Origin of the sequence: Pseudomonas sp. AB6, assembly GCF_034314105.1 — a bacterium.
In the GTDB taxonomy this organism is placed as follows: Bacteria; Pseudomonadota; Gammaproteobacteria; order Pseudomonadales; family Pseudomonadaceae; genus Aquipseudomonas.
Map to the genome: position 1 here is coordinate 4292572 of NZ_JAVIWJ010000001.1, position 57198 is coordinate 4349769.

Consider the following 57198-nt stretch of genomic DNA (forward strand, 5'->3'; position numbering starts at 1 on the left):
TGGCGTGGTCTGGAGGCTTGTACAGCCCACCCGCCCAATTCAGGAGCTGGTGATGCGCGCACTCAAACTGAAACTCTGCCCCAGCTCGCTGGCAGACTGCCTGGCCGACCTCGCCGTGGAGGCGCTGATTGACGAAGCCGACCTGTCGCCCAAGCCAGCGCTGGTGGACCGTCGCGGTAATGGCGCGCACAGCGATTTGCACCTGGGCTTGATGCACGCGTCGGCCTTATCGTTGTGGCCGGCGTTTAAAGAGATGGCCGAAGCGGCACTGAAATTTGGCGTGGTCGGTCAGCCGTTGCGTGAAGCCATCGGCCGCATCGGTCGCGACGGCGAAGCCGCCATGCTGCGCACCACCGGCGGGGTGAATACCCATCGCGGGGCAATTTGGGCGCTAGGCTTGCTGGTGGTCGCGGTCGCGCTGGAACCGGCGAATCAAACACCCGCCGCCATCAGTCTGCGAGCGGCGCGCCTGGCCTTGATCAACGACCGTCATTCACCGGTTCAAAACAGCCACGGCGCTGAAGTCGCTCAGCGCTACGGCGCACACGGCGCTCGGGAGCAGGCGCAGTTGGGCTTTCCGGCAGCGCTGCACTTCGGCCTGCCGCAGTTGCAACGCAGCCGTGCGGCCGGGCGAGGCGAGCAGAACGCTCGACTTGATGCGCTGCTGGCGATCATGACCACGTTGGGTGACACCTGTGTGCTGTACCGCGCAGGGGAAACCGGTCTTCGAGCTATGCAGCTCGGCGCACAGAAAGTGCTGGATGCTGGCGGCAGTGCCAGCCTCGCGGGTCGGCGTTGTCTGCATGAATTGGATCTGCAGTTGTTGAGCCTGAATGCATCGCCCGGTGGCGCTGCGGACCTGCTCGCAGCGTGCCTGTTTATCGATAGCCTTGAGCCTGGGCTCGGCGAACACTCGAGGAATGTTTGATCATGGAAACCCTTTCTTTTGAATTCCCTGCCGGGCAACCGCCGTCGGGCCGTGCACTGGTGGGCTGTGTCGGTTCGGGCGATCTGGAAGTGATGCTCGAACCCGGCGAACCGGGCAAGTTGTCGATTCAGGTGACGACGTCGGTCAATGGTGCTTCGTCGCGTTGGCAGCACCTGTTCGAGCGTATGTTCGATGGGCAAACGCCGCCGGCCATGAGCATCGATATTCATGACTTTGGCGCGACGCCCGGTGTGGTGCGCTTGCGTATGGAACAGGGTTTCGAGGAAATCGGCCATGACTGACAGCGCACGCTTGCTCAAGCAGCACAGCTTCGTCGAACTCAATGCTCGCCAGCGAGCCCGTGCCGTATTGGATGCCGGGAGTTTTCGTGAATTAATCGGCCCGTTCGACCGCATGATGTCGCCGTGGTTGGCCAAACAAGGCGTCGTGCCCCAAGCCGACGACGGGGTAGTGATTGCCAAAGGCACCATCGGTGGTTTGCCGGTGGTGGTCGCCGCGATTGAAGGTGCGTTTCAGGGCGGCAGCATGGGTGAAGTCGGCGGTGCGAAAATGGCCGGCGTCCTGGAACTGGCCGCTGAAGACAACCGCAACGGTATTCCTACCGCCGCTGTATTGCTGCTGGAAACCGGTGGCGTGCGTTTGCAGGAAGCCAATCTGGGTCTGGCGGCTATTGCGGACATTCACGCGGCGATTGTCGACCTTCGCCAATATCAACCGGTGATCGGCGTAGTGGCGGGCAGCGTTGGTTGCTTCGGCGGTATGTCCATCGCCGCAGGCTTGTGCAGCTATTTGTTGGTGACCCAAGAAGCTCGTTTGGGCTTGAACGGTCCGCAAGTTATCGAACAAGAAGCGGGCATTCAAGAATACGACTCGCGCAATCGGCCGTTCATCTGGAGCCTGACCGGTGGCGAGCAACGCTTTGCCAGCGGGTTGGTGGATGCGTTTGCCATCGACGACGTGGCGGCGATTCAACAGCAAGTGACGGCGTTGTTGAACAAGGGCTTGCCTGCGCAAAATCGCAGCAATCAGTACGAACACTATTTGCAGCGCCTTTGCGCGTTGGACACTACCTCGCAGATCGATCCGCAAACTGTGCGCACGCTTTATCGGGGAGAACAGTCATGAGTGATTTCTCAGTGCGGGGTTTGCACTGGTTTTTAGCCCTAAGCAATGGCGCCGCTGAAGTGCAGGGTTTGCCTGCGTCGCTGAAGGTTGCCGACGGCGAGTTAGGCCAACAGCCTGCGCGCTTTTTGGCCGTGGTGGCGGACCCTGAAAATCCCTTCCCTCGGGCGCGTAACGGTGAAGTCGGCTTGCTGGAAGGTTGGGGGTTGGCGAAAGCGGTGAATGAAACCATCGAGTTGGATAAGCGCAGCGAACACAAGCGCACCTTAATCGCCATTGTTGATGTGCCGAGTCAAGCGTACGGGCGCCGCGAAGAAGCATTGGGCATTCATCAAGCGCTGGCGGGCGCCGCAGACAGCTACGCCCGTGCGCGTTTGGCCGGCCATGCGGTTATTGCGCTGCTGGTGGGCAAGGCCATGTCCGGCGCGTTTCTGGCCCATGGTTATCAGGCCAATCGCCTGATAGCCCTGCGCGATCCCGGCGTCATGGTACATGCCATGGGCAAAGCGTCTGCGGCCCGAGTGACCCTGCGTACCGTCGAAGAATTGGAAAAACTCGCTGCTAGCGTGCCGCCAATGGCGTATGACATCGACAGCTACGCGACCCTCGGTTTGCTTTGGAAAACTCTCTCAGTCAGTCAGATCGAAGAGCCCACTGCGCAAGATATTGAGCAGGTTCAAGCCGGCCTGATCGCGGCGGTGAACGACGTTCGGGCAACGGGCACCGACTTGAGCAGTCGCCTTGGCGCAGAAAACCGCGCGGCATCTTCCAAAGTGCGTGAACTGCTGCGGGCGCAGTGGTAATGAGTCGCTTCGGTGCAGTGCAGGCCCATGATTTGCTCTGGGGTTTGCCCGCGCACATGCTGTCGGCCGATGCGCCACAGTGGGTTCATGACGCCATAAGCCTCGGTCAGCCGGTAGTGGTGCGTCGCGCGTTGGTTGCGGCGGATCAAGTCGCTGTGGGTGTACGCGGGCAACAGCGCCAACAACGCTACGCCACGCTGATGAACCGTGCTGACATTCAGCGTCAGGTTGCGCCGGAACAACTGATTGCTGCCAAATTTACCAACGGCGATCAGTGGCCTGCGATGAAAGGGTTAAAGCAGATCCAGCCAGTGATGGCCGACCTAGGAATGGTCTGGGGCGTCAGCGGCAGCGCTGGTTTTGAACTGGCTAGCGGTTTTACCGCGCTGCATGCTGATAGCGATCTGGATTTGATCGTGCGCACGCCCGAGCTGTTCAGTCGCGCTCATGCGGCGCAACTGCTCGCTCAACTGGAATACGCTGTTTGCCGGATTGATGTGCAACTGCAAACGCCCAACGGCGGCGTGGCGTTGCGCGAGTGGGCCGGAACTGCGCGCCAGGTGCTGCTGAAAACCGATCACGGCGCGTGCTTGATCGAGAATCCCTGGCTGTCGATCGAGCAAGTGGCATGAGCAGCTTTATGGTGTTTCCCGGCCAAGGTGCTCAATACCCACAAATGCTCCATCAATTGCCCAATGAAACACTCATTCGCGAGTGCTTACTCCAAGCGAGCGATGAGTTAGGCGAAGACGTAGTCGCCTTGGATTCTGCTGACGCATTGACCAGTACCCGATCCGTGCAGCTGTGTTTATTGATTGCGGGTGTGGCTTGTGCTCGGTTGCTGATCGAACGTAGCGAAGCGCCCACCTATGTGGCAGGGCTGTCCATTGGTGCGTACCCCGCAGCAGTGATTGCCGGGTCGCTGGGGTTTGGCGATGCCTTACGCTTGGTCGCCTTGCGCGGTGAGCTGATGCAAAACGCATACCCCAGCGGTTTTGGCATGACCGCAATCCTGGGCCTTGATCAAACCACGGTTGAGGCCCTGATCGCCGAAGTCCACAGCGCCGAAACACCGTTGTACTTGGCCAACATCAACGCTGAAACGCAACTGGTGGTGGCGGGGAGCGATGCGGCGATGGCCCTAATCGCCGATTTGGCAAAAGCCAAGGGCGCAGCCGCTGCAAAACGTTTGGCGGTCAGCGTGCCGTCCCACTGTGCGTTGCTCGATCAACCGGCGTTGGCCTTGGCAAGCGCGTTTGCCAAGGTCTCGATGCAAGCACCTGCCGTGCGCTACCTCAGTGGCAGCACCGCGCGACTGGTCGGGACGGCCGATAAATTACGCGATGACCTGACCTACAACATGTGCCGGGTGATCGACTGGCGCAGCACGGTACACACCGCCTATGAGCGTGGCGTGCGTCTGCAAATCGAATTGCCGCCCGGCACTGTGCTGACGGGGCTGGGCCGAAAAGTGTTTGAACCAGGAGCGGCGGTCGCCTTTCAAGGGGCCCGCATGGATACGTTAAGCGCGTTACTGCAAGAGGAGGGATGCCGTAACCCATAGATCGAACAGCTGCTGCGAAGGATAAAAACAACAACTTCAGCAACGCAATATGAGGATAAAAATAATGATTATTTACGGTGTGGCCTTGCTGGCCATCTGCACCCTGGCAGGGGTCATTCTCGGCGATATGCTGGGTGTGTTGCTGGGCGTCAAATCCAATGTCGGCGGTGTCGGCATCGCCATGATCCTGTTGATCTGCGCCCGGCTGTGGATGCAGAAACGCGGCGGCGGCGGCATGACCAAAGAATGCGAGATGGGCGTGGGTTTTTGGGGCGCCATGTACATCCCCGTCGTGGTCGCTATGGCCGCTCAACAAAACGTAGTCGCTGCCTTGCACGGCGGTCCGGTTGCCATTTTGGCCGCCGTCGCCTCGGTGCTGGTATGTGGTTGCGTCATTGCCTTCATCAGCCGAATCAACAAAGGCGAACCGCTGCCGGCTGAAGAACCGTTGGAAACCTTACCGGCTTCGCCTGTTGTAACCACCGCAGGGGGACGTTGATATGTGGCCACTACTGGAAAAAGACCTCGGGCACTACGGGCTGATTACGGCTTTTGCGTTTGTCGGCATCGTCATGTGGATGTCCGTCGTTATCTCGAAACGTCTGACGTTTGGCCGCATACATGGCTCGGCGATTGCGATTGTGATCGGGCTAATCCTGGCGTGGATCGGCGGGACCATGACCGGAGGCGAAAAAGGCTTGGCGGATATCAGCCTGTTTTCCGGCATTGGCTTGATGGGCGGCGCCATGTTGCGTGATTTCGCCATTGTTGCCACTGCGTTCGAAGTGCAAGCCAGCGAAGCGCGCAAAGCTGGAATGATCGGCGTCATCGCCCTGCTGCTCGGCACCACACTGCCCTTTATCGTCGGTGCGAGCATCGCCTGGATGTTCGGTTACCGTGATGCGATCAGCATGACCACCATCGGTGCGGGTGCTGTGACCTACATCGTCGGCCCCGTCACTGGCGCTGCCATCGGCGCAAGCTCCGCTGTAATGGCGTTGTCCATTGCCACCGGGTTGATCAAAGCAATTCTGGTGATGGTTGCGACCCCGATGGCGGCACGCTGGATGGGTCTCGACAACCCTCGCTCGGCGATGGTCTTCGGTGGCCTGGCCGGTACCGTCAGCGGCGTCACCGCCGGGCTCGCCGCCACCGACCGCCGTCTGGTGCCCTACGGCGCACTCACCGCGACCTTCCACACCGGCTTGGGCTGCCTGCTAGGGCCTTCGGTGTTGTACTTCATCGTGCGCGGGATTATGGGCTAAGCAAAAGGGCTTCTCGCGCCAACACGTTGGCTCCTACAGAGCCAATGTGTTGGCGAGGCGGTTTAAAGCTGCATCAACCCTGGGAATGCCGATTCGCATACATCCGGCACTCAGCCACCAAGGCCAATAAATTTGGGTCGCGCTCTTTGGCTTTCAGGAACACCACGCCAATGTGTTGTTGCATGCGATAGCGTTTCTGGAGCGGGATTAAGCGCACCCGATTTTCGTACACCGCCGCGACCCGTCCTGGCAGCAACGCATAGCCGACTCCGGAGCTGACCATGCTCAGCAAGGTGAATATGTCGTTGACCTGCATCGCTACTTTTGGCTCAAAGCCCGCTTGTTGAAACACCCGAACCCCGTCCTGGTGGGTGGCGAAGCCTTGGGTCAGGGTCAGGAAGGTGGCTTCGCGCAGGTCGCTAAGGTCGACTTCGCTTTGGTGCGAGAACGGTGAGTCTGCGGGAGCCGCGAGGAAGATGTCGTCGGAGAACAGCGGCAGTTGCTCGCAGTCCGGATCACTGACGCTTTCGTTGAGCGACACCAGAATCGCGTCCACTTCCATGTTTTTCAGCTTGTAGAACAGGTCGATGTTCGAGCCGAGAATCAAGTCGATGTTCAGCTCGCTACGGCGTATTTTCAAGCCCATGATCAGTTGCGGAACGGTTTTGACGGTGAGGGAATACAGTGCCCCAAGCTTAAAACGTGCTGCTGAAAATCCAGCAGCCTGACGCGTCACTTCAACGGTTTTGACCACGTCCTGGATCAACTTTTGCGCACGCTCTTCCAGCACGTACGCGCTTTCCAACGGCGTCAGGTTACGACCTTCGTGCTTGAACAGCGGGCAGCGCAAGGCGCTTTCCAGCGAATGAATGGCCCGGTGTACGCTGACGTTGCTGGTCTGCAACTCAACAGCCGCCCGCGCCAAGTTGCCGGTACGCATGAAGGCCAGGAAGATCTCCAGCTTCTTCAAGGTCAGTTCTTCGTCGATCAACATAACGGGCACTCTTATTCGAATGGCGCAATTGTGCCCGAGTCGTTGGCCGATGGCTGTAGGTCAAAAGCAGTCGGTGGACAACAAGCCACCGATCACACCCAGGCCAGTGCCGATTCAGATCAGCGACATCTCTGTGGGCGTGGAAAAACGGTGATAGCGGCACTCGGAGCAATAAGCTGGTGCTGGTCCCAGCCATTTCCAAACGGTTGACCATCACAAACTATTTCGCTGGGTGGCCAGGGATTGCACTTTCGGCGCTTAACCCTGAGCCTTGCGCGCTGGGTTGTCGGTTTTTGAGGTTCGAGTATGTATCACGGAGAACGTTTCAACGCCTGGACTCACCTGGTGGGTGCGGTCCTGGCTTTCGTTGGTGTGGTCTGGATGTTGGTGTTGGCCAGTATCGACGGCGATATCTGGAAGATTGTCAGTATGGCCATTTACGGCGTGACGTTGCTGCTGCTGTACAGCGTATCGACCGTGTATCACAGCGTCCGCGGCCGGGCGAAGGTGATCATGCAAAAGGTTGATCACCTGTCGATCTACTTGTTGATTGCGGGCAGTTACACGCCGTTTTGCCTCGTCACGCTACGCGGCCCGTGGGGCTGGACGTTGTTTGGAATCGTATGGGGCTTGGCGGTGATTGGCATGCTGCAGGAAATCAAACCCCGCTCCGAAGCGCGAGTTATGTCTATCGTGATTTACGCCGTGATGGGGTGGATTGTGTTGGTGGCGGTCAAACCGTTGATGGCGGCATTGGGAGCGACGGGATTCGCCTGGCTGGCGGCGGGGGGGATTTTGTACACCATCGGCATTATCTTTTTCACCTTCGACACGCGCTTTCGGCATTGGCACGGCATCTGGCACTTGTTCGTGATGGCCGGCAGTTTGTTGCATTTTGTGGCGATACTTTTTTACGTGCTGTGATCTGAAACCGGATTAGTTTCTTCGCAGGCAAGGCTGTTCCACAGTTGATCGCGTATACCGTGAAAGCAGGCTTGCCCGCGAAGGCGGTTTAGAAATCACCCCACAGCTGTTGCGCAACACTCAGCGCCACGACCGGTGCGGTTTCGGTTCTCAGCACGCGGGGGCCGAGGCGGGCGGCAAAGAAACCTGCTTCTTTCGCTTGGTCGACTTCAGCGTCGTTCAGACCGCCTTCGGGGCCGATCAAAAAGGCCAGGGTGAAGGGTTTGTCGTGGCGGGTCAGCGGCTCGGCGACGGGGTGCAGCACCAGTTTCAAGTCCGCATCGGTCTGCTTCAGCCAGTCAGCCAATGCCAGTGGCGGATGAATCACCGGTATCACGGACCGGCCGCATTGCTCGCAGGCACTGATCGCTATTTGTTTCCAATGCAGTTGACGCTTCTCGGCGCGCTCGTCCTTAAGGCGGACTTCACAGCGCTCGCTGATGATCGGCGTAATTTCGCGGACGCCCAGTTCGGTGGCTTTCTGAATCGCCCAGTCCATACGCTCGCCCCGAGACAAGCCTTGGCCGAGATGGATTTTCAGCGCCGACTCGGTTTGTCCGGCGAATTGCTCATCCAGTTTGACCCGTACGTGTTTTTTGCCAACTTCGAATAACGAGCCGCGAAATTCGCTGCCCGATCCGTCGAACAATTGCAGGGCGTCACCTTCGGTCATGCGCAACACGCGACCAATGTAATGCGCCTGGGCTTCGGGCAGCTCGTGTTCGCCGAGGCTCAGGGGCGTCTCGATAAAAAAGCGGGACAGTCTCATGGTGGGTCTCTGACATTCAGTAGAAGTGGCGGCGTTCGACGTAACGGGTATTTAGCCCGGATCACGAAAATTCGGGTGGAAATTTTCATGCACGGCGACGCTCACGCTCGTTCGGGTGGCGATGTCGATGCCTTCGGTGGCGACTTGGGCAAGGAAGTCGATCTCCTCAGGGGTAATCACGTAGGGCGGCAGAAAATACACCACACTGCCTAGCGGACGGAGCAGGGCGCCACGCTCCAGCGCATGCTGAAACACCTTCAGACCGCGCCTTTCTTGCCACGGGTACGCAGTTTTGGTGACTTTGTCCTGGACCATCTCGATGGCCAGGGCCATACCGGTCTGACGCACCTCCGACACATTCGGATGATCAACCAGATGCGCGGTCGCCGTCGCCATGCGTGTTGCCAACGCTTTGTTGTTTTCGATGACGTTGTCTTCTTCGAAAATATCCAGCGTCGCTAAAGCCGCTGCACACGCGAGGGGGTTGCCGGTATAGCTGTGGGAATGCAGGAAGGCGCGTAGGGATGAGTAGTCATCGTAGAACGCGTTGTAAACATCATCGGTGGTGATACACGCGGCCAGCGGCAAATAACCACCGGTCAACGCTTTGGACAAACACAGAAAGTCAGGGGTAATCCCGGCTTGTTCACAGGCGAACATGGTGCCGGTCCGGCCGAAACCCACTGCGATTTCATCGTGAATCAAATGCACACCGTAACGATCGCAGGCTTGGCGCAGCAGCTTAAGGTAAATCGGGTCATACATACGCATGCCGCCAGCGCCTTGAATCAGCGGCTCGACGATGACTGCCGCGACGGTGTCATGGTGCTCGGCCAGCGTCTGCTCCATGGCAACAAACATGTTGCGCGAGTGTTCTTCCCAGCTCATGCCCGCTGGCCGGTGGTAGCAATCCGGACTAGGTACTTTAATGGTGTCCAACAATAGCGCTTTGTAGGTTTCGGTAAATAACGGCACGTCGCCCACCGACATCGCGGCCATGGTTTCGCCGTGGTAGCTGTTGGTCAGGGTGACGAAGCGCTTTTTATTTGGCTGACCACGATTGAGCCAGTAGTGGAAACTCATTTTCAGCGCGACTTCAATGCACGACGAACCGTTATCGGCGTAGAAACAGCGGGTCAGGCCCTCGGGGGTCATCTTGATCAGGCGTTCCGACAGTTCGATCACCGGCTGATGACTGAAACCGGCAAGAATGACGTGCTCCAACTGATCAACTTGATCCTTGATCCGTTGGTTGATGCGCGGGTTGGAGTGGCCGAATACGTTGACCCACCAAGAGCTAACCGCATCGAGGTAACGTTTGCCTTCGAAATCTTCGAGCCATACGCCCTTGCCGCTTTTGATCGGGACCAAAGGCAGGCTTTCGTGGTCTTTCATTTGAGTGCATGGATGCCAGAGCACTGCGAGGTCGCGTTGCATCCATTGATTATTCAAGCCCATGGGTAATCTCCTGGTAACGGCTCGCTTGACGCGAGGGCAAAACAATCGCGCAAGCCTATGCAATGCATGGCTGCGTAACAACCTCTTGTCACGAACAATGATCGAGCGATGCCGTTCATCGGAGCGTAAAGTCCTACTGTCACAGCGCAGTCTTGTCGGTTGGGCATTATCGGGATGCTGGCGGTAAGCTTATGCGAGCATTGATGATCGTGTTTCTCGATATTTCACAGCTAAATTTTGCGCTTTCATTCGATAGATAAAAAGTTAGTCTTGAACCCATTCTTACAAGGTAATCGGCAATGCAGCTACGCAACTCCCGCTCTCGTTACGGTCTGGTCAGCATGCTGCTGCATTGGAGCGTTGCAACCGTCGTGTTTGGTATGTTCGCGCTCGGGATTTGGATGGTCGATCTCGATTACTACGACACTTGGCGTAAAGCTGCACCAGACCTGCATAGAAGCATCGGCTTGACGTTGTTCGCCGTGATGGTAATCCGCGTGATATGGCGCTGGATCAGCCCGCCGCCGTCGGCGCCTTCAACTCATGGCAAGTGGACTCGCCTAGGTGCCAAGTTCGGTCATTTGCTTTTGTATGTTGGTCTGTTTGCCACGATGTTCGCCGGTTACCTCATCTCCACCGCCGACGGTGTGGGGATTTCGGTCTTCGGTCTTTTCGAAGTGCCGTCGTTGATTGACAGCATTCCTGATCAAGCGGATACCGCTGGCACCGTTCACTTGTATTTGGCCTGGACTCTGGTGATTTTCGCAGTCCTTCACGGTCTTGCAGCGTTGAAGCACCACTTTATAGATCGCGATGCGACCCTGACGCGCATGTTGGGTCGCGACTAATGTTCAAACCAAAAGGGAATTACAGCATGTTCAAGAAGACTCTCGCCGCTCTGGCCCTCGGTACCGCTCTGTTGTCGGCCGGTCAGGCGATGGCCGCTGATTACAAAGTTGACAAGGAAGGCCAACACGCCTTCATTAACTTCAAGATCAGCCACCTGGGTTTCAGCTTTATCTACGGTACGTTCAAGGACTGGGACGGTACGTTCAGCTTTGATGCAACCAAGCCCGAAGAAAGCAAGATCAGCATCAGCCTGAAAACCGCCAGCGTTTTCACTAACCAGGCTGAACGTGACAAGCACATCAGCAGTGCCGATTTCCTGGATGTCGCTAAATACCCAGAAGCCAAGTTCGTATCGACCTCGGTCAAAACCACCGGTAAAGATGCGGATGGCAAGGTCACTGCTGACGTAACGGGCGACCTTACTCTGCACGGCGTTACCAAGCCTGTTGTAGTCAAGGCGACCTTCCTGGGTGAAGGCAAGGATCCATGGGGCGGCTACCGTGCTGGCTTCGCAGGCACCACTACGATCAACCGTTCTGATTTCGGTAAGATGATGAACTTGGGCCCAGCGTCCGATTCGATGGAGCTGATCATCTCGTTCGAAGGCATCCAAGCCAAATAAGGTTGGTGCTGAATTAAACTCAAACGCTGACCTTAGGGTCGGCGTTTTGGTTTAGGCCACGGTATTAGATGATCTTTAGGGGCCAGCTTGTTGGTGAGGCTATTGGCCGGTTTAACCCTCAAGGCCTATCACCAGTTAGTCAGAATGGTTCTCGCCGAGCAAAAAAAACGCCCCAACCGGGGCGTTTTTTTATTTAGCTAACTCAGCCTTCGCGATTACGCGTCAGCAGCGCTGGCTTCTCGCCGCGTGGGCGGGCTGGCAATTGGTCCAGTTGTTCGGCCGACGGGAAACGGTCGGTCTTGGACTCTTTATGCACGATAGTCGGCGCGGGCTGGCCGTCGCGAGGGCCACGAACTGCGGGTTCCTGGCGAGCAGCTGGTTGGTCATCGCGAGCTGGACGGCGATTGCGTGGCTGCTCTTCACGACGGGCCTGACCGTCACGGGGAGTGCCATTGCGGGGACCACCACCGGTGCGTTTGGCCGCAGGTGTACCGGTCGTTGTGCCAGCGCCGGTGCGTGGGCCAGTTGGACGAGCCTGACTTGGCGCACGAGCAGCGGGTGCTGCACCGCCCGCAGTGGCTGCCGGAGCAGGTGCGCCTGGACGACGGCCACGGCCTTGGCCTTTATTCGGGTACGGGCTGACGTAATCAGCGCGGTTACCGAAGTTATCCACTTCGTCATCCAGAAACTCGTCTGGAGCACGGTCGGAGCGTGGAGTCGCCGGACGCTGTTCGCGTGCCGGGGTGCCTTCGCGAGGCTTTTGTGCCGGGCGCTCAGGACGTGCTGCTGCAGCGGCCGGTTTTTCCTGACCCCGGTCTTTGCCTTTGTCCTTGCGTCCGCTGCCACCGCCGCCACCGGCAGGGCCGTCACCGCGTGGGCCGCGAGGCGCACGCGGGTTGGTGCGCACGTCTGGACGCTCGCGCACTTCTGGTTTCTCGGCTTCAACGGCCGTGATATCAAAGCCCATCAGATCGCCGTCGGCAATCTTCTGTTTGGTCATGCGCTCAATGCTTTTGAGCAGTTTTTCTTCGTCCGGGGCAACCAGTGAAATCGCTTCACCGCTGCGGCCTGCTCGGCCAGTGCGGCCAATACGGTGGACGTAATCTTCGTCGACGTTAGGCAATTCGAAGTTGACGACATGGGGCAACTGGTCGATATCCAGACCGCGAGCCGCGATGTCGGTGGCGACCATGATCCGCACTGCACCGGCTTTAAAGTCAGCCAAGGCTTTGGTGCGGGCGTTCTGGCTCTTGTTACCGTGGATGGCCACAGCCGAGAGGCCATGCTTGTCCAGGTATTCGGCCAAACGGTTGGCACCGTGCTTGGTCCGGGTGAACACCAGAACCTGTTCCCAGGCGCCAGCGGTAATCAAGTGCGACAACAGCGAACGCTTGTGGCTCGATGACAAACGGAAAACGCGCTGTTCGATACGCTCGACCGTGGTGTTCGGTGGCGTGACTTCGATGCGTTCCGGGTTGTGCAGCAGCTTACCGGCCAAGGCGGTGATGTCGTTGGAAAAAGTCGCCGAGAACAGCAGGTTCTGACGTTTGGACGGCAGACGGGCCAGAACCTTCTTCACGTCATGGACGAAGCCCATGTCGAGCATCCGGTCTGCTTCGTCGAGCACTAGAATTTCAACGTGGGACAGATCGACACTGCCTTGACCTGCTAGATCGAGCAGGCGGCCGGGGCAAGCCACCAACACGTCGACGCCGCGGGCCATGGCCTGGACCTGTGGATTGGTGCCCACGCCGCCGAAGATGACGGCACTGACAAATTTCAGATTCTTGGCATAGACCTTGAAGCTGTCATGCACCTGCGCCGCGAGTTCGCGGGTTGGGGTCAGGACCAACACGCGAGGTTGACGCGGGCCGTGACGCTGGGATTTGTCCGGATGACCGTTGGGGAACAGCCGTTCCAAGATCGGAAGAGCGAAACCGCCGGTTTTACCAGTACCTGTCTGGGCTGCAACCATAAGGTCGCGACCTTGCAACACGGCGGGAATTGCCCGCTGTTGCACTGGAGTAGGCTGGGTATAGCCAGCAGCCTCGATGGCGCTGACTAAAGCCTCGGAGAGACCGAGGGAAGCAAAGGACATGAGTAATCCTGTTTTAGTTAGGGCGGTGCCCATAAGAATGGTCTTGCCTGGCGCGATGGGCGTTTAGATGACGCAATCTCGTCCGGTCCTGCTGGGCCTTTCAGGCATTTCGGCACGTTATCGCGGAAAAGAAAGGCGCGACGCACGTGTCCGATAGGTCTATTGCAAGGCGAAGCGTCCGGGCGTAAGCCTGGCGGGAAGGCCCGAGTATAACAGAGCATTCACCGTGCGCCGCTTTCCTGCTGCTCAACGGTTTTATCAGGAGGTAGCGCAGAGGGCTTGGATAGTTCCGGCACTGGAGAAACGGCCGGTATGGCTTCGCCAGCGTAGCGCGAAGTCAGTGCGGCATAGGCGGGCTCGCGCTTGAAACGTTTGAGTTCGGCGCCGAACCGTTGCACCAGCAAGTCCATGCCTGCATTTTTTCGCAGGGCAAGGTACTGAGCCTCACGGCTGATGACGGTCGGGGACTGCGTGATTTGGTCGCGAGCCTTCATTTGATCAAGCACATGCTGACCGACGCGTCGGTCAGTGATCACCATGTCGACTCTACCTAACAGCAGCTTGCCAAAGTTGGCTTCATGGCTCGCGGCTGGCTCGCGGATGAACAGCGTCGAGGCATCGAATTCGTTGCTGTAAAGATACCCAGGCGATACCCCAATGGCCAAGCCCGTTAGATCATCAAGGGTCAGGAAAAGGTGAGGGTGGGCGTTGGCGTAAAACAACACCCACTCGACGTAAGACAGCGGTTCGCTGGGATATAGCAGCAAATCGTCGCGCTCAACCCGCTGAAAAATATCCAGCGCGCCATCGGCCTGACCTTGTTTGAGCATCGACAGGCAGCGCTTCCAGGGCAAAAACTCCCATTTCACATCGATGCCCAGCCGCTCAAAAACGATCATGGTGGTGTCGTAATCCAAGCCCCGTGGCTCACCGTCTTCGACGTAGACATACGGCGCCCAGGGTTCGGTGACGATATGCAGGGTTTCGCCCAATGCATTGAAGCTTAGGCAGATAAGAAAAAGGGCGGCAAATAAGCGGGCGTTAGCAAGCATGAGCGCAGATTACGACGCGCGCTGCTTAAAAAGAAGTACGGCTTCGGGAGATGATAACGGGAAGATCATTTGTCTACGGGGCCGTGTTTAAGCAGATGCAGGTAAATTACATCGCGTTGTTTACCGAGAATCTGCCGAACACCCCAATGATTCAACCAGTTGTTAAGCTGCTCCGGCTCCAAGGTATGTTTTAACCGCTCCTCGGCATTCTGTCGGGCTTTTTCCCACCATACCGGCGAGCACGCGCGGTCGAACTCATTACTGTGCCAAGAACAGCCGTATAGAATTTCACGCAGAAACTGCCGTTGTGTGGCGGGTACGCCCACGGTTATGGCTTTGTACATCAGGCGTTTCCACGTGGCCGGACGAGGCAGCAAAGTGTTTACGCGACGTGTGTCATCCAGCGCCGCCTGGCTAAGCGGTGCATCGCCATGCTTGGCGAGCCAGGCACGAATCTTGGCGCGAAACAGCTGTTTGCGGCTCCAATAGTGATGGATCAGGTCGGTACATTCCTTGACCTCCATGGTGCGATACGCCGCTACGCTCAGGCAGAACTCTTCGAGGGTGTAGGAGGTGGTCACTTCCGGGTAAAACTCATCCATTAAGCCAATCGATTGATCCAGCACACCAGCGTCTTCACGCATCAGGCCAATGACCCCCGAATTAAGCAGCGGCATCTGGTCGTCGGTCAGCCCGCGTGCGCCTAAACGTTCAGCGAGCACTGCATACAGCGGGACTTCTTTATAAACCCCATAACGCGGTCCGAACGCATTGCACAGTAGCGTGCCGGGCTTTACCCGATCAAACAGCTTTAACGGCGAGCAATGGAAAAAGGTGTCGGTGTCGATCAGCAGCGCGCGTTCCGATTCTGTCAGCACAGTGCGTAGCGCTACGTGTTTGGTCCGGAAGTGGTAGCCATGGGGAGCGCTCCAAGCGGCGCGAGTCTCTTTGTCCAGCGGGCGAACGCGCACGGGTAAATCGGCGTAAGGCGCAGGATTGTCGCTGAAAACCTGGATGTCCAAAGGCTGATCAGGCGTTTCGCGCATGCCGGCAAGGGCACTGGCGATACTGAATACCGCTTCCTGATGGTACGTGTCCGCACCAAAAACCAGGTAGACCAGCTGCGGCGCTTGCGGGGAAATATTGGAAGATGTCACAGATAAGTCCGTAATCCAAAGTGCCAGCAAGGTCCCGCCGACGCGAAAGCTTGCTGATTCAAGAGGCTCGAATGGTACACAAGCGCGCTTGTCACGTTGGATTTGTTTTCAGCGCGGCAGTTTCAAGTTATTCCAGATGGCCAAGCTCGGCTCAGCCTGATTCAACGTGTAGAAATGCAGGCCCGGTGCGCCGCCTTCCAACAGACGATCACACATCTGTGTAATAACCTGTTCGCCGAACGCCTGGATGCTCTGGACGTCGTCGCCATAGGCTTCCAGTTGTTTGCGAATCCAGCGTGGAATCTCTGCACCACAGGCGTCGGAAAAGCGCGCCAGCTTGCTGTAGTTGGTGATAGGCATAATGCCCGGCACCACAGGGATATTCACGCCTAACTTGCGCACGCGTTCGACGAAATAAAAATAGCTGTCGGCGTTGAAGAAGTATTGAGTGATGGCACTGTCGGCACCGGCTTGAGCCTTGCGCACGAAGTTAGCCACGTCGTCTTCGAAGTTGCGCGCTTGCGGATGCATTTCCGGGTAGGCCGCTACTTCTATGTGGAAATGGCTGCCGGTTTCTTCCCGGATGAACGCCACCAGATCATTGGCATGACGCAGTTCACCGCTGGCCATGCCCATGCCAGAAGGCAGGTCACCGCGCAGGGCGACAATGCGTTTGATGCCCGCTTGTTGGTATTGGGTCAGCAGGGCGCGCAAGTCGGCCTTGCTGTCGCCGACGCATGACAAATGTGGCGCGGCCGGAATTTTTACTTCGCTTTCCAGCTGTAACACGGTGTTGATCGTGCGGTCGCGGGTCGAGCCGCCTGCGCCGTAGGTGCAGGAAAAAAAATCGGGGTTGTACGTGGCCAATTGGCGAGCGGTGGTGAGCAGTTTTTCATGCCCGGCATCGGTCTTGGTCGGAAAAAATTCGAAGCTGAAGCGACGGTCTTGGGACATGGACGCCGATCTCATTGTAGGAGCGGGCTTGCCCGCGATAAGGTCGGAACGACCTTCAAAAAATGTGAATGACCGCTATTGCGACCGCTTCACGCTCGTTCGCGGACAAGTCCGCTCCCACAGGAGAGCGGACAGTCCGAGATCAATTGCGAGCGCGCAAGCGCCCATCAATCAATAACGATAAGCGTGCGGCTTGAACGGGCCTTCGACAGCCACGCCGATGTAGTCGGCCTGGGTCTTGGTCAGTTGAGTGACCACGCCACCGAAACCACGAACCATTTCCAGCGCGACTTCTTCGTCAAGCTTCTTCGGCAGCACTTCGACGGTCAGGCGCTCGGCTTTTTGGGCCGGTGCCAGGTCGGCGTATTTCTGATCGAACAAGAAGATCTGAGCCAGCACCTGGTTGGCGAACGAACCGTCCATGATGCGGCTCGGGTGACCTGTGGCATTGCCCAGGTTTACCAAACGACCTTCGGCCAGCAGGATCAGGTAGTCATCGTTGTGCGGATCGAAAGTGCCCGGCCCGGTACGGTGAATCTTGTGAACCTGCGGCTTCACTTCTTCCCACGCCCAGCTTTTGCGCATGAAAGCGGTGTCGATTTCGTTGTCGAAGTGACCGATGTTGCACACGACCGCGCGTTTCTTGAGGGCCTTGAGCATGTTCGAGTCGCAAACGTTGACGTTACCGGTGGTGGTCACGATCAGGTCGATCTTGCCCAGCAAGGCGGTGTCGATGCTGGCGGCGGTGCCGTCGTTGATCCCGTCGATGAACGGCGAAACCAGTTCAAAACCGTCCATGCACGCTTGCATGGCGCAGATTGGATCAACTTCCGTAACCTTGACGATCATCCCTTCCTGACGCAGCGACTGCGCAGAGCCCTTGCCCACGTCACCGTAACCGATGACCAGCGCTTGCTTGCCGGACAGCAGGTGGTCGGTACCACGCTTGATTGCATCGTTCAGGCTATGGCGGCAGCCGTACTTGTTGTCGTTTTTGCTTTTGGTCACAGAGTCGTTGACGTTGATGGCCGGGATTTTCAGCTCGCCCTTGGCCAACATGTCCAACAGGCGGTGAACGCCAGTGGTGGTTTCTTCTGTGACGCCGTGGATGCGTGCGAGCATCTGCGGGTATTTCTTGTGGATGATCTCGGTCAGGTCGCCGCCGTCGTCGAGAATCATGTTGGCGTCCCAAGGCTGGCCATCTTTGAGGATGGTTTGCTCGATGCACCACTCGTATTCAGCTTCGGTTTCGCCTTTCCAGGCATAAACCGCAACACCGGCAGCGGCAACAGCGGCAGCAGCCTGATCCTGAGTAGAGAAAATGTTGCATGACGACCAACGCACTTCGGCACCCAGGGCAACCAGGGTTTCGATCAGCACGGCGGTCTGGATGGTCATGTGGATGCAGCCGAGAATCTTCGCGCCCTTGAGCGGTTGCTCGCCGGCGTATTTACGGCGCAGACCCATCAGGGCAGGCATTTCGGATTCGGCGATGATGGTTTCGCGACGACCCCAGGCAGCCAGGGACATGTCGGCAACTTTGTAGTCGGTAAAATCAGCGGGCGAAATTACAGCACTCATTGAGAGTCTCCATTCGTAAGTATGCGAATGGGCGCCGTTGTGCGTTTAGGTTTGACCGGCATGATTCGCAGAATCAGCTGATTAAACAACGCCCCATCCGAGCCTGACAGGAAGAACCTGCTGCAGCGCCCCTCGGACAGGTGGCGGGAACGGTATCAAGCGAAGATGACCGTTTTGAAGCGGTGGCGATTATCTTTTTTTGAGCGGTAAGTTGCAAGCCTCAAGCTACAAGCGGCAAGCTGAGCGCTATTTCTTGCAGCTCGCAGCTTGCCGCTCAAACTGTCTTTCTAGGAGTGATTATGAATTTCCACACCCGCAAGTGGGTCAAACCCGAAGACCTCAACCCCAATGGCACGCTGTTCGGCGGCAGCCTGCTGCGCTGGATCGACGAAGAGGCGGCTATCTACGCCATTGTTCAGTTGGGTAACCAGCGCGTTGTCACTAAGTACATTTCCGAAATTAACTTCGTCAGCGCCTCGCGTCAGGGCGACATCATCGAGCTGGGCATCACTGCCACCGCTTTTGGCCGCACCTCGATTACCTTGACCTGTGAAGTGCGCAATAAAATCACGCGCAAAAGCATTCTCACCGTCGACAAGATGGTCTTCGTTAACCTGGGCGAGGACGGCCTACCGTCACCCCATGGCCGGACTGAGATCTTGTACGTGAAGGATCAATTCAAGGAAGACGCGATCAGTGGCTGATCGCTCCCGCTTTAAAACCAACGTTTTGGCGAAGGCTTCCGCGTGCCGTTACGCCCGTTGCCTCCGGGTGTTTTCGTTGGCGTAGACCTCAGCAAATATCCCGGTAATCGAACGTCGCGGGTTGCGCTTGTGCAAGGTTTTTACTTGAGCGCTCAGCTTTAGCAGCTCGGGGCTGGGTTTGGCCCATTGGTTTTTCGGCAACGGTTCTGACCATTCGCGCATGGCCTCGGGCAATGCTTTTCGGGCCATGCGTTTAACGCGGCCGTTTTCCCATTCGCATAGCCAAAACGGCAACGTCCAGAAGGTCATGACGTGATACAGGTACCAGAAAAAGCCATACACCCAGCCCCGCTGCTTGTCGCGGATTTGCTGATGTAACCGGGCGCGGGCATTGCGAAAGGTGTGCGTGCCTTCGTGGGGCGGATCGTCGGGGCCTTGCAGGTCCAGTGGGTCGGCGATTTCTTTTAGGGTATGAACTTCGTATTCCATGTAAGCGCGAATCGCCTCCCAGTTGCTGATAGCGATGGGCAGCACAGGGCAGCCGAATTCCATACTGACCAGACGGTCGTCATAGAAAAACCCGAAGCCCATGCCGTATTGCCGTTGAACCCCGTGCGGGGTCGCGCCTTGGGCCTCGATGACCCAGGCGGACAAGGATTCCCACGGGACGAAGACCGGCTTTTCGTAGTCTTCGGGCATGAAGCAGACTTCACGGCGTTGGCGGTTAAAGCGGGTGGGGATGATTTCTTCGTATTTGTTGTGGACGTAGAACCAGATGAGGAGCGCCATTGTTAAGCAAAATAGCGTAACTCCCGTCGTTATTGGCAATCCTACGCGGTGAGTGCCTGCGATAAGTATCCATGCTTCCGATAAATCGTAGCCAATGAATAAGCCAATTAATCCCGAAAATAGTGGGAAGAGAAAACTAAACATAACAAAGCCATTGAATGGAATTCCAAGCGTGACCTGCCAAGCAAAAACCTGCGGGGAGCCTAGTCCAAAGTCTAGATAGATATCATTTAGCTCCCCCACATAAGGGCAATGAGCTGGCAATTGAGTAGGAAGTGGAAGTGGTGCTAGGTACGTGACGCGACCGCTTGGGAACGGTTCAACATCTCCGGCTTTTTTGGGGTATTGCAAATTCAGTTCTGGGATTGCCGCTTTTTGATTCTTATCCATGAAAATTTCCAAACGGTAGCGCCTGAAAAGCCTCGCGAACAAGTTCGCTCCTACAAAAATTTGAGCTTTCCTTAACCCTGTTCGTCACGCCCGTTGCCGTCCGGTGTTTTCGTTGGCGTAGACCTCGGCAAATATCCCGGTAATCGGGCGTCGCGGGTTGCGCTTGTGCAAGGTTTTTACTTGAGCGCTCAGCTTTAGCAGCTCGGGGCTGGGTTTGGCCCATTGGTTTTTCGGCAACGGTTCTGACCATTCGCGCATTGCCTCGGGCAACGCGTTACGGGCCATGCGTTTAACGCGGCCGTTTTCCCATTCGCATAGCCAAAACGGCAGCGTCCAGAAGGTCATGACGTGGTACAGGTACCAGAAAGTGCCGTACACCCAACCCCGCTGCTTGTCGCGGATTTGCTGATGCAACCGGGCGCGGGCATTGCGGAACGTGTGCAGGCCTTCGTGGGGTGGATCGTCCGGGCCTTGCAGGTCTAGCGGATCGGCAATTTCTTTTAGGCTATGAACTTCGTACTCCATGTAAGCGCGAATCGCCTCCCAGTTACTGATAGCAATAGGCAGCGCAGGACAGCCGAACTCCATACTGACCACACGGTCGTCATAGAAAAACCCGAAACCCATGCCGTATTGCCGTTGAACGCCATGCGGGGTAGCGCCTTGAGCTTCGATAACCCACGCGGACAAAGATTCCCACGGGACGAAGACGGGTTTTTCGTAGTCTTCGGGCATAAAGCAAACTTCGCGGCGTTGGCGGTTGAAGCGGGTGGGGATGATTTCTTCGTATTTGTTGTGGACGTAGAACCAGATGAGGAACGATATTGTTGAGCAAAATAGCGTAATTCCAATACTACTATCTAAGCTCACTCCATGAGTGCCTACGATAAGTGCCCATGCTTCCGATAGGTCATATCCAACCAGTATCCCTATTAATCCCGAAAACAGCGGAAGGCCGAAGCTTAGCATCATAAAACCATTGAACGGCGCTCCCAACGTGACCTGCCATGCAAAAACTTGAGGGCAGCCTAGTCCAAAGTCTAGATAAACATCGTTTAGTTCACCGACATAAGGGCAGTGAGTGGGCGCTTGAGTAGGCAGAGGGAGTGGCGCTAAGTAAGTAACGCGACCGCTTGGGAATGGTTCAACGTCACCAGCCTTTTTGGGGTGTTGCAAGTTCGGTTCTGGTGTTGCCGCTTTTTGATTCTTATCCATGAAGCATCTCCAGCATCAGGGGATCGATCGCCAGCCTCTCTGCTTCACGGTATGGCGGATCAAACGGTGCCACAGGAAACACCCCTTCGCCGTTCGGATCCACCGAGAGATGGTAAAGCCGGGTATGTGCGTTGCCTTCTGCATCGTAAGTCTCCACGGACACGGCCAAAATCAGGCGTGCCCTGGTAACGGTGGAGGGTCTTACGCGCTCATCCGGATAAAACAGTTTGAGAATCAGTGGCGCGGACTGCACGACTTGCAGGCTAGCAATGACCTCTTCGCTGACGATTGCCCAACGGTCTTGATCACGACCGCGTTCCCATTCAGCCGTAATCACTCGGTACGCGCCAAGACTCAACACATGAGAGGGCTTACCATGGAGCGGTGCTTGTAAGTTAGCCAGACTTAGCCCGGGCATCACTAGATGGATGCTGCCCGGCCGTGCCTGCATCAGCATGTCCTGCCAACGATCAGCGTAGTTCTTGGGGCCTACCTGAACTTGGGGTGCCTGTAACAAACCGGTCAATTTACGTTTGTAGTCGCCGAGACTTAGCGCTTCCCGCTTGTCGTCATCCAGCCCCCAAGGCGTGCTTTCTAGCCATTGATCATGGGGCGAGAGGTTGTAGCGGTTATAGAGCCAAGTTCCTCCCAGCTCAACCACGGTAAACAGCGCTCCGGCGATATTCATTCTGAAAAACACGCTAGACAGTCGAACTCCAGCAGCGGCCCAAGCTGCAGTGCGTGCGGCCGTATCGCGCGCGACTATGACCGTATAAGCGGAATATAGGATATTGCTGAAATCATATGAGTAACTCGCCAGTTGACCTCCTGCCCCCACGATCGCAAGTTCTGTACTGTTTTGAAGTCTAGCGTTACCGCTACGCACCGCTTGCTGCCAATTGTCATGGTGAGTTTTCAGGCTAGCCTTTGAAGTAAAGATACCTGTGATCGAACCTAAAACCCCCAATCCAATATGTAGTTTCCCCATTTGCACATACACACCCAAAACCGCATGTTGTTGAAACGTACTCACCAACGAAACAGCACGGGCCGTCAATGCCGTATCAGTTACTCCTCTGGCGGCTGTAAACCCCGCGGTAGCGGTAGCGGCTGCGGAAGACACGACCGATTTATAACTTTCATCATCCCAAGCATTTCTCCTAGCCTCCCCTGCCACCACCACAAAATTCACAAACTGCGCCAAAAACACCAACAATCCAGCCCCATCCCCCAATACATTCAACTTCGGCGCAGCGCTCATTCCTTTGCGCACGTTGGCCATTAATCTCCCCATTTCCTGCTGTTGCGCCGGTGGAAACAGTACGGTTACTCCGGCTCTCCCCGGTGCGGCGCCCCACAATCGCATGGACTCATCGGGCAGTTCGGCGATAGGACTGATGGCTAAGGCCAAACGCGCTTCCAGCACGTTGATTGACCCACGGACACCATGGATTTGCCGTTGAAGTTCCTGGGCCCTCGGCTCTTTGTGGCCTCTCCTGCCCACGATTTGTTTTCGCTCGTTATCCAACACCTTTAATTTGTAGCGCTGGTTGAAGACCTCCTTGATGTCCCTTTGCAACGAGGCCAGCTCTTCGGGCGTGGCAACGGTAAAGGTCACGCCTTCCCGACGTGCGGCTTCGATAATCTGCGGCGCCAAGGCTTTGGGCAGGTTGCGAAACAGTTGATCCAAGTCCGGTATTTTTTCGCTGTTGATCGCGCGGACGAATTCATCCTGCATACGCTCCATGCCGAGACGCAGTGCCGGGGTTATTGCATCGCGGGCACCCTCGGCAAGCACTCGGATGGACGCCGGAAGCGCATCAATGGCCGGGATTTTTCCGTGGCCGATTTGCTGGGAGACCTCCGTCCAATGCGGGATGTTGTTGATCAACCCATAACCGGCGTTGAATAACGCAGCGTATTGAGTCGACAACTGGGTTTGTTCGCTAAAGGGCAGGGTGTGCAGCAGCGGCAAACTGAATTGTGGTTTCGTTTCCAGCCAGTCGAGGATGGCTTGACTGGCAGCGTCGCTTCTACAGATGTCTTTCAAGCAGGCATATTCGGCACTGAACGCCAGTATCATTTGCTCCTGATGTTGGGCATCGAAATACCAGGCGGCGCGGTGGAAGCGGTCAGCGGTGACCAACGTTGTGCGGTCGGTGGTGATTTGGTCGAGCAACGCATTCCAGCGCATCAATCGTGCACGATGCTCGGCCAGGGTCTGGTCCATGGCGGCGCGATCAATCAGTTCGTTGACGCCCCTTTGGCCCATTTTGGCGCCGCTGAGTACATCCTTGATTCGCTGAGTCTGGTCCTTGCCCAGTTGCACCAACGCTTTGAGATGGCGCTCGACGAAATCACCAGGCGCTGGCGCCATGAACTGGCGGGTGTGATAACGCCAATCGACATCCTGAATGATCACCGTTTTTATCGACCCCAACGCAAGGCTTGCAAAAAAACCTTCCTCCTTGCGAAATTGGTCAGACGCCTCCTGGCGTAACGCCAACAATGCTTGCGGTGGATCGTCCTTGTACGTGGAAACCGCCCTTCCGCAATTGTTTAAATGATCCAACAATGCTCGGCCAGCGTGACCGCGCTGCGGCGAGGGCAACTGGTCCAGTTCTTCCAGCATCGCTTTTAAAGCAGGATCATCGCTGGCGGCGGCAATACCGGTCAGTTTGGTTTCGTCGAGCAGGCTCAGCGCTTCGATGTAGCAGGCCAGCAGGTAGTCTCGTTCATTGGCCCCCGGTTGTGACCCGCCGTTGGCCCAGGCTTCGATCCAGCCCACCACTTTGTCTTGATAGTTGGCCAAATCCCGCAATACGCCGAGGTCGTCCTCGACCACCAGGCAGAGCGTGTCGTTTTGATAGAGCGGCAGAACCGGTTTAAGTAACTCACCGAGGTGCAGTTCACGAAAATACGCTGGCTGTTCCCAGAGATAGGGCGCTCGTTCATCGGCGGGCACATCGTCTGGAACAGGACAAAGCTGATCGTCTTGCGCCAACTCGGCGAGCCAGCGCTGGGTCTGATCGAGGGTCAGCAGGTCTTTGGCGCCTCGCTCGCCATTCACATTGACCAGCGAGACGGACTGCATGAACCGTGCACGCTCGTCTTGGCTATTGAGCATTCGATTGCACTTGGCCGCCGTCCACTGCACCTCGGCGTAGGTGACGTGCAGCGTGCTGCTTCTGGAAAATACGAGTGCAACCTCTGGGTTCAGCGGACTGCGCTGGTCAGTGCTGACCTGTTTGCCTTCCCACAGTAATGCGCTGACAAGGCCATTTGTAATTCGGTACTCATGCAGAAGGCCCGTGCCGTTGTCGATGATATACAACCAGCCATCGCGCAACAGGCGCACGCCCAGTGGCCGCGTTTGCAGCGTGTAAGGTAACGCTACATCCGCAGTCGGAACATTGCGCTCGACCATGCCATACCGCAGCGGTAGCAGTTGCACCTTGGGCTGGCGCAAAGGGCAAGTGCCGTAGCTGAGGATGTCACTCTTGGATTCGGCAGCGGCGGCCAAGTTAGGGTCTTTACGACGGTTACTGTTCATCAAGGCGCTCCTGCGTTGCCGGTTGGTTGTTAGCCCAAGTGCGCGCCAGCTCGGCGGCTGCCGCAACGCGAGCGCTGGATGTCCCTGTGCAAGTACGGTCAAGCAACCGAGCAATTTACGGGTGCTGCGCAATCGGCGAATCGCCAAGCCAGGCAAATATGTTGATGTAGTAAGTGAGGTCAGATTGGCTGCTGAAGCCCTGCGCGTAGGCATCCCTGACCTGCTGCTGCAACGCTGGCCAGCGCTGGGGCAAACTGTTTGATGTGCGAAGATCAGGAAAATACTCAAGCAGATGAGCATCAAGTTTCAACGTCGCCCGACGTAGATCGGCGCTATCCAAGGCGGTGTTTTGCTCAAGGCTCAAGCGGTATTTTTTGGGTAATACCGACCCGTCCGAAGCGAGGCGTTGATGGCGGTGCCAGCGATTTTCCACGCAATCGGCCAACACCAGGGTATCGATTGGCCCGAACAACCGCTCATCGCGGTCCGGCATAGCGAACAACGCATGGGTAACGGCCGGGTCAGCCAAGCGCAACATGACTTCGGGTCCGTCCGGCACGTGCACCGTCAGCAATTCACGCAAATGTCTGACCACGGCGTGCAACGGTTTTTCGCTGAACAGAAGGGCGCCCCACTCTTGTGAGGCATCGGCCAAAAATGCTTGAAAAACCGGATCGCTGGCGCCTTCGAGAACCACCAACCAAGGCGATATCTCGCTGATGGCATCAAATCGAGTCCCCGCGTACAAAGCAATTCGGGGGGCTGCGGGATGCCAAGCGGATAGTTTGCTTTTTAGATCAGGGACGGTGACGCCGTCGAGCAGCAAAAAAGCAGGGTGTTTTTCCCACGGCAAGTCTTGAGGAAAATCAACTAAAGCGCTCATGCTTGCGAGGCCTCTTCGCACAGCAGGCAGCGCGATTGATGCTGCGACAGCAGCGCTATCCTTTGCTGCGACGGTATGACCGGGCTGGTTAAAACGGGTACTTCTCCCGGCGCCAATGGCAGGGCAGGCGTTCCCGGCAGCGGAACCCCACCTAACACAATCGGCACGCTGGAGAAAATGCCCGCAGGGTTGAGCACCAGATGCTGTCCATTGATTGAAAGGGTCAGAGTGATGCCACCGTCGATAACGATGTTCTCGCCAGAAATATGTACTTCTTGCGCAGCCTCGATGACCAGCGCGCCACCGACGCGAGTGTGGCTGGAGCCGGCCACTTGCAAATGATCCCCCGCTGAGAGTTGCACCTTACGTGCGCCGGTGACTTTGAGGTTCTGCTCGGCTTTTATAACGGTGGTGCTGTTGCCCTTGATCGTTTCCAAGCGCTGGCCGCGCACTTCAAGACGGCTGTCGTTCTGAACCAGTTGCTCCATGTCGCGTTGGGCACGCAGGTAGACCAACTCAGCGCCATCGCGGTCTTCAAAGGAGACTTCGTTAAAGCCCTGGCTGGCCGTGGAACTGCGGCTACGGAACACGCTTTTGGTTTTGTTCGCCGGTAACTCGTAAGGCACTGGATTTCGGTTGTTCGGCAAGCAGCCCATGACAATCGGCCGGTCGGCGTCGCCTTCCAGGTAGGAAATCAACACTTCCATGCCGACCCGAGGCAAGGTCACTGCGCCATGACTGTTGCCTGCCCAGCTGGATGCCACCCGCACCCAGCAACTGCTGGTTTCGTCATCCGGATCAAGACGATCCCAGTGAAACTTGACCTTCACCCGGCCGAATTTATCGCAGTGGATTTCTTCGCCTTCAGGACCCGTGACCTTGGCGGTTTGGGTGCTGTGAATCCGCGGTTTGGGATGGCGCAGGGCGGGACGAAACTGGATCGTTTCCGGGATGGCGGTAAAGGAATTCCGATACCCCTGAGTGATTTTTCCGGCGGCGACCGGAACATCCGCGCCCAATTCCTCCAACACCTGCGGCTGGCGCCCTTCGTGTCGGATCGAAATCAGCACCCACGGGTTATTCCATTTGAACTGCGGATGCTTTTCTAGCTGGATCACCGTCCCGCTGCGCAACAGCGGTTGATCGCTGGTGCCGTCAGCCAGTTGAAAGTCGGTGCGGTGGCGTTGCAGGTCGTGGGTGGATAGTTTTTTGCCGTGATCGTCCTCCAGAAAGCGCCCGGGATAGACGTAATGCTCAAGTTTCGGCTCGACATGCAGGGCTTCACCCCTTTGCGCTTGGGCTTGGGTCGGCCAGGGTTTTCTCGAGATTTCCAGTAGAGAACCGGCTTTTTGGAAATCGTAATCCCGATGCACCACATGGCTGGTGCGCGCCGCCAAGCGCACGCCAAACTCATGGATCGAATACGTTTCGGGCACCATGCCGCTAAGCGGTTTGAACGGCAGCGCCACCTTTGCTTTATGGGGAAACATCCCTTCGTCATCGGCGAAAATTAACCGATGGCCGTCAGCCGAATGCTCGAAACGATAGAACCAGCCGTCTTCTTCGCACAGTCGATTCACGAAGTGCAGGTCGCTTTCATCGTATTGCACGCAATACTCACGCGACGTGGCGCGGCTCACGTCCCCGTGGAACTGCACATCCAGGCCGCTAAACAGGCCGTGTTCCTTGAGCACTTCAAGAATGATGTTCGGCACGCTCATCTGCTGGAACGAGCGGCGGTGGCTGCTGTGTTCCAAATACGCCAGATAGGGTTTCAACACCGCGACGTAGTGCGTCAGCCGCGCGCCGGAGTTGCTTTTATGGATCGAGTGGATGTGCCCATGCAGACCTTCGCCGTCCGGGCCGAAACTGAGAAAAGCCGCCTTGTGCAGCAGGTCCGAAAGCTCAATATCCCCCGCCCGGCTGACCAGTTCGACGGTAACGGCGTAGGGCGTGCTGACGGCCTCGGCGCCCTCGAACGCAAGCACCTGCAAGCGAGGATCTTCAAGACCTTTGATGCTTAGGGTGAAGGTTGGAGCGGTGGCCTGGGACATACGCATTTCTTCGTGTCGAAAAGATGCGGCAACTTTGCAGGACTGAATCGGCGACGCCTATCGGGCGGAACCAACAGATGGTGTGGGAAGCGTCTTGCGCGAGGGTAAGGTTTCTCCTGCGGACATTTCATCGAATTAAAGCGATGATCGAGCGCCCATTGCCCGTGTCGGACAGCGTTTGGACGATGCCGAAGTTATTGGTCAAAGCGGTCATGCCGGAAAAGGCCAGCATGGCCTGTAGCGGCAATGCCGGACAGCCGCTATGGTCGATGCTGCAGGTCGTCGGGCTGACAGGTGTGTTCTGGATCGACGGTCAGGCCCTTAAACTCGACGTCTACCCGCTGGACTAAAAGAACCTTTTGGACGGCCCCGACTCATAGCGTGTGGGTTTGTGTTGTGTGGAATGCTCCTAATGAAATTAAAACTATAAGGATGTATTTATGACCGTTGCTTTCTGGTGCGTATTTATCGCGATATTCCTGCCGTACTTATGCACAGGTGTCGCCAAATTCAGCGGCGGCCAATTTGGCGCTCGGCAGAACCACGACCCGCGCGCGTTTCTCGACAATTTACAAGGCTTCGCCAAGCGTGCTGACGCTGCGCAACGCAACGGCTTTGAGGTCACGCCGGCCTTTGCGGCTGCGGTGATCATCGCGCAGTACGTCGGCAACGCGCAGATGGTGACCATCAATGTCCTGGCCGTGTTGTTCATCACCAGTCGCCTGCTGTACATCATTTGTTATCTGGCTGATTGGGCGCCCTTGCGGTCGCTGTTCTGGGTCATCGGCATGGGTATCGTCGCTGCACTGTTTTTTGTTAGTGCATAAGTGACGGTGTGACTGCGGCAACGGTGCGCTTGGCCTTTGGCGATCAGCCGAGGATACTGGCCGCCGTTTCCTTAGCTGAAGCCATCATGACCTTGAAAAGAATTTCCGTAGTATTGCTGGCATGCCTGACCTTGAGTGCTTGTGGTGGCGTTGATCCGAACTCACCACTGGGCCAGCGCAAGGCGATCTTCAAGCAGATGCTCAAGACCAGCGAAGACCTGAGCGGCATGCTGAAAGGGCGCGTTGCGTTTGATGGTCAGCTGTTCACCGACGACGCGATCAAACTCGACAGCCTGTCCCATGAACCATGGAAGCATTTCCCTTCGGTCAAGGAAGAGTCCCACAGCAGCGCCAAGGATGATGTCTGGCAGAAACAGGCTCGCTTTCAAGAACTGGCTCGCTCGCTTGAATCCGCGACCGGTGAATTGGTGGTTGCCACCAATGCCAGGCCTTTCAGCGCGAGCAATCTCAAACCTGCGGTGCAGAAGGTGCAGGACGCATGCGAGGCCTGCCATAAAGAGTTTCGCGATCACTAAAACAACAGACTGAAATGCCTGATTGCAGGCGCGATTGTTGCGAAGGTTCGCGGGTGCGCCCTGCACTCTGAGTGCAGTCCGCTACGAATAGCCTTCAATCATCACTCGGCTCAATCCTTTCCAGCTCTAACTGCGCGTTCTGCAACTCCTTGCGCGACTCCGCCAGTTTGTCTTTTCGCTTGTTGATTTTGTCGGCGTCGCCCTTGCTCATGGCCTTGTTCAAGTCCGACTGACGGCGGCTGACTTCGTGCTTGGCGTCCAGCACTTTCTGCTCCAGTTGTTTAAGCAACGACGCATCGGTGCAGTTGGTTGTTGCCTTGCTCAAGGCATTCTCCAACTCGGACTGTTGTTCTTTGTTGCCACTTGTTTTGGCTTGGTCGAGCTGGATGATGATGTCCTGACGCTTGGCGGTGCAGCCCGTCAGTGGTGGGGGCTGCGGGGGGTATTCTGCGGCGAATAGCGCCATGGCCAGCGCGCTGCAAGCGGCGAGCAGAACCATCGGCGGCAAAAATTTCATATGAGCTTCCTGATTAAAAACCTTCAATACCTTGCATTCGCAAATGCTCACTCAGCGCCTGAACCTGGGGGTCATTGAAAAAAGCGCTGAGCTTCACAGCGCGTCCCGGCCCAATTCCCGGTTCGGCTTGCCACTGCTCGACGCTCTTTGACGCCAAATCTCGCCATTGGTTGCTTAGCTCGATACCGGAAGTTGGTGGCAAGCCCAATGCTTTTACCCAGCGCTGAAACGGTTGTTGTCGAGCGCTTTGAAAACTGCCCGACAGTCTAACGCTGCTGCGTTCACCAAAGCCGGAAATGTTCGCGATATCCGCTGCGTCGAGGCTCATCCAGTCGAGCAGGCCGTTAACGCTTCCGGCCTTGAGTAACCTGTCCCAAGTACCGGGGCCCACGCCGCTCAGCGCCAAACCGTTCTTGCCACTTAGCCACGTCAAGCGCGCCTGAAACTGGCTTTCGCATCCGGCGCTAGGCTGCCAGCACGACAAAAAGTGATAATTGCTCGCCACTGGAACCTTCAGTTCAGCGCGCTCGACACTGCGTGAAACCACGCTGTCCAGCCTTGGAATAGTTAAACCCGCCAGGCTGATGGCCACTTGATCGCCCGGCCGGATGTCCAACTGCTGCCAACGTTGTAGCGAACCAACGCTGATCCGTTTGATCTGCCGGTCGTCCAGTTGAACTGGTTCGATGTCCAGGACCGGGGTGATTTTACCGCTGCGCCCGATGTTGAAATTGACCTTGCGCACCTGTGCCAGCGCTTGGGCGTATGGATATTTCCAGGCGACCACCCAATACGGCGCCTTGGCCTGCCAACGCTCGGCGGGAGGTCGCTGACTTTGGCGCATGACCACGCCGTCGCTGGCGAACGGTAAGCCGCTGCGATACCAATGCTCACGTAGTGTTCGCGCCTGCTCAAAGCTTTGCAGTGGCTTGCTATACAGTTCGCTGTCGCTGAAACCCATGGCGCTGAGGCCAGCAAGGCGTTCGTTCAGGCGCTCGGGGCCGGAAGGCCAATCCCAGACAAATAACCCGATGCTGGCGGCTTCATCCGGCCTAATGGTTTTCCGGGCTAAAAGTCCGGCGACTTTGCTGCGCGCATTCAGGCTGCCAGCGTCGGCTTGAATATGATTTTGCAACCGCCAGTACAATTCCCCCTGGAGCAGCACGTCCTCCGCAACCGGCAGCTGCTGTGGGATCGCCGGAATCAATCGCGCGTGGTGCGTCCAGTCCTGCCCCCTGAGCCCATCACCACGACTGATCGCCTGCTTGAAACGGCCCTTTTCATAGACCAGCGTCACGGCCACGCCATCAACCTTTGGTTGAATCCACACATCCTGGCGATCCTTGAGCCAGCTTTGCACGGCGCGCTCACTGAGCAGTTTGTTCAGGCCAGTGTGAGGGGTCGGGTGCTGTATTGGCCCACCCGCCGTTTTCAGCGGATTGTCGGCGGCTGGCGGGCTCGCAAAGCAGCTGCTTAGATAACCAAGTCGTTGACGCGACTGGTCGTACAGTTCGTCGGCGACCAGCGAGACACCTTGGCGATGATAGCTGTCATCCCACTGCTCGATCTGCGCCTGCTGCAGGGCGATTTCATTTCGGGCTTTTGCGGAAGACCAGTCGGGGCAGGTTTGGGCGATGGCAGTGATGGAGAGAAAGGACAGGGAGGTGAAGGTGAGAAGACGAAGGGAAAGTGGCATGGAAGCGTCCTTGCTTGGGTGAGGCAAGAAAGCCTACGCGGCTTGAAAACAGTCTGCGATTGGGGGTTGGTTACCGGGTGTTATCTGCGGACCATCGTGTGCCGCAGGTTACGCATGGCTGTGCAACCTGCGGTGGATACGACGGACCAGGCTATTGGCTGGTTTGCAGGAGTGTTTTCACCTTGTCGGTAAACTCCTTGCCTCCATCCAACGCGGTGTAGACGAGGTGAATCTGGATGGTGTTGACCAGCGTTGTTTTTCCGTCGGCAGCCAGAAGCCCTTTCACAAAATCGGCATCTGGAAAAGCCAGCTGCCAGCGTGAGACGGCGCCAGTGCCTTCGAAGGGAAGGTATCGGCCGTCGTGGAAAAGCAGCTCATAGGCCCAGTCAGCTTTGCCAAGGCCCAGGCCATCATCCGCTACCGCAGAAGACAGGGCTATCTGTTGCTGAGCACGCAAGTTCCGTTTTATGCAGGTAGGGGCCTTGGCCACGGGGGCATATAAATACGCTGCGCCCTCAAGGTCGGGCTCAACCAGCGTGGTGCTGTCTGTTTGAGTGAGGATTGCGCTGACGTTTCCCAGGCTTGCACCAGCGTCCGAGTTCATGACGAACGAAACCGATACGTGTTTGAGTTGCCGCAGGTAATGGCCTGGGTAGTTTTTGTCGAAATCGACGGATTTTAATTCGAAGCTGATAGGAGTAGCGGTAAGTGCCTTAATGGTCGAAAGCCACTCGGCGGCCGTTTGTATGCCCTTCACATCAATGGTTTTCCGGATGCTCAGGCGCCGTTCGTTGCGTTGCGTATAAGCGTTTTCCATCTCCTGCAAGTCGACCAGCAGGGACTCTCCCGCCAACATCCCCTTATAGGCGTCAGCCCAGGCGCTGGTCTTGATGAAGGCTGGGCTGCTGTAGTCGCCAATCTCGTAGCGCCAGGCGGCTTCCACACCCAGACACAAAGACAGCACGGCGTCGTAGGCTGGACCGTACAGCAGCTCCTGACGAGCGACCAGCCAGTTATAGACAGGGATGATCGTGAAGCCGGTAGTCATGGCGACATGGGCTTCTTCCAGGTTTGCGCGTTCGGCGTGAGCCTCGTCCAGGCTAAGGGTCGCTGCATTGAGCTCAATGTTGGCTTCTTTGAGCTGCTGGTCAACGGACTGGATGTCCAGTTCGGCTTGTTTCAGCTCGAACTCCCATTCAATGGCCCTGCGTTCGTAGCCTGCTTCGACCAGCAACTGTTCCGAGACGAATTTGCTGGCTTCGCCCGATATCTCCAGCGCCAGCGCAGTTTTCGCCATGGGTGCATAGGGCTTGTTGCCACCGAACGCCAATCCGTAAATGGTGGGGACTACGCCTTCGGTGATGCCTGCCGCAATCTGGAAAGGGATCGACATGCTTTTCATGACGGCTGAAGTCCAGATGAGTCCGGTGGCGGCTTCTTCCATCGGTGATCGGCCGATCTGAATCAGGTTTGCGTAGAAGTCTTTTCTCGACACGGCTACCTGTCTGCTCAACTGCAAGGTTTCTTTCTTGGCTTTGAAAGAGTTGATCGACTCCTGCTTGAGTTTCAAGGTGAAGTCGGAAATCCGGATTTCCTGCTGTTTGAGCAGCACCGAGAGTGTGGTGTTGAACTCATCCTCCATAAGCTTCATGTAATGGCGGCCCATGTCCTGCAGTTGTTGCACTGCCGCGCGTGCCATGGGTATCAACTGACGGAAGCGATACCCGGGTATTTGAGCCCGGTCGCTGTTGTAGCTGCTGACGAGCTGACCGACACCTCGCTGGCCGAAGCCGAACGCGTCTGTGCCTTCTTTGCTCCAGTCCATGACAGGCAAAATTTTGCCATCCAGAGTCAGTCCGTGCCGGAGATTGAAAAGACGACGCTCCAGGGTTTTCCGGGCGCTGGTGACGCGTTCGTTGATAGGTGCGCGAAAGATCCAGTTGCTCACGGCATTCAGCGTCACCGGAATCCAGCGAGAGACTGAGGTGCGCTCTGGCAGCGGCCCGATGAGCTTCAGCGCTTTCTGATAGCACAGCCAGGCATGGTTGAGGCTGCCGGGAGTGAGTTGCCGATAAAAGTGATCCCCCTGGTGTTGCCAGTTATCCAGCAGCGAAAGGAACACGGCCTGCCGGTAATACCGTGAAAGCATGAAAGCTCGCGCTGTGGGATCTATAGCCTTTCGAGGCTCTGAGTTGCCAGACCCTGCTTCCGCCAGTGGTCGGGTATTCCAAAGTGGAGGACGTTTCTTTTCGTCTTTTTGTGTCCGGTAGGGATCAAACAGATACTGCGTGTACCAACGCTCGGCCTCGTCGAACTGTTGTTGTTCGCTCAGGCGGGTGGCCACCAGGTCTGGCAAATACAGGAACAATTCCCGGAAGTAAGCGCCATTGGCGCCATGGAAGTCGACAGAGGGTGTGGGGGCGTTCGGGTCGATGGTGGGTTCTTCAATGAATTGAGCCTCCCACTCCAGGGCTCGTTCAACACTGCGCGCCGCACGGGACACCAGCTTTTTGCCAAACAACGTATTGAGGCGAATCGCGTTGGAGGGAAATATCGGTGCCTGATCGGCAACTGCACTCAGGTCCAGATACTGGGCTTGCTGGTCGTTTCGTTTGATAGAGATGTCCCATTTCTCATCCAGGCCCAATAACCGGATGTCGAATGTGGTGAACACGTTTTGTAGAGGATCCCCGGCTTCGCACAGCGCGAATGTGTAGGAGCCCATGTCTGTCCATGGATAAACCTGAGTAAGAGTTGCCTGCCCGTTAGCCACCACACTTTCTTCGGTCAGTTTGCGGAAAGATGTCTCTTTAGGCCCCTTGGCATAGAGCCTGAGCTCTATAGGTTGGCAGGCTTTCGGGTTGATGATGATGTCCATAGGCACCGATGCCACCAGTTTGCCCTGGATGTAAAACTCGACCCTGAAACTGTCTTCAAGCAAGTGCTCGGGCTGTTGTAGCTGAAGGGTGTATGTCCACGGAGCTGAATCGGTCGTTCTGTAGGCTCGCTCTGCTTTCTCGGAAATTAGCTGGTTGTCACAAGTGACCGAGTAGCCGATGCCAAGGGGGGACGTTCCAGCGCTCGCAATTTCAATTGAAAGTGTCGGAGGTGTTCGGGGTGACAGTGAGAGATTGGTTTGTGTATGTGTGATGGTGTAAGAAGTACCGTCTGCCATGAACGTGGTATTGATGCTCGTGGAATTGAGTGTTGGGGTGATGGATGGATCTATAACTATTTTAGGGTAGTGCGCCGTAAGGGTGACTGACTTTTCAGGTGTAAGCATTGCGGTTATTGAGCTTTCCGACGCGTTTCTTGAAAAAATTAATGAGTATTGCAACTGGGAAAGTTGACCGATAGTTTGGCTCTTTACTGGTATACCTGCTTTATTTAGGACCTTTACAAAGGGCTCAACACCCACCCGGTCTCCTTCTCTCTCCGAGAGGAAAGGTAATTGTTTTATTAATGGATGGTTTTTAATGATGTCTTGGACAAAACCTGATGCGTTTGATGCGGTCTTTGTCTCGATATACGTTGTATAAAATATTTCACCATGGTCACGCAGCTCTGGCGTGCTTAGGATATCTGTCTTGTAGTTTTCCAGCGCAAAACCGGTCTCTCCGAATGATGATTTTTTAAACGTAATATCGACCCCATCCCCTGTATAGGGATGCTGAATTTTTCTGACATCCTGATACGAGTTAAAGGCTATTTTGCTGAATTTCTTTGTCTCATCAGTGTTCTGGAACTGTTTTTTATCGATCAGCAGCAAATCACGTGCTTCGACAAAGTAATCCGTGTCGAGATTGCCGTATGTTTTAGATTCCTCCTTATCTTGATTCGCTTTCGAGGTAGCGGGTGCGTAAGCGCAGTTGTACAGCATTACCGTCAGCCATGGATCCCTGGCACGCTCCCCTTCGATATCGACCAGAGCAATCAAGCCAGGTTGATAGGTGTCGTCTTTCAGGTAGGGGTTATCTTTATCAGGCAACCGGGTGCCGTCACGTGTGCCATCAAGGCAGATGAGTTCATTGGGGGGTGCCCAGAAACCATCGCTCTGCTTGTAGATGTACTGCACGCTGAGTTTCTTGAATTTGGTGGGCGTCTGGTTTTTTTCATCCGCACTGGGCAGGCCGACGGTACCGCGTTCGACCCAGAAAACATAAGGACGGCCTTCAATGATGACAGGGCGAATGGCATCGCACTTGTATTGCGATTGCGTGGCCGGGTCGGTATAGCAACTCTGGACTGTCTGGCCGCTCATTGAAACGGCGATCTTTTCCCACTCGGTCCACGCAAGCGGACTCAGGCGCTCCTTGTCGTCACGCAACCCCATGTCCATTGACCGCCAGTAATACTCCGCGGGGGAGGCATTGGTTTTGCCGATAAAGTGATAAGTGTCGTTCTTGGGGTCGACGCCATCCAGATAGCCACTGACCACTTGCAGATTGCTGGTTTGCTCGAATTTGGTCAGGTAACTGGTGATTGCCGTTTGCAGCAGCTCAGTGTCCAGCTTCCCTTGGTTGAGCTCCACTTCCAGTGATTGGAACGCACTGCTCTTGTTAGGGCGGTTGGCGTAATAAATCAGGTTTTCAGGATGGTTAAGCTGCGTCCGCCATATTTTCCAGGACCCATACTCACTCAGATAACGCTGCCAGAAGTTCGACTCGTCCCGCGCGATGAGGGTGCTTGAATAGCCTGGTTCAAGGCGCGCAAACAGCCTGTGTAAATAGTGCTGCAAGCTGGCGGTCGCCTGAATGACTTTATGGGTTTTTACGGCTGAACTGACCAGGATGTCCGTCAGAAAGTAGCTGGAAAGATCATCGATACTCGACAGGAGCGGCTGAAGCGCAGTATTCGACGGCGCGCAGTAACCCAGTAGATAAGCTGCCAGTGCGTCCCGCCAATTCTCCTGCAAAGCGGGCTCTATTATGGCAAGTCCCTCATCGTTGCATGCACCTAACAAAAACTGCGCAGCGGTATGGACGTTTTCATAGGGCGGCTGTTCATCGAGCCGGGACAGTTCCATCAGTGACTGGCAGCTCAGGCCGGTTGTTTCACCCAGGGACCGGAGGCGAAGTACCCAATCAATATCGCTGATGGTATTCGGGACGCAAGGTCGCGCTTCATATTCAATGGCATTTATTTTCTTGTCGGGAACGTAGACTTCAAGCGTCACAATTTTTGATTTTTCTGCGTTTTTGTTGATGTCCTTCCAGGTGTCGGAAAGATAGTGTTCCTGGGTGACTTTAAGCGGGCCTGGATTATTGGCAAGGAACTGTTCAAATTTTGCAAACACCGCATTTGCATTGGGGTAGGCACTCCGGTTTTTCACATGCTTATAGAGAAGAACGCCCAGCCCGGTCAGTCCGACAGACCTCTCACAAAAGTTGTAATAACCCAACTCGGAACTGGTCAGGGTGCTGAGGAAGTTGTCGAATGTTTTCGGGGAATCTGTGAGGACGGTGGCTTCCTTGATGACTGTTACATAGGGCATCGCCAGCATCGTTTCGTTGGCGTTCCATCCGATCAGTTCTCCCAGTCGTTGCGCCGCCGCTTTGACTGCCCCCGGCTCGTTGCTGGCTGGGTATTTCACAAAAAAATCGAGGGCGTCGGCTTCCTCAAATCCAATGGCCTGGCACTTCTCAATCCAGTAACGGTAACGGCTAACCTGGTAGCACAGATCAAGGTCCAGTGACGGGGCGGTTGGTGGGTTTTGATTGTTCCGGTCGACGTCTTCATCCTCCAGATTGAACCAGGCAGGATGGTCGAGCAGCGCCGTAAGCCCCGTACTGCTAAGGTGCAGCTGGATAACAGCCTGCGCATGCCTGGAAAGTTCGCTCCATAATTCAATACTGAGCCCTTTTAACGGCGCCTTTGGATTTGCGGCGGAGTCCTTGGCAGCTGCCATCATATCCGCCAGCAGGTTGAAGCCGGTCTCATTGATCCAGCGTAGCAGCGGCAGAGCATGTGCAGCTGTTAGCGCAGAGCCATCATGGGCTTTACCGAATGCCGTGCTAATGACGTGTTTGAGGATGTCCTCTTGAGCGACCAGCGCATTGTCAATCAGCTGTTTCAGCTTGGCAGCCACCTCATCAAGGTCTATTTGAGCCTGATGCATAGGGTTGGCATTTTTCAGCTTGCCTTGCAGCTCTGCTGCCAGCTTGTCTGCAAGGGCCTCGGTTGAGGACGGTTCAATTGTTTTCACCAGCCCCTGAGCATCCACCCAGGTCGCCAGGGTGCTTAGCCATGAGTTCGAATCAGGCACGATGTCCGTACCGATCTGCTGCGTGATCCGCGCGTCGCTCAATAGCGAGTTTCTGAGGCGGGGAAATGCATCTCTCAGCGTTTGCGTAATGCTCTCATCCAGGCTGTACAAAGACCCGGATTTGACTGAGCTGAGGTCGGGCTGTGGTGTGACCCAGCGTAATAGAGCTTGCGCGCAAATGTTTTTCTGCTTCAGCCACTTAGCGAGGTTCGCCGCTGCGATCAGCACATCAAGGATGTCGGCCTGCTTCTGGTCGCCGCCAATCCGGGGCGTGCCGGCCAGCATCTGAAATACATCGGGATTATCTGTCGCCAACAGTGAAATAAGGCTCATGCCGTCGGTCATGGGGGTTCGTAACAGGCGAGGCAGTCGGGTCAGCCGGTAAAGCGAGGAAAACACCGGCAGCGACAGCGCAGGTTTCTTCAGCCCTAAAGCTTGTGTTACCTTGGCCAGGTATGCGCTTGCCTGCCATTCTTTCAGCGCGAAAGCACGGCAGATATCTCCGATAGGCGACTGCAAAGCGCTTTGGCCATTGCTGTTGACGCCCCCACTGATGTCGAACTCCCTGCCGTCGAGCAGTAGTGCGCCCTCAACGACTGCCAGTTGTCCCGGGCCTGGGCCATCAAGAACCCGGTTGAGGAACGGGATTGTGTCACCCACGGCATAAGGTGTTATGCCGTAGATCAACGCCGCGAACTGTTCGGCAGTCACGTCATATTCGCTACGCAGATGGCAGAAAACGCCCAGTGCTCGCAGCGTTTTTTCGCTGATGTAAAAATCTTGGGTCTGGCCTTCGGCCCGTAGGGCTGACATCACCAGCAGATCGACGTCGGCAAACGGCAGTTGCAGGGCGTGTTGCAGGTGGATGATCTTGTGCATGCGGCCAAAATGATCGGCGGTGGCGCCTTTGATGCGAAGGCTGATGCCGGGTCCACTTTGGGTATCTTCCAATGACAAGGCGGGAGCAGTTGCGTTGTTGATGAACACCGCACCATGGACGTGGCCCGCGATCGGCACCGGGCTGCCTTCGCCGACAGGTGCGTAGGCACTGGATTGCTTGACCGTTGTAAGTGCTTCCTTGCCATCATCAGGAATGCCGGAAGTGGCTAGTAGATCCAGGATAGCCTCCGGTTTCAGGGCAGTCTTGAGGCAAAGAAATTCGACGCTGGTCAGCTGTTCAATGGCTTGCGCAGTGCTGCCCGTTACGCCGTACCGCGTCTGTAGAAAGTCAGCGCCCGTGCTGTCGCTTTTATCGAGCAGCAACGATTGCAGCGCTGAACTAAAACCCGTGGCGGTGCGCATGACCTTTATCATTTCGGCGTTGCGCAAGTTACCGTTGGTAAAATTTGGATAGTTGTAGCCAGACTGCTGAAGCAGATTGAACAGCGAGCTTTTCTTGTAACCCAGCGTGGCTTTGATCTGTTCAAGCGGATAATGAAACGGCAACTGGACCGGGTGTTGAGCTACGGCAATCTCTTGAGCCAGCTTTTTCTTCTCGCCCGCTTGAAAACGGGCCTGTCGGCTCATCGCCTCGATCACCAGCGTCAGCGCAGGCATCTGGTTATTGAGGCTCGCCTGGTCCAGAGCCAGCTCGCCGATATCCGGACGTCGGGTGGCGAGCGTGATCTGGGTCCCGGCATCACCCTTTGCTTCAAAACTCAGTGCCTGCTGGTAGAGGGCGTAAAGGTAGGCCAGCGGCCCGTTATTGGATTCGAATGCGTCGGCTGAGCATTTGTCGGCAACTTGTTCAGGGAATAGTTTTCCATAGGTCGCAGATGCAATATTGTCGTCCATGATATAACGTCCTGTAATAGATCTTAAGGGACAGTGTTAACGTGTGGCTGCAGGGTAAGTGTAGGAGGGTGATACATAAGCGGCAACTGTGCAGGTGCTGGATTAAAGTTTGGCTATTTTTATTTATTTCAATACGTTGCGTATTTATATTCGGATTGGTAATAGGCGTGATTGCGAATAACTGGGTAAGTTAAATGTTGAATGGCTATATAAAGCGTCCTGTGGGCGATTTTAATGCTATTTAGGGTTTTATCGTAAATGCTACGCCGAACAGATAACAACCCTGTCGCCGGGGCTAGAACGCTCAACCACTTTCGACCCGGGCAAGCACTACAGATTTGCTCCGCAGCTGTACCTTGAACAGTCCGGCAGCCAACCAGACAATCGGCCTTCTTCAATGCTTGCAGGAGGCTTGCGATGAATCTTTCCACGTTGCTGGTATTTATACCGGCCTGCTTCGCCCTGACATGGCCCCGGGCGCTAACAACCTGTTGTCGATCAGCAACGCCTCGCGTTGGCTTTGCGCGGGCATGCAGTGGTGGGCTGGGGCGGCTGTTGGCCAAGCCGAGTGGCAAGCGATTGTTCAACCGGGTGCGCGCGGGTTTATTGGCCAGTGCGGCGTCGTTTCTGCTGGTGGCGCGGCGGGGGTAGCAGCAGTCAAACCATGAGATCGAACTGTGGCAACAAAAAAGCCCCAGCCGACCTGCATCGACTGGGCGATTTGAAGCTAACGCGTATTACAAACCAGCAGCAGCGCGCAGGCCGTCGGCGCGGTCGGTTTTTTCCCAAGTGAAAGCGGTGAAAGTGTCATCACCGACAGTCATTTCTACCGGGGTGCGGCCGAAGTGACCGTAGGCAGCAGTGGCTTGGTACATCGGGTGCAGCAGGTCAAGCATGGTGGTGATCGCGTAAGGACGCAGGTCGAAGTGCTCGCGAACCAGCTTGATGATCAGGTCATCGGAGAGCTTCCCGGTTCCGAAAGTGTTCAACGAGATTGAAGTGGGTTGTGCGACGCCGATGGCGTAGGACACCTGAATTTCGCAGCGCTCAGCCAGGCCTGCGGCGACGATGTTTTTTGCCACGTAACGACCGGCGTAGGCGGCGGAACGGTCAACCTTCGATGGATCTTTGCCGGAGAACGCGCCGCCGCCGTGACGGGCCATGCCGCCGTAGGTGTCGACGATGATCTTGCGACCGGTCAGGCCGCAGTCGCCCACCGGGCCACCGATGATGAAGTTGCCAGTCGGGTTGATGTGGAACTGGGTGTCTTTGTGCAACAAATGAGCGGGCAGCGCATGTTTGACGATCAGTTCCATCACGCCTTCACGCAGGTCTTTGTAACTCACTTCAGGGTTGTGCTGGGTCGACAATACGATGGCATCGATGCCCACGACCTTGCCGTTCTCATAGCGGCACGTGACCTGGGATTTGGCATCCGGACGCAACCATGGCAACAGGCCGGATTTGCGGGCTTCGGCCTGACGCTTGACCAGCGCGTGGGAGAAGGTGATCGGCGCAGGCATCAAGACGTCGGTCTCGTTGCTGGCATAGCCAAACATTAAGCCCTGATCTCCAGCGCCTTGATCTTCCGGCTTGCTGCGGTCAACGCCTTGGGCGATGTCTACCGATTGCTTGCCAATGATGTTCATCACCGCGCAGGTCGCGCCGTCAAAGCCGACGTCGGAACTGTTGTAGCCAATATCGATGATTACGTTACGCACGATGTCTTCGAGGTCGACCCAGGCAGATGTGGTCACTTCACCGGCGATGATTGCTACGCCGGTTTTCACCAGTGTCTCGCAGGCCACGCGGGCAAACTTGTCTTCGGCAATAATGGCGTCCAGAACCGCATCGGAAATCTGGTCGGCAATTTTGTCCGGATGCCCTTCAGACACGGATTCGGAGGTGAAAAGGGAGTATTCGCTCATCTGGACGGGTTTCCTGAATTGTACCGATTGTGAGTGTCGCCAGTGGGTCGCTGAAAGTGGCGAACCTGAATCTGGAAACCATTACGTAGGCCTACATAGAGGCTTTCCCCGGGAACAAGTCCCGCAGCGATGGCCCAACGGGCCAGATCATCCTGTTCAAAACCCAACCAAAGATCGCCGCAGGCCTCCTTGGCCCAACTCTGGTTGTGGCTACACAACTCTGTCACTAATAAGCTACCGCCTGGTTGCAGCAAACGACCAAGCTGTTTCAATGCTTCGGCTGGCGCGGCGAAATGGTGCAGCACCATATTCAGCACCACGCAATCGGCGCGTACATCGGCGTCGCTCAAGGCGTCGGCCAGTTGCAACTCGACATTACCCAGCGCTTCGCGTTTGCACACCTGACGGGCCAGCTCCAGCATTGCCGGACTGTTATCCAGTGCAGTGACGTGACGAAAACGCCGTGCCAGCTCGGGCAAGAATCCACCGTCGCCGGGACCCACTTCCACCGCCGTTGCGTCGGGGCCGAAGCTGAGTTTGTCCAGCAGCGACAATAGGCTCTCGCGGTATTGCGGTAAACCGGCGATCAAGTCTTGCTGGGCGCGAAACTTTTCCGCAATTCGGGCAAAAAAATCCTGGCTGGCGGCTGCTCGCTGCCGATGCACCAGGCTGATACGCGCCTGGACGTCGCCCGGCAAGGTCAAATCATCGGCTTCGTCGAGCAGCGCCGCATGTAACCGGCCGCCCGGTAGTCCTACGTGGGGCAGGGCGCGACGGTAAAAAATCGCATTGCCTTCGCGGCGCGTCGCCACCAGTTCCGCTTGAGACAGCACCTTTAAATGGTGGCTCATGCCGGATTGGCCGATGGCAAAAATTTGCGCCAACTCTAAAACGCCAAATGAATCGTTGGCCAAGGCGCGCAGCACATTGAGTCGCAGCGGATCGCCCCCGGCTTTGCACAAGGCGGCCAAGTCGTCACTGTATTCATGGCGAATGGCAGGCACGCGTAAGTTCATAGGGCGGCAGTCTAGAGAGCGACTGGTCGACTCGCAAGTGCAATATCAAAAAGTTTTGATATTGGTCGATAAGTGGCGTTTTACGACTGGCGTCGGCGCCACGCCCTTTTTAAGAGCGCCCGTTAGCAAGTCCGCAGGCTTGAATTGCAGGAAAAACACGTTCTGTGATTGCCCCCAAGCAGTGCGTGAGGGAAAATGCTCCCCTTTTTCAGATCCCATTCTTTTCAGCCCCAGGAGATCAGCGATGCCCAGCCGTCGTGAGCGTGCCAATGCCATTCGTGCCCTAAGCATGGATGCCGTGCAAAAAGCCAACAGCGGCCATCCCGGTGCCCCTATGGGCATGGCGGATATCGCCGAGGTGCTGTGGCGTGACTTCCTCAAGCACAACCCGAGCAATCCGTCGTTCGCCGACCGTGACCGCTTCATCATGTCCAACGGCCACGGTTCGATGCTGGTTTACTCGCTGTTGCACCTGACCGGTTATGACTTGTCGATTGACGACCTGAAGAATTTTCGTCAACTGCACAGTCGCACGCCGGGCCACCCCGAATATGGCTACACCCCAGGCGTCGAAACCACCACCGGTCCACTGGGCCAGGGGCTGGCTAACGCCGTCGGTTTTGCCCTCGCCGAAAAAGTGCTGGCCGAGCAGTTCAACCGCCCAGGCCATGACATTGTTGATCACCACACCTACGTGTTTCTGGGCGATGGCTGCATGATGGAAGGCATTTCCCATGAAGTCAGCTCGTTAGCTGGCACCTTGGGTTTGGGCAAGCTGATCGCGTTCTACGATGACAACGGCATTTCGATTGATGGCGAAGTTGAAGGCTGGTTCACTGACGACACCCCAAAACGTTTTGAGGCTTACAACTGGCAAGTGATCCGAAATGTCGACGGTCACGATGCTGATGAAATCAAGGTTGCTATCGAAACCGCTCGTAAAAGCGCCCAACCAACGCTGATCTGCTGCAAGACCACTATCGGTTTTGGTTCGCCGAACAAGCAAGGTAAGGAAGATTGTCACGGTGCTCCACTGGGTGCCGACGAAATCGCCTTGACCCGTGCCGCGTTGAAATGGAACTACGGTCCTTTCGAAATCCCGGCTGACATCTATGCCGAATGGAGTGCCAAAGAATCCGGTTTGGCGGTGGAGGCTGACTGGGACCAGCGGTTCGCTGCCTACGCGGGTGAGTTTCCTGAATTAGCCAACGAACTGATTCGCCGCATGAGCGGTGAGTTGCCGGCTGATTTTGCCTCGAAGTCGGCTGCGTATATCGCTGAAGTCAACGCCAAGGGCGAGACCATCGCCAGCCGCAAAGCCAGCCAGAATGCACTGAACGCGATGGGCCCGTTACTGCCTGAGTTCCTCGGCGGTTCGGCTGACCTGGCCGGTTCCAACCTGACGATCTGGAAAGGCTGCAAGAGCATCACTGGCGAAGACGCCAACGGCAATTACCTGCATTACGGTGTACGCGAGTTCGGCATGGGCGCCATGATGAATGGCATCGCGTTACACGGTGGTTTTGTTCCGTATGGCGCAACCTTTCTGATCTTCATGGAATATGCCCGTAATGCGGTGCGTATGTCTTCGTTGATGAAGAAGCGCGTGATCTATGTGTTTACTCACGACTCTATCGGTCTAGGCGAAGACGGCCCGACACACCAGCCAATCGAGCAGTTGACCAGCCTGCGCACCACGCCGAACCTCGATACTTGGCGCCCAGCCGATGCCGTTGAAACAGCAGTGGCCTGGAAGTACGCTATCGAACGTAACGATGGGCCGTCGGCGATGATCTTCTCGCGCCAGAACCTGACGCACCAATCGCGCAACGCTACCCAGCTGGCCGACATCGCCCGTGGTGGTTACGTGCTGCGTGATTGCGTCGGCGAGCCGGAGCTGATCCTGATTGCTACCGGTTCTGAGGTGGGTCTGGCGGTACTGGCTTATGATCAATTGTCGGCACAAGGTCGCAACGTGCGCGTGGTGTCCATGCCGTGCACCAGCGTCTTCGAAGCTCAGGACGCTATGTACAAGCAAACCGTGCTGCCGCTGCAAGTCAGCGCGCGTATTGCCATCGAAGCTGCTCACGCAGACTACTGGTACAAATATGTAGGCCTGGAAGGTCGTGTCATCGGCATGACTACCTTCGGCGAGTCGGCGCCTGCGAACCTCTTGTTTGAAGAGTTCGGCTTCACCCTGGAAAACATCCTGAGTACGGCTGAAGAACTGTTGGAAGACTAATTACGGTCTTACGACACTGCCACACTCCTGTGGGAGCAGGCTTGTTTGCGATAGCTTGATGCGGGTCACCCAGATCTACCGCGTCGTCTGATTCGCCGGCAAGCCTGCTCCCACAGGTCCAATACCCGCCTGTGAGAACCCCATGCCTCAGCCACAACCACGCCTCTACAAAGTTGCTTTAAACGGCTACGGCCGCATCGGTCGTTGTGTCTTGCGTGCGCTGTGTGAGCGAGGGGCGAAAGCCGGTTTTCAAGTGGTTGCGATCAACGATCTGGCGGACATGGCCAGTGTGGAATACCTCACGCGCTTCGATTCCACCCACGGTCGCTTCCCCGGCGACGTGCGGGTCGAAGGCGACTACCTGCACATTAATGATCACCGTATCAAAGTCCTGCGCAGCGCGATTCCGGAAGGCATCGACTGGGCCGGGTTGGGCGTTGATCTGGTACTTGAATGCTCGGGCGCGTTTCACACGCGCACCGATGGCCAGCGTTTTCTCGATGCCGGTGCGCCCCGCGTGCTGTTCTCGCAACCGATGGCCAGCGAAGCGGATGTCGACGCCACCATCGTCTATGGCATCAATCAGCAAAAGCTGACCGGCAGTGAATTGCTGGTATCCGCGGCGTCCTGCACCACCAATTGCAGCGTGCCATTGCTGCGCTTGCTGGACCAGGCCCTTGGGTTGGAATACATCACGATCACTACGATTCACTCGGCGATGAATGATCAGCCGGTCATTGATGCGTATCACCACGAAGACCTGCGACGCACCCGTTCGGCGTTTCAGTCGATTATTCCGGTGTCCACTGGTCTAGCACGCGGCATTGAACGGCTGTTGCCGGAACTTGCCGGGCGAATTCAGGCCAAAGCTGTGCGTGTCCCGACGGTCAACGTCTCGTGCCTCGACATCACGATGCAAGTTGCGCGCGATACCGATGCTGCCGAGATCAACCGGATCCTGCGTGAGGCCGCCACCAGCGGCCCGTTGAAAGGGCTGGTGGCGTACACCGAATTGCCGCATGCCAGTTGTGATTTCAACCATGACCCCCACTCGGCCATTGTCGATGCCAGTCAGACCCGCGTTTCCGGCCCACGGCTGGTGAACTTGCTGGCTTGGTTCGATAACGAGTGGGGTTTTGCCAATCGAATGCTCGACGTTGCCGATCACTATCTGAACGCCGTGCATCACCCACAATAAAACAGGGATTGCCTCATGACCGTGTTGAAAATGACCGACCTCGACCTGCAAGGTAAGCGTGTATTGATCCGCGAAGACCTCAATGTCCCGTTGAAAGACGGCGTGGTAACCAGTGACGCGCGAATCGTGGCTTCTTTGCCGACCATCAAGTTGGCGCTGGAAAAAGGCGCGGCTGTCATGGTTTGTTCGCATCTGGGCCGTCCAACCGAAGGTGAGTTCTCGGCGGAAAACAGCCTCAAGCCGGTTGCCGACTACCTGAGCAAAGCTTTGGGCCGTGAAGTGCCGTTGGTGGCCGACTATCTGGACGGTTTCGAGATCAAGGCCGGCGACATCGTGCTGTTCGAAAACGTGCGCTTCAACAAGGGCGAGAAGAAAAACACCGACGAGCTGGCGCACAAATACGCTGCTCTGTGCGATGTGTTCGTGATGGACGCTTTCGGCACCGCGCATCGCGCCGAAGGTTCGACCCACGGCGTCGCCAAGTTTGCCAAAGTGGCAGTGGCCGGGCCGTTGTTGGCTGCCGAACTGGATGCGTTGGGCAAAGCCCTGAGCGCGCCAGCTCAGCCGATGGCTGCCATCGTTGCTGGCTCCAAAGTTTCCACCAAGCTTGATGTACTCAACAGCCTTAGCTCGATATGCAATCAATTGATCGTCGGTGGTGGCATCGCCAACACCTTCCTCGCAGCGGCTGGGCACAACGTGGGTAAATCGCTCTATGAGCCAGACTTGCTGGACACGGCGCGTGCCATTGCTGCCAAGGTCAGCGTGCCCCTGCCGACCGACGTAGTAGTCGCCAAGCAGTTTGCTGAAAGCGCGGTAGCGACGGTGAAGCTGGTCGCAGATGTGGCCGATGACGACATGATTCTCGACATCGGCCCGCAAACCGCCGCGCACTTTGCTCAATTGTTGAAAACCTCCAAAACCATTTTGTGGAACGGCCCAGTGGGCGTGTTCGAATTCGATCAATTTGGTGAAGGCACCAAAACTTTGGCCAAGGCGATTGCCGAGAGTTCGGCATTCTCCATCGCGGGCGGCGGCGACACGCTGGCAGCCATCGATAAATACGGCATAGCAGATCAAATCTCCTACATTTCTACGGGCGGCGGTGCGTTCCTTGAGTTTGTTGAAGGTAAAGTGTTGCCCGCCGTTGAAGTGTTGGAGCAACGTGCCAAGGGCTGAAAAAAAGGCTTGGTAGAGGGCAGTGACATGGTCAAAGGGTTACCGCTGTTTATCATTACCGGCCTGATGGCCGGCTGTGCCGGCGCACCGGAAGCCGATGAGGTGTCCGTCGTGCCTCAAGTGTTGTACATGAGTTGTTATCAGTCGGGCTGGCAAGCGGAGACCGTTCCGATTATCTATAAGCGTGGCGGGCAGGAGGCCTTGGAAAAATACGACGTTGCGTCTAAAGGGGCAGCTTCAGGATGTCGTTAAACGCCTGTTTTGGGACGTTTGACGGTGGGTTTGGCAACGTTGGTGATTGGCAGTGGTCTTTGTAGGAGTGATTACTTTTTAGAAGAAGGAGTTTCGCCATGAAAGTTGCTTTCATCACGTTGTTCAGTTGTATGTTATTGGCCGGTTGTATGAGTTCCGGCACGCATTCCCGGGCCTGCGAGGTACTCGTCCCGGCGAAGGTTGACGTGCCAACGACTCAAAATGATCAGCGGGTTGAGGCGCAAGCCACGGGTGAGCCCACTGATGATCGCAATAAAGAACAGAATTGCCCCTGATCGACCGAAGTGACTGGCACTTGTCAGGCTTCATGGGGCGACCAGGAGACGGTATGAAAGGCCTATTCGCCCTCGTAACACTTGCAGTGCTTGGCGGTTGCGCCAGCATGAGCCCGACAGTGCCGGAATCGGACACTTGGACCAATTGGGTGTGTGATAGCAAGGCCGCGCTGCTATGGCGTTATGCCGACAGCGCAAAAACTGAGATTGATCTTCGCCTACTGGGTAGCGACAAGGTCTATCGTTTAAAGCCCGAGCCGGGTTCTTCCGGTGAGCTTTACAGCGATGGAGTTTTAGCGTTTCACATAAAAGGTGATGAAGGCCTGGTTTACTGGGTTGCCACCAATGATTTGATTGGCCGCGGTTGCAAGGCGCTTTAAAAAGGGCTTGTTGCTTGAGGACCGAGTAAGCGCACTTACGTGTAACATGCGCAAAAAAATTGAATCGCAGCCACCGATCAGGCAGGCTCGCACGAATTAACGACCCTACCGGGAGAGAGATCTAATATGGCACTTATCAGCATGCGCCAGATGTTGGACCACGCAGCCGAATTCGGCTACGGAGTCCCCGCCTTCAACGTCAACAACCTGGAACAGATGCGCGCCATTATGGAAGCGGCTGACAAGACCAATTCCCCGGTGATCGTTCAGGCTTCGGCCGGCGCACGTAAATATGCAGGTGCTCCGTTCCTGCGTCACTTGATTCTCGCGGCAATCGAAGAGTTCCCGCATATCCCGGTGGTCATGCACCAGGATCACGGTACCAGCCCTGACATCTGCCAGCGCTCCATTCAACTGGGCTTCAGCTCAGTGATGATGGACGGTTCCCTGGCCGAAGATGGCAAGACCCCGACTGACTACGAGTACAACGTACGCGTGACACAGCAAACCGTGGCCATGGCTCACGCCTGTGGTGTTTCGGTTGAAGGCGAGTTGGGTTGCCTGGGTTCTCTGGAAACCGGTATGGCTGGCGAAGAAGACGGTGTAGGCGCAGAAGGCGTGCTTGATCACAGCCAACTGTTGACCGACCCGGAAGAAGCTGCTGACTTCGTGAAGAAGACTCAGGTCGATGCTCTGGCCATTGCTATCGGCACCAGCCACGGCGCGTACAAGTTCACCAAGCCGCCCACCGGCGACACCTTGGCGATTGATCGGATCAAAGCGATTCACGCGCGTATTCCCAACACTCACCTGGTCATGCACGGTTCATCTTCAGTGCCGCAGGAATGGCTAAAAATCATTAACGAATACGGCGGCGATATCAAAGAGACCTACGGCGTACCAGTTGAAGAAATCGTCGAAGGCATCAAGTACGGCGTGCGTAAGGTCAACATCGACACCGACTTACGTTTGGCCTCTACTGGCGCTATCCGTCGTTTGATGGCAACCAACCCGAGCGAATTTGACCCGCGTAAATTCTTTGGCGCGACTATCATTGCCATGCGCGACATCTGCATCGCTCGTTATGAAGCGTTCGGCACCGCCGGCAACGCCTCGAAAATCAAGCCAATTTCGCTGGAAAAAATGTACCAGCGTTACGCAGCTGGCGAGCTGAAAGCCAAGGTCAACTGAGTTCCGGTTGATTGAAAAAACCCGCAGCGATGCGGGTTTTTTTATGGCGTTTGTCAGGCGGGCAGGGCTATTACGCGGCCAATCCAGATAGGTGTCGGTAAGTCTTGTTGTTCATTGGTCATGGCGTGCAAGGTGCTCAGCGCTGATTCGCTGAAAGGCGCCGAGCGTGGCCCTGCTAGGTTGACGTGCAATAACATTTGCTCATTGGCAGCCAGTGCATCGTCGCTGCCGGGTTTGTGCAGGCTGTGGTAGAGGTGCACGCGTTTACGGTCATGACCGACGATTTGCGTGCGCACTTCTACCTCTTCGCCCAGTTTCACTTCGTGCAGGTAGTTCAGGTGACATTCCAGTGTGAACAACGAATGGCCGCTGGTTTCTCGGTTATCGCTGTCCAAACCCAGGTGGTCCATAAAGGCATCGGTCGCGTAGCTGAAAATCAACAGATAAAACGCATCACGCAGATGTCCGTTGTAATCGACCCAGTCGGCCAGGATCGGGGTTTTGTAGGTGGTAAGTGCTGGCATGGTGGAAATTCCATCAGTCTTAAATAAAGCAAAAACCTATAGGAGCAGGCTTGCCTGCGAATGGATTGACTCAGTGACGCCTGGTCCACCGCCTTCCTCGGCAAGCCGACCCCCACAGGTTTAGTGCAATGTCGGAAGATTTATCCAGTCTGCATCAGTCGCTGAATGCCATTCCATGCTTGGCCTTGGTCGTCTTCACTGCCTCCAGCACGGCCATCAGGCAGTCATCGCGATAGCGTTCAAGAGCCGCGATGCTGTGTTCGCCGAGCTGTTCGGTGGTGCCATCAACCACATCATCAATCAGCTTGTCGGTCAGTTCTGGTGCGGGCAAATAGGTCCACGGTAGTTTCAACGCCGGACCGAATTGGGCCATGAAGTGGCGCATGCCAGCGTCACCGCCAGCGAGCGTGTAAGTCAGGAACGTACCCATGAAGGACCAGCGCAGTCCAGCACCGAAGCGGATCGCATCGTCAATTTCGCCAGTTGTCGCAACGCCGTCATTGACCAAGTGCAAGGCTTCACGCCACAGCGCTTCCAGTAAACGGTCGGCAATGAAGCCGGGGACTTCCTTGCGTACGTGCAACGGACGCATTCCTAATGATTTATAAATACTGATAGCGGCTTGCACAGCTTCAGGCGAGGTATGTTTGCCGCCGACTACTTCAACCAGTGGCAGCAAGTAAACCGGGTTGAATGGGTGACCGACCACGCAGCGCTCAGGATGGGTAGCGCCTTCGTAGAAATCACTCGGCAGCAGACCTGAAGTGCTGGAGCCGATCAGGGCGTTGGGCTTGGCGGCGGCACTGATTTTGGCGTGCAGCTCAAGTTTCAGGTCCAGACGCTCAGGCGCGCTTTCTTGAATGAAGTCGGCATCGCACACACATTCTTCGATGGTCGTGACAAAGCGCAGGCGATCTTGCGAAGCGCCTTGGGCCAAGCCATTCTTCTCCAGCGCTGGCCAAGCATTGGCCACGCGTGTACGCAGAGCAGCTTCTGCGCCTGGTGCCGGGTCCCAAGCCACAACGTCCAGGCCGTGGGCCAACGCGCGAGAAACCCAGCCGCTGCCGATAACGCCACTGCCGAGGGCGGCGAAGGTTTTGATGTCGGTAATAAAAGTCATTGTGTGTTCCTGAATGCTGTATGTCATCGGTACAGGGAATTGCATCAGCCGCGCTTGGTCAGGCCCATTTTGATGCGGCCTTCAGCCGGGGTCATGACCCGAGCGCCCAGGCGGCTGAGGATTTCAGAGGCGCGTTCAACCAGTGCGCCATTGCTGGCCAGTACGCCGCGATCCAGCCAGATGTTGTCTTCCAGGCCGACCCGCACGTTGCCGCCAAGCAATACCGCTTGGGCCGCCATCGGCATCTGCATGCGGCCAATTCCAAAACCTGCCCACACCGCATTTTCCGGCAAGTTATCGACCATGGCTTTCATGGTGGTGGTATCTGCCGGTGCGCCCCATGGAATACCCAGGCACAGCTGAAACAGTGGGTTATCCAGCAAACCTTCTTTGATCATCTGCTTGGCGAACCACAAGTGACCGGTGTCGAAAATTTCCAGCTCGGCTTTCACGCCCAGCTCTTGAATACGTTTGGCCCCAGCGCGCAATTGGGCTGGGGTAGAGACGTAAATCGTGTCGCCATCGCCGAAGTTAAGGGTGCCGCAATCGAGGGTGCAGATTTCCGGCAACAGCGCTTCAACGTGGGCCAGGCGCGCCAGTGGACCAATTAAATCGGTGTTCGGGCCGAACTCCATCGGGTTTTCACCCGCGCCGATCTCCAGGTCACCGCCCATGCCTGCCGTGAGGTTGACGATGATGTCGATGTCGGCTTCGCGAATGCGCTCCATCACTTCGCGGTATAGCGCTACGTCGCGGCTGAATTTGCCGGTTTCCGGATCGCGCACATGGCAATGAACCACGGTCGCGCCAGCTTTGGCAGCTTCAACCGCAGCAGCAGCGATTTGTTTCGGAGTGATCGGGACAAGGTGGCTTCTCCCGGTCGTGTCGCCAGCACCGGTGAGTGCGCAGGTGATGATGACGTCATGGTTCATTTCAGAATTCCTTACAGGCGGGTTTTAAATAGTTTGGGATGTTGTTGCCCCGTCCGCAGCCGAGAAAGCGACTGCGGATCGGTATGCACGATCAGATCAAGGATTGCTGGTCAGTTGCAGGTTGGTGGCAGCGTCTTTGCCATCAAAAGTTTTCACCCCGGCAAGCCAACGTTGCAGGTCTTGCGGGTGATCTTTGAGCCATTGTTTGGCCGACGCTATAGCGTCTTTATGGTCCAACAGCGGCTGCATCATCCGGCTCTCTTCTTCAGCGGTGAACGTCAAGTTGGTCAGCAACTTTTCGACGTTCGGGCATCGCTGAGCGTAATCCGGCGCGGTGACGGTCCAGACTTTGGCCTCGCCTTCGTTCGGCCCCAACGCATTGTCGCTGCCGGTGAGGTAGGTCATTTTCTGATTGACGTTCATCGGGTGTGGCGCCCAGCCGAAGAACACAATAGCTTCGTTGCGGTTCACTGCTCGGGTTACTGCCGACAACATCCCGGCTTCGCCGGACTCAACCAGTTGGAAGTCGCCAAGACCAAACTGGTTCTTGGCGATCATTTCCTTGATCTGGGTGTTGGCGCCCGAACCCGGTTCGATGCCGTAGATTTTGCCGCCCAGTTCTTTCTTGAATTTAGCAATATCGGCGAAGGTTTTCAGACCCTTTTCGGCCAGATAAGTCGGAACGGCCAAGGTAGCGCGGGCGTCTTTAAGGCTCGGCTCAGGTAGTACGCGAAGTTGGTTGGCTTTTACGAACGGGCTGATGGTTTGGGTCATCAGGGGATCCCAGTAGCCCAGGAACATGTCCAGGCGCTGATCGCGGATGCCGGCAAAAATGATTTGTTGCGATGCGCTGGTCTGCTTGGTTTTGTAGCCCAGACCGTCGAGTAACACTTGGGTCATGGCGCTGGTGGCCATAACGTCGGTCCAATTGACCACGCCCAGACGCACGTTTTGGCATTCAGCCGCATCCGCTGCGAGTGCACTGCCGGCAATGAAAGTGCTGCTGGTGAGTGCCAGCAAGCAGGTGCAAATCAGTCGTTTCATGGTGGTTTCCTCGGCAGATTCTTTTTATGGGGATGGCGATCGGGCCCGGCGTCTTTGCGCGCAGTGATGCCACGTTACGCAGCCGCAGCCCGGCAAAAACGCACAGCGGCGACAGGCTCTTGCACAGCAGCGACCTGTCCTCTTGCCGTGCTGATCCAAGGAGCGTATGTGGTGTTTACGCTACCCCCGATGAGTGCGCCTCGATGTCTCAGGATTACTATTTTTTGCTGATGCCCGGATTTTCGATCATGGGCTTTGTCTCAGCCGTCGAACCGCTGCGCGTGGCGAATCGTTTTGGTGGCGAGCTGTACCGCTGGCATGTGTTGAGCCTGGATGGCGGAGCAGTGATTGCCAGCAACGGAATGTCGGTGAACGCCGATGCGGCACTGGAGTCGCTGAAGAAGGGCACAACGCTGTGGGTGGTCGCAGGTTTTGAGCCGTTGCAGTTCTGCACGCCAGGGCTTGAGCACTGGCTGCGCCGACTGGACCACGAGGGTGTGACCTTGGGCGCCATCGATACCGGCAGTTTTGTCCTGGCCCAAGCGGGGCTGCTTAATGGCTATCGCCTGACCCTGCATTGGGAGGCGCTGGACGCCTTCAAGGAGTTGTACCCACACTCTGTGGTGACTCAGGAGTTGTTTGAAATCGACCGGCGCCGCATTACGTCGGCGGGTGGCACGGCGTCCATCGACATGATGCTTGATCTTATTGGCCAGGCTCACGGGCCGGAACTAGCGATCAAAGTATCCGAGCAATTCGTGCTTGGCCGCATTCGTCCGCGCAAAGACCATCAACGCATGCAAATCGCGACGCGCTTCGGCATCAATAACAAGAAGCTGGTGCAAGTGATCGGCGAAATGGAGCTACACACCGAACCGCCGCTCAGTACCTTGCAATTGGCCGAAGGGATTCAAGTAACTCGCCGGCAACTGGAGCGGCTGTTCCGGCTGCATTTGAACGATACCCCAAGCAATTTCTATCTGGGCCTGCGCCTGGACAAAGCACGGCAGTTGCTGCGCCAGACCAACATGAGCGTGCTGGAAATCAGCATCGCCTGCGGCTTCGAATCCCCGTCGTACTTTACCCGTAGCTATAAGGGACGATTCGTAAGGTGCCCGAGAGAGGATCGGCAACGGTCGAATGTGTGAGGCGCAGATCGCTCCGCCAGTAAGTGGGTTATCTACACAGGTCGGTGACGCTATTTTCCAGCCCTATTATTCAATCCCAATCGACTGCAAATACTCCGACCGCTCATCGCTGTTCTGCGCAAAACAATCGTTTTGAGCGATCTGGAATGCTTGGCTGCCTTTTTCATTGAGGAACGTTTGCACCGAGCAATCGGCGTCGCGCAGTTTTACCCATATATCTTGGGCAGTCTTGATTTTGGCTAAATACTCATTGAGTTGCGGCGGGTGAGCGGCGTATTGAGAACTGATGCGATCAATCAGGTCTTTGTAGGCGGTGTTCATTTCACGATCAGCGGTGGTTCTGTTGAACGTGGAGCATTCGAAGCTTTGCTGGGTGGTTTCCACCTTGTCGCATGGCGTGCCGTCTTCAGCCTGTGCGCTGGTAGCCAGCACTGCCAAAACCAATAACATTGACCTCATTTTGCGACACCCTCGTTCGTTATGTACTTCATACGCTGTCGATTTTGGCCCACTGGGTGAGTAAAGAACAGAGGCCAGTTGGTCTATCCGGGTCAGTGGCACTGACCCTTTGTCGCTTCTTGACGCTTTCGGCAAACCCCTTGTCGTTTTTGCACCCGGCTCGCTCAACCCTCAGGCATATGCTGGCCCCAAAGCGCCGGCACACGATTCGGTGCATGAATCACCAAAGGGGACCGCCTGATGAGCCCAGCCGAATTACACGCCGACAGTATCGTTATTGACGGGCTGATCATTGCCAAGTGGAACCGCGAGCTGTTCGAAGACATGCGCAAAGGCGGCCTGACCATGGCCAACTGCACCGTGTCGGTGTGGGAAGGTTTTCAGGCGACCATCAATAGCATTTGCACCAGCCAGAAGCTGATGCGTGAAAACAGTGACCTGGTGATTCCGGTACGCACCACTGCCGATATCCGCAAGGCTAAGGAACAAGGCAAAACCGGGATTCTCTTTGGATTTCAGAATGCCCACGCGTATGAGGATCAGATCGGCTACGTCGAAATCTTCAAGCAGCTCGGCGTTGGCATCGTGCAGATGTGCTACAACACGCAAAACCTGGTGGGCACTGGCTGCTACGAACGTGATGGCGGCCTGTCGGGCTTCGGACGCGAGATCGTTGCCGAAATGAACCGCGTCGGCGTTATGTGCGACCTGTCCCATGTGGGTTCGAAAACCTCCGAAGAAGTCATTCTCGAATCGAAAAAACCGGTCTGCTACTCCCATTGCCTGCCGTCCGGTTTGAAAGAACACCCACGCAACAAGTCTGATGCAGAGCTGAAGTTCATTGCTGACCACGGTGGTTTTGTGGGCGTGACGATGTTCGCGCCGTTTCTGGCCAAAGGCATTGAGTCCACCATCGACGACTACGCCGAAGCCATTGAATACGTGATGAACCTCGTCGGTGAAGACTCCATTGGTATCGGTACTGACTTCACCCAGGGTCACGGTCAGGACTTCTTCGAATACCTGACCCACGACAAGGGCTACGCCCGTCGCCTGACCAGCTTCGGCAAAATTATCAACCCACTGGGTATCCGCACCGTGGGCGAATTCCCGAATCTGACTGAGACTTTGCTCAAACGCGGCCATCCTGAGCGCGTTGTTCGCAAAATCATGGGCGAAAACTGGGTCAATGTTTTGAAAGACGTTTGGGGCGAGTAATTCCTCCGATACCTATCTGCTTAAACACCCCTCTGCCCCTTTGCGCAGAGGGCGTCACCCGAATTTCTGGAGTTTTACCCCATGGCTAAAATTGCCCCGCAGCTGCCTATCGAAGTCGACAGCGAAACCGGCGTCTGGACCTCCGACGCATTGCCAATGCTGTACGTACCGCGTCATTTTTTCGTCAACAACCACATGGGCATCGAAGAAGTCCTGGGCGCTGACGCCTACGCTGAGATTCTGTACAAAGCGGGCTACAAATCGGCTTGGCACTGGTGCGAAAAAGAAGCTGAATGCCACGGTTTGTCTGGCATCGCTGTGTTTGAGCATTACATGAAGCGTTTGTCGCAACGTGGCTGGGGTCTGTTCAAGATCCAGGACATTGATCTGGAAAAAGGTACCGCCAGCATCAAGCTGGAGCACTCTTGCTTTGTCTACGTGTACGGCAAGGTAGGCCGCAAGGTCGATTACATGTTCACCGGCTGGTTCGCGGGCGCCATGGACCAGATTCTTGAAGCTGCGGGCAGCTCGGTTCGTACAGTTGCTGTGCAAGTCTACGGTGGCTCCGAAGAAGGCCACGATGACGGCTTGTTCACCGTCAAGCCGTTGTAACTCGAGGTTTTCGTTATGGCTTTCGAAGCAATGTTCCAGCCGATTCAAATCGGCAAACTGACTATCCGTAACCGCGTGCTTAGTACTGCACACGCCGAGGTGTATGCCACCGATGGCGGCATGACCACAGATCGGTATGTGAAGTATTACGAAGAAAAAGCCAAAGGTGGTATCGGCCTGGCCATTTGTGGCGGGTCTTCCAGCGTGGCCATTGACAGCCCGCAAGGCTGGTGGAAATCGGTCAACTTGGCGACCGACAAAATCATTCCGCATTTCCAAAACCTGGCCGATGCTATGCACAAGCATGGCGCCAAGATCATGATTCAGATTACTCACATGGGCCGTCGCTCACGTTGGGATGGGGACCATTGGCCGACGCTGCTGTCGCCGTCGGGCATTCGTGAACCGGTCCACCGCGCTACTTGCAAAACCATTGAGCCGGAAGAAATCTGGCGGGTAATCGGCAACTACGCCAGCGCCGCTGGACGGGCGAAAGCCGGCGGCCTCGACGGCGTCGAGCTGTCTGCCGTACACCAACACATGATCGACCAGTTCTGGAGCCCGCGGGTCAACAAGCGCACCGATGAATGGGGCGGCAGTTTCGAAAACCGCATGCGCTTCGGCATGGAAGTCATCAAAGCGGTGCGCAAAGAAGTCGGTCCTGACTTCTGCGTTGGCCTGCGTATTTGCGGCGACGAATTTCACCCTGATGGCTTGAGCCATGAGGACATGAAAGAAATCGCCAAGTATTACGATGCCACCGGTTTGATCGACTTCCTCGGCGTCGTCGGTTCGGGTTGCGACACCCACAACACTTTGGCCAACGTTATTCCGAACATGAGCTATCCGCCTGAGCCATTTCTGCATTTGGCGGCCGGCATCAAGGAAGTGGTCAAGGTTCCGGTGCTACATGCCCAGAACATCAAAGACCCGAACCAGGCCACACGGATTCTGGAAGGCGGCTACGTCGACATGGTCGGCATGACCCGTGCGCACATCGCTGACCCGCACCTGATCGCCAAGATCAAAATGGGCC

The 57198-nt window shown here is 56.3% G+C and carries 50 protein-coding genes, 2 pseudogenes and 1 riboswitch (2 of these 53 cut by a window edge); of the genes and pseudogenes, 28 read left to right on the forward strand and 24 right to left on the reverse strand.

The window, feature by feature from the left end; genetic code table 11:
* From mdcA to madM, 9 genes are all read left to right on the forward strand, one after another.
* Positions 1-53, forward strand: partial view of a malonate decarboxylase subunit alpha gene (gene mdcA / locus RGW60_RS20205; RefSeq protein ID WP_322206253.1) — the 3' end only. The gene continues 1624 nt to the left of window position 1, outside the view; the window shows 53 of its 1677 coding nt (coding positions 1625-1677); its start codon lies beyond the left edge, outside the window; it ends in the stop codon at positions 51-53.
* Positions 53-928: a triphosphoribosyl-dephospho-CoA synthase gene (locus tag RGW60_RS20210; RefSeq protein WP_322206254.1), complete on the forward strand. Its 876-nt coding sequence runs from the start codon at positions 53-55 to the stop codon at positions 926-928. The genes mdcA and RGW60_RS20210 overlap by 1 nt, the downstream gene beginning before the upstream one ends.
* Before the next feature lie 2 nt (positions 929-930).
* Entirely contained in the window at positions 931-1230 is a 300-nt protein-coding gene (locus RGW60_RS20215; protein WP_322206255.1) for a malonate decarboxylase subunit delta, read from the forward strand.
* Complete coding sequence (locus RGW60_RS20220; RefSeq protein WP_322206256.1) at positions 1223-2074, forward strand: biotin-independent malonate decarboxylase subunit beta; 852 nt, start codon at positions 1223-1225, stop codon at positions 2072-2074. Before RGW60_RS20215 ends, RGW60_RS20220 begins: the two co-directional genes overlap by 8 nt.
* Complete coding sequence (gene mdcE / locus RGW60_RS20225) at positions 2071-2874, forward strand: biotin-independent malonate decarboxylase subunit gamma (RefSeq protein ID WP_322206257.1); 804 nt, start codon at positions 2071-2073, stop codon at positions 2872-2874. Before RGW60_RS20220 ends, mdcE begins: the two co-directional genes overlap by 4 nt.
* Positions 2874-3506, forward strand: coding sequence for a malonate decarboxylase holo-ACP synthase (locus RGW60_RS20230; protein WP_322206258.1), 633 nt, complete (start codon positions 2874-2876; stop codon positions 3504-3506). Before mdcE ends, RGW60_RS20230 begins: the two co-directional genes overlap by 1 nt.
* Positions 3503-4438 (forward strand): malonate decarboxylase subunit epsilon, encoded by a 936-nt coding sequence (mdcH, locus tag RGW60_RS20235; protein ID WP_322206259.1) that lies wholly within the window; start codon positions 3503-3505, stop codon positions 4436-4438. The genes RGW60_RS20230 and mdcH overlap by 4 nt, the downstream gene beginning before the upstream one ends.
* Before the next feature lie 64 nt (positions 4439-4502).
* A complete protein-coding gene (madL, locus tag RGW60_RS20240) occupies positions 4503-4937 on the forward strand; it encodes a malonate transporter subunit MadL (RefSeq protein WP_322206260.1) in 435 nt (144 codons plus the stop codon).
* 1 nt (position 4938) lies between these two features.
* Positions 4939-5703: a malonate transporter subunit MadM gene (gene madM, locus RGW60_RS20245; RefSeq protein ID WP_322206261.1), complete on the forward strand. Its 765-nt coding sequence runs from the start codon at positions 4939-4941 to the stop codon at positions 5701-5703.
* 73 nt (positions 5704-5776) lie between these two features.
* Here the strand turns inward: madM and RGW60_RS20250 are convergent, their stop codons facing one another.
* Positions 5777-6697: a LysR substrate-binding domain-containing protein gene (locus RGW60_RS20250; RefSeq protein ID WP_322167082.1), complete on the reverse strand. Its 921-nt coding sequence runs from the start codon at positions 6695-6697 to the stop codon at positions 5777-5779.
* Positions 6698-7003: 306 nt separating this feature from the next.
* Between RGW60_RS20250 and trhA the strand changes: the two genes are divergently transcribed.
* A complete protein-coding gene (trhA, locus tag RGW60_RS20255; RefSeq protein WP_322206262.1) occupies positions 7004-7621 on the forward strand; it encodes a PAQR family membrane homeostasis protein TrhA in 618 nt (205 codons plus the stop codon).
* A gap of 88 nt (positions 7622-7709) precedes the next feature.
* Here trhA and RGW60_RS20260 read toward each other — a convergent pair whose 3' ends face one another.
* Together RGW60_RS20260 and RGW60_RS20265 are read right to left on the reverse strand one after the other, a co-directional pair.
* Positions 7710-8429, reverse strand: a complete 720-nt coding sequence (locus RGW60_RS20260; protein ID WP_322206263.1) for a 16S rRNA (uracil(1498)-N(3))-methyltransferase — start codon at positions 8427-8429, stop codon at positions 7710-7712.
* 51 nt (positions 8430-8480) lie between these two features.
* A complete protein-coding gene (locus tag RGW60_RS20265) occupies positions 8481-9887 on the reverse strand; it encodes an adenosylmethionine--8-amino-7-oxononanoate transaminase (RefSeq protein ID WP_322206264.1) in 1407 nt (468 codons plus the stop codon).
* A gap of 299 nt (positions 9888-10186) precedes the next feature.
* Here RGW60_RS20265 and RGW60_RS20270 point away from each other — a divergent pair, with 299 nt between their 5' ends.
* Together RGW60_RS20270 and RGW60_RS20275 are read left to right on the forward strand one after the other, a co-directional pair.
* Positions 10187-10735, forward strand: a complete 549-nt coding sequence (locus RGW60_RS20270; protein ID WP_322206265.1) for a cytochrome b — start codon at positions 10187-10189, stop codon at positions 10733-10735.
* 26 nt (positions 10736-10761) lie between these two features.
* The gene (locus tag RGW60_RS20275; RefSeq protein ID WP_322206266.1) at positions 10762-11358 is read left to right on the forward strand and encodes a YceI family protein; all 597 of its coding nucleotides are present in this window, start codon (positions 10762-10764) and stop codon (positions 11356-11358) included.
* Between the two features lie 202 nt (positions 11359-11560).
* Here RGW60_RS20275 and RGW60_RS20280 read toward each other — a convergent pair whose 3' ends face one another.
* From RGW60_RS20280 to ahcY, 5 genes are all read right to left on the reverse strand, one after another.
* Positions 11561-13456: a DEAD/DEAH box helicase gene (locus tag RGW60_RS20280; protein WP_322206267.1), complete on the reverse strand. Its 1896-nt coding sequence runs from the start codon at positions 13454-13456 to the stop codon at positions 11561-11563.
* 221 nt (positions 13457-13677) lie between these two features.
* Positions 13678-14508, reverse strand: a complete 831-nt coding sequence (locus RGW60_RS20285) for a substrate-binding periplasmic protein (protein WP_322206268.1) — start codon at positions 14506-14508, stop codon at positions 13678-13680.
* 65 nt (positions 14509-14573) lie between these two features.
* Positions 14574-15665, reverse strand: coding sequence for a hypothetical protein (locus tag RGW60_RS20290; protein WP_322206269.1), 1092 nt, complete (start codon positions 15663-15665; stop codon positions 14574-14576).
* 108 nt (positions 15666-15773) lie between these two features.
* Positions 15774-16619, reverse strand: a complete 846-nt coding sequence (gene metF / locus RGW60_RS20295; RefSeq protein ID WP_322206270.1) for a methylenetetrahydrofolate reductase [NAD(P)H] — start codon at positions 16617-16619, stop codon at positions 15774-15776.
* A gap of 171 nt (positions 16620-16790) precedes the next feature.
* Positions 16791-18200: an adenosylhomocysteinase gene (gene ahcY, locus RGW60_RS20300; RefSeq protein ID WP_322167095.1), complete on the reverse strand. Its 1410-nt coding sequence runs from the start codon at positions 18198-18200 to the stop codon at positions 16791-16793.
* 22 nt (positions 18201-18222) lie between these two features.
* Positions 18223-18340, reverse strand: a riboswitch (S-adenosyl-L-homocysteine riboswitch).
* A 159-nt stretch (positions 18341-18499) separates the two neighbouring features.
* Here ahcY and RGW60_RS20305 point away from each other — a divergent pair.
* Positions 18500-18904 (forward strand): acyl-CoA thioesterase, encoded by a 405-nt coding sequence (locus tag RGW60_RS20305; RefSeq protein ID WP_322206271.1) that lies wholly within the window; start codon positions 18500-18502, stop codon positions 18902-18904.
* A gap of 48 nt (positions 18905-18952) precedes the next feature.
* Here the strand turns inward: RGW60_RS20305 and RGW60_RS20310 are convergent, their stop codons facing one another.
* The 5 genes from RGW60_RS20310 to tssI all read right to left on the reverse strand — a co-directional run bounded on the left by RGW60_RS20310 (position 18953) and on the right by tssI (position 27788).
* On the reverse strand, positions 18953-19693 hold the full coding sequence (locus tag RGW60_RS20310) for a hypothetical protein (protein ID WP_322206272.1): 741 nt from the start codon (positions 19691-19693) through the stop codon (positions 18953-18955).
* 474 nt (positions 19694-20167) lie between these two features.
* A complete protein-coding gene (locus RGW60_RS20315) occupies positions 20168-20818 on the reverse strand; it encodes a hypothetical protein (RefSeq protein WP_322206273.1) in 651 nt (216 codons plus the stop codon).
* 472 nt (positions 20819-21290) lie between these two features.
* The gene (locus RGW60_RS20320) at positions 21291-24851 is read right to left on the reverse strand and encodes a toxin VasX (protein WP_322206274.1); all 3561 of its coding nucleotides are present in this window, start codon (positions 24849-24851) and stop codon (positions 21291-21293) included.
* Positions 24852-24966: 115 nt separating this feature from the next.
* Entirely contained in the window at positions 24967-25734 is a 768-nt protein-coding gene (locus RGW60_RS20325) for a DUF4123 domain-containing protein (RefSeq protein WP_322206275.1), read from the reverse strand.
* On the reverse strand, positions 25731-27788 hold the full coding sequence (gene tssI / locus RGW60_RS20330) for a type VI secretion system tip protein TssI/VgrG (RefSeq protein ID WP_322206276.1): 2058 nt from the start codon (positions 27786-27788) through the stop codon (positions 25731-25733). The genes RGW60_RS20325 and tssI overlap by 4 nt, the downstream gene beginning before the upstream one ends.
* Before the next feature lie 143 nt (positions 27789-27931).
* Here tssI and RGW60_RS20335 point away from each other — a divergent pair, with 143 nt between their 5' ends.
* The 3 genes from RGW60_RS20335 (at position 27932) to RGW60_RS20350 (ending at position 29151) form a co-directional block, all read left to right on the forward strand.
* Positions 27932-28138, forward strand: a complete 207-nt coding sequence (locus RGW60_RS20335) for a hypothetical protein (protein WP_322206277.1) — start codon at positions 27932-27934, stop codon at positions 28136-28138.
* Positions 28139-28228: 90 nt separating this feature from the next.
* Positions 28229-28615 carry an MAPEG family protein gene (locus RGW60_RS20345; protein WP_322206278.1) on the forward strand — a complete coding sequence of 129 codons (387 nt, stop codon included), beginning with the start codon at positions 28229-28231 and terminating at the stop codon, positions 28613-28615.
* Positions 28616-28701: 86 nt separating this feature from the next.
* Positions 28702-29151: a cytochrome c gene (locus tag RGW60_RS20350; RefSeq protein ID WP_322206980.1), complete on the forward strand. Its 450-nt coding sequence runs from the start codon at positions 28702-28704 to the stop codon at positions 29149-29151.
* Between the two features lie 94 nt (positions 29152-29245).
* Here the strand turns inward: RGW60_RS20350 and RGW60_RS20355 are convergent, their stop codons facing one another.
* The 4 genes and pseudogenes from RGW60_RS20355 to RGW60_RS23875 form a co-directional block, all read right to left on the reverse strand.
* Positions 29246-29668, reverse strand: a complete 423-nt coding sequence (locus RGW60_RS20355; RefSeq protein ID WP_322206279.1) for a DUF1090 domain-containing protein — start codon at positions 29666-29668, stop codon at positions 29246-29248.
* A gap of 13 nt (positions 29669-29681) precedes the next feature.
* On the reverse strand, positions 29682-31364 hold the full coding sequence (gene ligB / locus RGW60_RS20360) for an NAD-dependent DNA ligase LigB (RefSeq protein WP_322206281.1): 1683 nt from the start codon (positions 31362-31364) through the stop codon (positions 29682-29684).
* A 151-nt stretch (positions 31365-31515) separates the two neighbouring features.
* A complete protein-coding gene (locus RGW60_RS20365; protein WP_322206282.1) occupies positions 31516-38340 on the reverse strand; it encodes a neuraminidase-like domain-containing protein in 6825 nt (2274 codons plus the stop codon).
* 510 nt (positions 38341-38850) lie between these two features.
* Positions 38851-39423, reverse strand: a pseudogene (locus tag RGW60_RS23875) (Tc toxin subunit A); the annotation flags it as partial.
* A gap of 417 nt (positions 39424-39840) precedes the next feature.
* On the opposite strand from RGW60_RS23875, the pseudogene RGW60_RS20375 reads away from it, so the two are divergent.
* Positions 39841-39984 (forward strand): annotated as a pseudogene (locus RGW60_RS20375) (LysE family translocator); the annotation flags it as partial.
* Between the two features lie 176 nt (positions 39985-40160).
* Here the strand turns inward: RGW60_RS20375 and metK are convergent.
* A complete protein-coding gene (gene metK, locus RGW60_RS20380) occupies positions 40161-41351 on the reverse strand; it encodes a methionine adenosyltransferase (RefSeq protein WP_322206284.1) in 1191 nt (396 codons plus the stop codon).
* Positions 41348-42367, reverse strand: a complete 1020-nt coding sequence (locus tag RGW60_RS20385) for a metalloregulator ArsR/SmtB family transcription factor (protein ID WP_322206285.1) — start codon at positions 42365-42367, stop codon at positions 41348-41350. Before RGW60_RS20385 ends, metK begins: the two co-directional genes overlap by 4 nt.
* 244 nt (positions 42368-42611) lie before the next feature.
* Between RGW60_RS20385 and tkt the strand changes: the two genes are divergently transcribed.
* The 7 genes from tkt (at position 42612) to fba (ending at position 49105) form a co-directional block, all read left to right on the forward strand.
* Positions 42612-44609, forward strand: coding sequence for a transketolase (gene tkt, locus RGW60_RS20390; RefSeq protein WP_322206286.1), 1998 nt, complete (start codon positions 42612-42614; stop codon positions 44607-44609).
* A gap of 142 nt (positions 44610-44751) precedes the next feature.
* Positions 44752-45807, forward strand: a complete 1056-nt coding sequence (gene epd, locus RGW60_RS20395; protein WP_322206287.1) for an erythrose-4-phosphate dehydrogenase — start codon at positions 44752-44754, stop codon at positions 45805-45807.
* A 15-nt stretch (positions 45808-45822) separates the two neighbouring features.
* Positions 45823-46986 (forward strand): phosphoglycerate kinase, encoded by a 1164-nt coding sequence (locus tag RGW60_RS20400; protein ID WP_322206288.1) that lies wholly within the window; start codon positions 45823-45825, stop codon positions 46984-46986.
* Positions 46987-47013: 27 nt separating this feature from the next.
* A complete protein-coding gene (locus RGW60_RS20405) occupies positions 47014-47238 on the forward strand; it encodes a hypothetical protein (protein ID WP_322206289.1) in 225 nt (74 codons plus the stop codon).
* Between the two features lie 98 nt (positions 47239-47336).
* The gene (locus tag RGW60_RS20410) at positions 47337-47534 is read left to right on the forward strand and encodes a hypothetical protein (RefSeq protein WP_322206290.1); all 198 of its coding nucleotides are present in this window, start codon (positions 47337-47339) and stop codon (positions 47532-47534) included.
* 53 nt (positions 47535-47587) lie between these two features.
* On the forward strand, positions 47588-47914 hold the full coding sequence (locus tag RGW60_RS20415; RefSeq protein WP_322206291.1) for an MliC family protein: 327 nt from the start codon (positions 47588-47590) through the stop codon (positions 47912-47914).
* A 126-nt stretch (positions 47915-48040) separates the two neighbouring features.
* The gene (fba, locus tag RGW60_RS20420; RefSeq protein WP_299828244.1) at positions 48041-49105 is read left to right on the forward strand and encodes a class II fructose-bisphosphate aldolase; all 1065 of its coding nucleotides are present in this window, start codon (positions 48041-48043) and stop codon (positions 49103-49105) included.
* A 53-nt stretch (positions 49106-49158) separates the two neighbouring features.
* Here fba and RGW60_RS20425 read toward each other — a convergent pair whose 3' ends face one another.
* From RGW60_RS20425 to choX, 4 genes are all read right to left on the reverse strand, one after another.
* The gene (locus tag RGW60_RS20425) at positions 49159-49629 is read right to left on the reverse strand and encodes a thioesterase family protein (protein WP_322206292.1); all 471 of its coding nucleotides are present in this window, start codon (positions 49627-49629) and stop codon (positions 49159-49161) included.
* 154 nt (positions 49630-49783) lie between these two features.
* A complete protein-coding gene (locus RGW60_RS20430) occupies positions 49784-50749 on the reverse strand; it encodes an L-carnitine dehydrogenase (RefSeq protein WP_322206293.1) in 966 nt (321 codons plus the stop codon).
* A gap of 44 nt (positions 50750-50793) precedes the next feature.
* A complete protein-coding gene (locus RGW60_RS20435; protein ID WP_322206294.1) occupies positions 50794-51681 on the reverse strand; it encodes a 3-keto-5-aminohexanoate cleavage protein in 888 nt (295 codons plus the stop codon).
* Between the two features lie 96 nt (positions 51682-51777).
* Positions 51778-52725 (reverse strand): choline ABC transporter substrate-binding protein, encoded by a 948-nt coding sequence (gene choX, locus RGW60_RS20440; RefSeq protein ID WP_322206295.1) that lies wholly within the window; start codon positions 52723-52725, stop codon positions 51778-51780.
* 203 nt (positions 52726-52928) lie between these two features.
* Here choX and RGW60_RS20445 point away from each other — a divergent pair, with 203 nt between their 5' ends.
* On the forward strand, positions 52929-53873 hold the full coding sequence (locus RGW60_RS20445; protein ID WP_322206296.1) for a GlxA family transcriptional regulator: 945 nt from the start codon (positions 52929-52931) through the stop codon (positions 53871-53873).
* Positions 53874-53939: 66 nt separating this feature from the next.
* On the opposite strand, the gene RGW60_RS20450 is transcribed toward RGW60_RS20445, so the two are convergent.
* A complete protein-coding gene (locus RGW60_RS20450; RefSeq protein ID WP_322206297.1) occupies positions 53940-54332 on the reverse strand; it encodes a lysozyme inhibitor LprI family protein in 393 nt (130 codons plus the stop codon).
* Positions 54333-54572: 240 nt separating this feature from the next.
* Here RGW60_RS20450 and RGW60_RS20455 point away from each other — a divergent pair, with 240 nt between their 5' ends.
* From RGW60_RS20455 to dgcA, 3 genes are all read left to right on the forward strand, one after another.
* The gene (locus RGW60_RS20455) at positions 54573-55550 is read left to right on the forward strand and encodes a dipeptidase (RefSeq protein WP_322206298.1); all 978 of its coding nucleotides are present in this window, start codon (positions 54573-54575) and stop codon (positions 55548-55550) included.
* Between the two features lie 81 nt (positions 55551-55631).
* Positions 55632-56162, forward strand: a complete 531-nt coding sequence (locus tag RGW60_RS20460) for a DUF5943 domain-containing protein (protein WP_322206299.1) — start codon at positions 55632-55634, stop codon at positions 56160-56162.
* 15 nt (positions 56163-56177) lie between these two features.
* Positions 56178-57198 carry the beginning of a dimethylglycine demethylation protein DgcA gene (dgcA, locus tag RGW60_RS20465; RefSeq protein WP_322206300.1) on the forward strand. 1040 nt of this gene lie beyond the right edge of the window, so only the first 1021 of its 2061 coding nucleotides appear in the window; it begins with the start codon at positions 56178-56180; its stop codon lies off the right edge, out of view.

Excerpts from the sequence above, each read along its gene's own strand:
- RGW60_RS20210 (WP_322206254.1), top strand. The coding sequence starts at position 53 with ATGCGCGCACTCAAACTGAAACTCTGCCCCAGCTCGCTGGCAGACTGC.
- RGW60_RS20215 (WP_322206255.1), top strand. The coding sequence starts at position 931 with ATGGAAACCCTTTCTTTTGAATTCCCTGCCGGGCAACCGCCGTCGGGC.
- RGW60_RS20220 (WP_322206256.1), top strand. The coding sequence starts at position 1,223 with ATGACTGACAGCGCACGCTTGCTCAAGCAGCACAGCTTCGTCGAACTC.
- mdcE (WP_322206257.1), top strand. The coding sequence starts at position 2,071 with ATGAGTGATTTCTCAGTGCGGGGTTTGCACTGGTTTTTAGCCCTAAGC.
- RGW60_RS20230 (WP_322206258.1), top strand. The coding sequence starts at position 2,874 with ATGAGTCGCTTCGGTGCAGTGCAGGCCCATGATTTGCTCTGGGGTTTG.
- mdcH (WP_322206259.1), top strand. The coding sequence starts at position 3,503 with ATGAGCAGCTTTATGGTGTTTCCCGGCCAAGGTGCTCAATACCCACAA.
- madL (WP_322206260.1), top strand. The coding sequence starts at position 4,503 with ATGATTATTTACGGTGTGGCCTTGCTGGCCATCTGCACCCTGGCAGGG.
- madM (WP_322206261.1), top strand. The coding sequence starts at position 4,939 with ATGTGGCCACTACTGGAAAAAGACCTCGGGCACTACGGGCTGATTACG.
- RGW60_RS20250 (WP_322167082.1), bottom strand. The coding sequence starts at position 6,697 with ATGTTGATCGACGAAGAACTGACCTTGAAGAAGCTGGAGATCTTCCTG.
- trhA (WP_322206262.1), top strand. The coding sequence starts at position 7,004 with ATGTATCACGGAGAACGTTTCAACGCCTGGACTCACCTGGTGGGTGCG.
- RGW60_RS20260 (WP_322206263.1), bottom strand. The coding sequence starts at position 8,429 with ATGAGACTGTCCCGCTTTTTTATCGAGACGCCCCTGAGCCTCGGCGAA.
- RGW60_RS20265 (WP_322206264.1), bottom strand. The coding sequence starts at position 9,887 with ATGGGCTTGAATAATCAATGGATGCAACGCGACCTCGCAGTGCTCTGG.
- RGW60_RS20270 (WP_322206265.1), top strand. The coding sequence starts at position 10,187 with ATGCAGCTACGCAACTCCCGCTCTCGTTACGGTCTGGTCAGCATGCTG.
- RGW60_RS20275 (WP_322206266.1), top strand. The coding sequence starts at position 10,762 with ATGTTCAAGAAGACTCTCGCCGCTCTGGCCCTCGGTACCGCTCTGTTG.
- RGW60_RS20280 (WP_322206267.1), bottom strand. The coding sequence starts at position 13,456 with ATGTCCTTTGCTTCCCTCGGTCTCTCCGAGGCTTTAGTCAGCGCCATC.
- RGW60_RS20285 (WP_322206268.1), bottom strand. The coding sequence starts at position 14,508 with ATGCTTGCTAACGCCCGCTTATTTGCCGCCCTTTTTCTTATCTGCCTA.
- metF (WP_322206270.1), bottom strand. The coding sequence starts at position 16,619 with ATGTCCCAAGACCGTCGCTTCAGCTTCGAATTTTTTCCGACCAAGACC.
- ahcY (WP_322167095.1), bottom strand. The coding sequence starts at position 18,200 with ATGAGTGCTGTAATTTCGCCCGCTGATTTTACCGACTACAAAGTTGCC.
- RGW60_RS20305 (WP_322206271.1), top strand. The coding sequence starts at position 18,500 with ATGAATTTCCACACCCGCAAGTGGGTCAAACCCGAAGACCTCAACCCC.
- RGW60_RS20310 (WP_322206272.1), bottom strand. The coding sequence starts at position 19,693 with ATGGCGCTCCTCATCTGGTTCTACGTCCACAACAAATACGAAGAAATC.
- RGW60_RS20315 (WP_322206273.1), bottom strand. The coding sequence starts at position 20,818 with ATGCCCGAAGACTACGAAAAACCCGTCTTCGTCCCGTGGGAATCTTTG.
- RGW60_RS20320 (WP_322206274.1), bottom strand. The coding sequence starts at position 24,851 with ATGAACAGTAACCGTCGTAAAGACCCTAACTTGGCCGCCGCTGCCGAA.
- RGW60_RS20325 (WP_322206275.1), bottom strand. The coding sequence starts at position 25,734 with ATGAGCGCTTTAGTTGATTTTCCTCAAGACTTGCCGTGGGAAAAACAC.
- tssI (WP_322206276.1), bottom strand. The coding sequence starts at position 27,788 with ATGTCCCAGGCCACCGCTCCAACCTTCACCCTAAGCATCAAAGGTCTT.
- RGW60_RS20335 (WP_322206277.1), top strand. The coding sequence starts at position 27,932 with ATGATCGAGCGCCCATTGCCCGTGTCGGACAGCGTTTGGACGATGCCG.
- RGW60_RS20345 (WP_322206278.1), top strand. The coding sequence starts at position 28,229 with ATGACCGTTGCTTTCTGGTGCGTATTTATCGCGATATTCCTGCCGTAC.
- RGW60_RS20350 (WP_322206980.1), top strand. The coding sequence starts at position 28,702 with ATGACCTTGAAAAGAATTTCCGTAGTATTGCTGGCATGCCTGACCTTG.
- RGW60_RS20355 (WP_322206279.1), bottom strand. The coding sequence starts at position 29,668 with ATGAAATTTTTGCCGCCGATGGTTCTGCTCGCCGCTTGCAGCGCGCTG.
- ligB (WP_322206281.1), bottom strand. The coding sequence starts at position 31,364 with ATGCCACTTTCCCTTCGTCTTCTCACCTTCACCTCCCTGTCCTTTCTC.
- metK (WP_322206284.1), bottom strand. The coding sequence starts at position 41,351 with ATGAGCGAATACTCCCTTTTCACCTCCGAATCCGTGTCTGAAGGGCAT.
- RGW60_RS20385 (WP_322206285.1), bottom strand. The coding sequence starts at position 42,367 with ATGAACTTACGCGTGCCTGCCATTCGCCATGAATACAGTGACGACTTG.
- tkt (WP_322206286.1), top strand. The coding sequence starts at position 42,612 with ATGCCCAGCCGTCGTGAGCGTGCCAATGCCATTCGTGCCCTAAGCATG.
- epd (WP_322206287.1), top strand. The coding sequence starts at position 44,752 with ATGCCTCAGCCACAACCACGCCTCTACAAAGTTGCTTTAAACGGCTAC.
- RGW60_RS20400 (WP_322206288.1), top strand. The coding sequence starts at position 45,823 with ATGACCGTGTTGAAAATGACCGACCTCGACCTGCAAGGTAAGCGTGTA.
- RGW60_RS20405 (WP_322206289.1), top strand. The coding sequence starts at position 47,014 with ATGGTCAAAGGGTTACCGCTGTTTATCATTACCGGCCTGATGGCCGGC.
- RGW60_RS20410 (WP_322206290.1), top strand. The coding sequence starts at position 47,337 with ATGAAAGTTGCTTTCATCACGTTGTTCAGTTGTATGTTATTGGCCGGT.
- RGW60_RS20415 (WP_322206291.1), top strand. The coding sequence starts at position 47,588 with ATGAAAGGCCTATTCGCCCTCGTAACACTTGCAGTGCTTGGCGGTTGC.
- fba (WP_299828244.1), top strand. The coding sequence starts at position 48,041 with ATGGCACTTATCAGCATGCGCCAGATGTTGGACCACGCAGCCGAATTC.
- RGW60_RS20425 (WP_322206292.1), bottom strand. The coding sequence starts at position 49,629 with ATGCCAGCACTTACCACCTACAAAACCCCGATCCTGGCCGACTGGGTC.
- RGW60_RS20430 (WP_322206293.1), bottom strand. The coding sequence starts at position 50,749 with ATGACTTTTATTACCGACATCAAAACCTTCGCCGCCCTCGGCAGTGGC.
- RGW60_RS20435 (WP_322206294.1), bottom strand. The coding sequence starts at position 51,681 with ATGAACCATGACGTCATCATCACCTGCGCACTCACCGGTGCTGGCGAC.
- choX (WP_322206295.1), bottom strand. The coding sequence starts at position 52,725 with ATGAAACGACTGATTTGCACCTGCTTGCTGGCACTCACCAGCAGCACT.
- RGW60_RS20445 (WP_322206296.1), top strand. The coding sequence starts at position 52,929 with ATGTCTCAGGATTACTATTTTTTGCTGATGCCCGGATTTTCGATCATG.
- RGW60_RS20450 (WP_322206297.1), bottom strand. The coding sequence starts at position 54,332 with ATGAGGTCAATGTTATTGGTTTTGGCAGTGCTGGCTACCAGCGCACAG.
- RGW60_RS20455 (WP_322206298.1), top strand. The coding sequence starts at position 54,573 with ATGAGCCCAGCCGAATTACACGCCGACAGTATCGTTATTGACGGGCTG.
- RGW60_RS20460 (WP_322206299.1), top strand. The coding sequence starts at position 55,632 with ATGGCTAAAATTGCCCCGCAGCTGCCTATCGAAGTCGACAGCGAAACC.